Source organism: Stutzerimonas stutzeri SDM-LAC, from assembly GCF_000235745.1.
In the GTDB taxonomy this organism is placed as follows: Bacteria; Pseudomonadota; Gammaproteobacteria; order Pseudomonadales; family Pseudomonadaceae; genus Stutzerimonas; species Stutzerimonas stutzeri_H.
Genome location: NZ_AGSX01000180.1, coordinates 1 through 53,122, shown reverse-complemented (window position 1 = coordinate 53,122; position 53,122 = coordinate 1). Strand labels below are relative to the sequence as shown.

49 protein-coding genes are annotated in these 53,122 nt (G+C 59.3%); 15 read left to right on the top strand and 34 right to left on the bottom strand.

The annotated features are described in order from the left end of the window. The 9 genes from bamA to rpsB all read right to left on the bottom strand — a co-directional run. Nucleotides 1-1,364: outer membrane protein assembly factor BamA (gene bamA, locus PSTU_RS0117880; RefSeq protein WP_019342387.1), on the bottom strand; the 1,364-nt coding region annotated here is incomplete at its 3' end. A 69-nt stretch (nucleotides 1,365-1,433) separates the two neighbouring features. After that, complete coding sequence (gene rseP, locus PSTU_RS0117875) at nucleotides 1,434-2,786, bottom strand: RIP metalloprotease RseP (protein WP_019342386.1); 1,353 nt, start codon at nucleotides 2,784-2,786, stop codon at nucleotides 1,434-1,436. Between the two features lie 84 nt (nucleotides 2,787-2,870). Further along, nucleotides 2,871-4,064, bottom strand: a complete 1,194-nt coding sequence (ispC, locus tag PSTU_RS0117870; protein WP_019342385.1) for a 1-deoxy-D-xylulose-5-phosphate reductoisomerase — start codon at nucleotides 4,062-4,064, stop codon at nucleotides 2,871-2,873. Further along, nucleotides 4,058-4,873 (bottom strand): phosphatidate cytidylyltransferase, encoded by an 816-nt coding sequence (locus tag PSTU_RS0117865; RefSeq protein WP_019342384.1) that lies wholly within the window; start codon nucleotides 4,871-4,873, stop codon nucleotides 4,058-4,060. Before PSTU_RS0117865 ends, ispC begins: the two co-directional genes overlap by 7 nt. After that, nucleotides 4,867-5,628: a polyprenyl diphosphate synthase gene (gene uppS, locus PSTU_RS0117860; RefSeq protein WP_019342383.1), complete on the bottom strand. Its 762-nt coding sequence runs from the start codon at nucleotides 5,626-5,628 to the stop codon at nucleotides 4,867-4,869. The genes PSTU_RS0117865 and uppS overlap by 7 nt, the downstream gene beginning before the upstream one ends. Before the next feature lie 158 nt (nucleotides 5,629-5,786). Then, on the bottom strand, nucleotides 5,787-6,344 hold the full coding sequence (gene frr / locus PSTU_RS0117855) for a ribosome recycling factor (RefSeq protein ID WP_019342382.1): 558 nt from the start codon (nucleotides 6,342-6,344) through the stop codon (nucleotides 5,787-5,789). Further along, nucleotides 6,341-7,084 (bottom strand): UMP kinase, encoded by a 744-nt coding sequence (gene pyrH / locus PSTU_RS0117850; protein WP_019342381.1) that lies wholly within the window; start codon nucleotides 7,082-7,084, stop codon nucleotides 6,341-6,343. Before pyrH ends, frr begins: the two co-directional genes overlap by 4 nt. A 195-nt stretch (nucleotides 7,085-7,279) precedes the next feature. Further along, complete coding sequence (gene tsf / locus PSTU_RS0117845) at nucleotides 7,280-8,149, bottom strand: translation elongation factor Ts (RefSeq protein WP_019342380.1); 870 nt, start codon at nucleotides 8,147-8,149, stop codon at nucleotides 7,280-7,282. Between the two features lie 125 nt (nucleotides 8,150-8,274). Continuing rightward, a complete protein-coding gene (gene rpsB / locus PSTU_RS0117840; RefSeq protein WP_019342379.1) occupies nucleotides 8,275-9,015 on the bottom strand; it encodes a 30S ribosomal protein S2 in 741 nt (246 codons plus the stop codon). Nucleotides 9,016-9,319: 304 nt separating this feature from the next. On the opposite strand from rpsB, the gene map reads away from it, so the two are divergent. Both map and PSTU_RS0117830 read left to right on the top strand, forming a co-directional pair. After that, a complete protein-coding gene (gene map, locus PSTU_RS0117835) occupies nucleotides 9,320-10,102 on the top strand; it encodes a type I methionyl aminopeptidase (protein ID WP_019342378.1) in 783 nt (260 codons plus the stop codon). Between the two features lie 31 nt (nucleotides 10,103-10,133). Next, nucleotides 10,134-12,836, top strand: coding sequence for a [protein-PII] uridylyltransferase (locus PSTU_RS0117830; RefSeq protein WP_019342377.1), 2,703 nt, complete (start codon nucleotides 10,134-10,136; stop codon nucleotides 12,834-12,836). 54 nt (nucleotides 12,837-12,890) lie between these two features. Here the strand turns inward: PSTU_RS0117830 and PSTU_RS0117825 are convergent, their stop codons facing one another. The 7 genes from PSTU_RS0117825 to PSTU_RS0117795 all read right to left on the bottom strand — a co-directional run bounded on the left by PSTU_RS0117825 (nucleotide 12,891) and on the right by PSTU_RS0117795 (nucleotide 19,361). Further along, nucleotides 12,891-13,220, bottom strand: a complete 330-nt coding sequence (locus PSTU_RS0117825; protein WP_019342376.1) for a Na+/H+ antiporter subunit G — start codon at nucleotides 13,218-13,220, stop codon at nucleotides 12,891-12,893. A 9-nt stretch (nucleotides 13,221-13,229) separates the two neighbouring features. Then, nucleotides 13,230-13,499, bottom strand: a complete 270-nt coding sequence (locus PSTU_RS0117820; protein ID WP_019342375.1) for a K+/H+ antiporter subunit F — start codon at nucleotides 13,497-13,499, stop codon at nucleotides 13,230-13,232. Next, nucleotides 13,484-13,984 carry a Na+/H+ antiporter subunit E gene (locus PSTU_RS0117815; protein ID WP_019342374.1) on the bottom strand — a complete coding sequence of 167 codons (501 nt, stop codon included), beginning with the start codon at nucleotides 13,982-13,984 and terminating at the stop codon, nucleotides 13,484-13,486. The genes PSTU_RS0117820 and PSTU_RS0117815 overlap by 16 nt, the downstream gene beginning before the upstream one ends. Then, nucleotides 13,981-15,483 carry a monovalent cation/H+ antiporter subunit D gene (locus PSTU_RS0117810; protein ID WP_019342373.1) on the bottom strand — a complete coding sequence of 501 codons (1,503 nt, stop codon included), beginning with the start codon at nucleotides 15,481-15,483 and terminating at the stop codon, nucleotides 13,981-13,983. Before PSTU_RS0117810 ends, PSTU_RS0117815 begins: the two co-directional genes overlap by 4 nt. Continuing rightward, a complete protein-coding gene (locus PSTU_RS0117805; RefSeq protein ID WP_019342372.1) occupies nucleotides 15,480-15,809 on the bottom strand; it encodes a Na+/H+ antiporter subunit C in 330 nt (109 codons plus the stop codon). Before PSTU_RS0117805 ends, PSTU_RS0117810 begins: the two co-directional genes overlap by 4 nt. Then, complete coding sequence (locus tag PSTU_RS0117800; RefSeq protein WP_019342371.1) at nucleotides 15,809-18,601, bottom strand: monovalent cation/H+ antiporter subunit A; 2,793 nt, start codon at nucleotides 18,599-18,601, stop codon at nucleotides 15,809-15,811. The genes PSTU_RS0117805 and PSTU_RS0117800 overlap by 1 nt, the downstream gene beginning before the upstream one ends. A 298-nt stretch (nucleotides 18,602-18,899) precedes the next feature. Beyond that, entirely contained in the window at nucleotides 18,900-19,361 is a 462-nt protein-coding gene (locus tag PSTU_RS0117795) for a glycine zipper 2TM domain-containing protein (RefSeq protein WP_019342370.1), read from the bottom strand. Nucleotides 19,362-19,540: 179 nt separating this feature from the next. On the opposite strand from PSTU_RS0117795, the gene PSTU_RS0117790 reads away from it, so the two are divergent. Next, the gene (locus PSTU_RS0117790) at nucleotides 19,541-19,777 is read left to right on the top strand and encodes a hypothetical protein (protein ID WP_019342369.1); all 237 of its coding nucleotides are present in this window, start codon (nucleotides 19,541-19,543) and stop codon (nucleotides 19,775-19,777) included. Nucleotides 19,778-19,822: 45 nt separating this feature from the next. On the opposite strand, the gene pdxH is transcribed toward PSTU_RS0117790, so the two are convergent. From pdxH to dinG, 4 genes are all read right to left on the bottom strand, one after another. Then, the gene (gene pdxH, locus PSTU_RS0117785) at nucleotides 19,823-20,470 is read right to left on the bottom strand and encodes a pyridoxamine 5'-phosphate oxidase (RefSeq protein WP_019342368.1); all 648 of its coding nucleotides are present in this window, start codon (nucleotides 20,468-20,470) and stop codon (nucleotides 19,823-19,825) included. A 117-nt stretch (nucleotides 20,471-20,587) separates the two neighbouring features. Beyond that, nucleotides 20,588-21,217: an OmpA family protein gene (locus PSTU_RS0117780; RefSeq protein ID WP_019342367.1), complete on the bottom strand. Its 630-nt coding sequence runs from the start codon at nucleotides 21,215-21,217 to the stop codon at nucleotides 20,588-20,590. Between the two features lie 136 nt (nucleotides 21,218-21,353). Further along, nucleotides 21,354-22,502 carry an EstA family serine hydrolase gene (locus tag PSTU_RS0117775; protein WP_019342366.1) on the bottom strand — a complete coding sequence of 383 codons (1,149 nt, stop codon included), beginning with the start codon at nucleotides 22,500-22,502 and terminating at the stop codon, nucleotides 21,354-21,356. Nucleotides 22,503-22,643: 141 nt separating this feature from the next. Beyond that, nucleotides 22,644-24,788, bottom strand: coding sequence for an ATP-dependent DNA helicase DinG (dinG, locus tag PSTU_RS0117770; RefSeq protein WP_019342365.1), 2,145 nt, complete (start codon nucleotides 24,786-24,788; stop codon nucleotides 22,644-22,646). Between the two features lie 86 nt (nucleotides 24,789-24,874). On the opposite strand from dinG, the gene PSTU_RS0117765 reads away from it, so the two are divergent. Next, nucleotides 24,875-25,339, top strand: coding sequence for a CopD family protein (locus PSTU_RS0117765; protein ID WP_019342364.1), 465 nt, complete (start codon nucleotides 24,875-24,877; stop codon nucleotides 25,337-25,339). Nucleotides 25,340-25,486: 147 nt separating this feature from the next. Here the strand turns inward: PSTU_RS0117765 and PSTU_RS22195 are convergent, their stop codons facing one another. Continuing rightward, nucleotides 25,487-26,089, bottom strand: coding sequence for an OmpA family protein (locus tag PSTU_RS22195; RefSeq protein WP_019342363.1), 603 nt, complete (start codon nucleotides 26,087-26,089; stop codon nucleotides 25,487-25,489). Nucleotides 26,090-26,299: 210 nt separating this feature from the next. Here PSTU_RS22195 and PSTU_RS0117755 point away from each other — a divergent pair, with 210 nt between their 5' ends. Then, nucleotides 26,300-26,797: a DUF6231 family protein gene (locus PSTU_RS0117755; RefSeq protein WP_019342362.1), complete on the top strand. Its 498-nt coding sequence runs from the start codon at nucleotides 26,300-26,302 to the stop codon at nucleotides 26,795-26,797. Between the two features lie 6 nt (nucleotides 26,798-26,803). Then, on the top strand, nucleotides 26,804-27,289 hold the full coding sequence (locus PSTU_RS0117750; protein ID WP_019342361.1) for a YchJ family protein: 486 nt from the start codon (nucleotides 26,804-26,806) through the stop codon (nucleotides 27,287-27,289). 64 nt (nucleotides 27,290-27,353) lie between these two features. Here PSTU_RS0117750 and fpr read toward each other — a convergent pair whose 3' ends face one another. Beyond that, nucleotides 27,354-28,130 (bottom strand): ferredoxin-NADP reductase, encoded by a 777-nt coding sequence (gene fpr, locus PSTU_RS0117745; RefSeq protein WP_019342360.1) that lies wholly within the window; start codon nucleotides 28,128-28,130, stop codon nucleotides 27,354-27,356. Between the two features lie 109 nt (nucleotides 28,131-28,239). On the opposite strand from fpr, the gene PSTU_RS0117740 reads away from it, so the two are divergent. Beyond that, complete coding sequence (locus PSTU_RS0117740) at nucleotides 28,240-29,166, top strand: LysR family transcriptional regulator (RefSeq protein WP_019342359.1); 927 nt, start codon at nucleotides 28,240-28,242, stop codon at nucleotides 29,164-29,166. 49 nt (nucleotides 29,167-29,215) lie between these two features. Here the strand turns inward: PSTU_RS0117740 and erdR are convergent, their stop codons facing one another. Continuing rightward, the gene (gene erdR, locus PSTU_RS0117735) at nucleotides 29,216-29,866 is read right to left on the bottom strand and encodes a response regulator transcription factor ErdR (RefSeq protein WP_019342358.1); all 651 of its coding nucleotides are present in this window, start codon (nucleotides 29,864-29,866) and stop codon (nucleotides 29,216-29,218) included. 234 nt (nucleotides 29,867-30,100) lie between these two features. On the opposite strand from erdR, the gene PSTU_RS20980 reads away from it, so the two are divergent. Further along, the gene (locus PSTU_RS20980; protein WP_051127907.1) at nucleotides 30,101-31,039 is read left to right on the top strand and encodes a DMT family transporter; all 939 of its coding nucleotides are present in this window, start codon (nucleotides 30,101-30,103) and stop codon (nucleotides 31,037-31,039) included. Nucleotides 31,040-31,503: 464 nt separating this feature from the next. On the opposite strand, the gene PSTU_RS0117725 is transcribed toward PSTU_RS20980, so the two are convergent. Continuing rightward, nucleotides 31,504-32,220: a tRNA-uridine aminocarboxypropyltransferase gene (locus PSTU_RS0117725; protein ID WP_019342356.1), complete on the bottom strand. Its 717-nt coding sequence runs from the start codon at nucleotides 32,218-32,220 to the stop codon at nucleotides 31,504-31,506. A gap of 115 nt (nucleotides 32,221-32,335) precedes the next feature. Here PSTU_RS0117725 and PSTU_RS0117720 point away from each other — a divergent pair, with 115 nt between their 5' ends. Beyond that, on the top strand, nucleotides 32,336-32,728 hold the full coding sequence (locus PSTU_RS0117720; RefSeq protein WP_029404852.1) for a PA3611 family quorum-sensing-regulated virulence factor: 393 nt from the start codon (nucleotides 32,336-32,338) through the stop codon (nucleotides 32,726-32,728). A gap of 51 nt (nucleotides 32,729-32,779) precedes the next feature. On the opposite strand, the gene PSTU_RS0117715 is transcribed toward PSTU_RS0117720, so the two are convergent. Continuing rightward, nucleotides 32,780-35,185, bottom strand: a complete 2,406-nt coding sequence (locus tag PSTU_RS0117715) for a D-xylulose 5-phosphate/D-fructose 6-phosphate phosphoketolase (RefSeq protein WP_019342354.1) — start codon at nucleotides 35,183-35,185, stop codon at nucleotides 32,780-32,782. 128 nt (nucleotides 35,186-35,313) lie between these two features. On the opposite strand from PSTU_RS0117715, the gene PSTU_RS0117710 reads away from it, so the two are divergent. Together PSTU_RS0117710 and PSTU_RS0117705 are read left to right on the top strand one after the other, a co-directional pair. Continuing rightward, nucleotides 35,314-36,714: an MBL fold metallo-hydrolase RNA specificity domain-containing protein gene (locus tag PSTU_RS0117710; protein WP_019342353.1), complete on the top strand. Its 1,401-nt coding sequence runs from the start codon at nucleotides 35,314-35,316 to the stop codon at nucleotides 36,712-36,714. A gap of 257 nt (nucleotides 36,715-36,971) precedes the next feature. After that, nucleotides 36,972-38,063: an LOG family protein gene (locus tag PSTU_RS0117705; RefSeq protein ID WP_019342352.1), complete on the top strand. Its 1,092-nt coding sequence runs from the start codon at nucleotides 36,972-36,974 to the stop codon at nucleotides 38,061-38,063. 66 nt (nucleotides 38,064-38,129) lie between these two features. Here the strand turns inward: PSTU_RS0117705 and recX are convergent, their stop codons facing one another. The 3 genes from recX to PSTU_RS0117690 all read right to left on the bottom strand — a co-directional run bounded on the left by recX (nucleotide 38,130) and on the right by PSTU_RS0117690 (nucleotide 40,225). After that, on the bottom strand, nucleotides 38,130-38,591 hold the full coding sequence (gene recX / locus PSTU_RS0117700; protein ID WP_019342351.1) for a recombination regulator RecX: 462 nt from the start codon (nucleotides 38,589-38,591) through the stop codon (nucleotides 38,130-38,132). A 5-nt stretch (nucleotides 38,592-38,596) separates the two neighbouring features. Beyond that, entirely contained in the window at nucleotides 38,597-39,640 is a 1,044-nt protein-coding gene (recA, locus tag PSTU_RS0117695) for a recombinase RecA (RefSeq protein ID WP_019342350.1), read from the bottom strand. Between the two features lie 84 nt (nucleotides 39,641-39,724). Beyond that, entirely contained in the window at nucleotides 39,725-40,225 is a 501-nt protein-coding gene (locus tag PSTU_RS0117690; RefSeq protein WP_019342349.1) for a CinA family protein, read from the bottom strand. A gap of 208 nt (nucleotides 40,226-40,433) precedes the next feature. Here PSTU_RS0117690 and mutS point away from each other — a divergent pair, with 208 nt between their 5' ends. Both mutS and fdxA read left to right on the top strand, forming a co-directional pair. Beyond that, nucleotides 40,434-43,004, top strand: a complete 2,571-nt coding sequence (gene mutS / locus PSTU_RS0117685; RefSeq protein WP_029404851.1) for a DNA mismatch repair protein MutS — start codon at nucleotides 40,434-40,436, stop codon at nucleotides 43,002-43,004. A 130-nt stretch (nucleotides 43,005-43,134) separates the two neighbouring features. Then, on the top strand, nucleotides 43,135-43,458 hold the full coding sequence (gene fdxA, locus PSTU_RS0117680; RefSeq protein WP_019342347.1) for a ferredoxin FdxA: 324 nt from the start codon (nucleotides 43,135-43,137) through the stop codon (nucleotides 43,456-43,458). Between the two features lie 58 nt (nucleotides 43,459-43,516). On the opposite strand, the gene PSTU_RS0117675 is transcribed toward fdxA, so the two are convergent. From PSTU_RS0117675 to PSTU_RS0117655, 5 genes are all read right to left on the bottom strand, one after another. Continuing rightward, nucleotides 43,517-43,708, bottom strand: coding sequence for a CsbD family protein (locus PSTU_RS0117675; protein ID WP_019342346.1), 192 nt, complete (start codon nucleotides 43,706-43,708; stop codon nucleotides 43,517-43,519). Nucleotides 43,709-43,797: 89 nt separating this feature from the next. Next, on the bottom strand, nucleotides 43,798-44,790 hold the full coding sequence (locus PSTU_RS0117670) for a lysylphosphatidylglycerol synthase transmembrane domain-containing protein (RefSeq protein WP_019342345.1): 993 nt from the start codon (nucleotides 44,788-44,790) through the stop codon (nucleotides 43,798-43,800). Continuing rightward, the gene (locus PSTU_RS0117665) at nucleotides 44,787-45,551 is read right to left on the bottom strand and encodes a DUF2334 domain-containing protein (RefSeq protein ID WP_019342344.1); all 765 of its coding nucleotides are present in this window, start codon (nucleotides 45,549-45,551) and stop codon (nucleotides 44,787-44,789) included. The genes PSTU_RS0117670 and PSTU_RS0117665 overlap by 4 nt, the downstream gene beginning before the upstream one ends. Continuing rightward, nucleotides 45,544-46,659 (bottom strand): glycosyltransferase family 4 protein, encoded by a 1,116-nt coding sequence (locus PSTU_RS0117660; protein WP_019342343.1) that lies wholly within the window; start codon nucleotides 46,657-46,659, stop codon nucleotides 45,544-45,546. Before PSTU_RS0117660 ends, PSTU_RS0117665 begins: the two co-directional genes overlap by 8 nt. Before the next feature lie 176 nt (nucleotides 46,660-46,835). Further along, nucleotides 46,836-47,711 carry a YihY/virulence factor BrkB family protein gene (locus PSTU_RS0117655; RefSeq protein WP_019342342.1) on the bottom strand — a complete coding sequence of 292 codons (876 nt, stop codon included), beginning with the start codon at nucleotides 47,709-47,711 and terminating at the stop codon, nucleotides 46,836-46,838. 332 nt (nucleotides 47,712-48,043) lie between these two features. Between PSTU_RS0117655 and PSTU_RS0117650 the strand changes: the two genes are divergently transcribed. Together PSTU_RS0117650 and PSTU_RS0117645 are read left to right on the top strand one after the other, a co-directional pair. After that, complete coding sequence (locus tag PSTU_RS0117650) at nucleotides 48,044-49,315, top strand: polysaccharide biosynthesis C-terminal domain-containing protein (RefSeq protein WP_019342341.1); 1,272 nt, start codon at nucleotides 48,044-48,046, stop codon at nucleotides 49,313-49,315. Next, nucleotides 49,312-50,553, top strand: coding sequence for a polysaccharide pyruvyl transferase family protein (locus PSTU_RS0117645; RefSeq protein ID WP_019342340.1), 1,242 nt, complete (start codon nucleotides 49,312-49,314; stop codon nucleotides 50,551-50,553). Before PSTU_RS0117650 ends, PSTU_RS0117645 begins: the two co-directional genes overlap by 4 nt. A gap of 138 nt (nucleotides 50,554-50,691) precedes the next feature. Here PSTU_RS0117645 and PSTU_RS0117640 read toward each other — a convergent pair whose 3' ends face one another. Further along, nucleotides 50,692-52,896, bottom strand: coding sequence for an OsmC domain/YcaO domain-containing protein (locus PSTU_RS0117640; protein ID WP_019342339.1), 2,205 nt, complete (start codon nucleotides 52,894-52,896; stop codon nucleotides 50,692-50,694). Between the last annotated feature and the right edge of the window lie 226 nt (nucleotides 52,897-53,122).

Below are 53,122 nucleotides of genomic sequence, written 5' to 3'. Positions count from 1 at the left end.
CCCCGATTACCGGTGCCGAGAAAGTTGTTCTGACTGATCGAGCCGCCAAGAATCAGACCAGCGTTCTGCGCGAAGCCGATGCTCGCCATGATCGAACCGGAAGGCTGTTCTTCGACGCTATAGTTGACGTCAATCTGGTCATCGGTACCGGGCACCTGTGGGGTTTCGACGTTTACTTCCTTGAAGAATCCCAAGCGCTCCAAACGGGTCTTGGACTGATCGATCAGGTAGGTCGAGGCCCAGCCGCCTTCCATCTGGCGCATTTCGCGGCGCAACACTTCGTCTTCAGTCTTGGTATTGCCGCGAAAGTTAATGCGATTGACGTAGGCCCGCTTGCCCGGGTCGACGACGAAAGTGATCGAGACAGTGTTGTTCTCGTCGTTGGTTTCCGGCACGCCATTGACGTTGGCGAAGGTGTAACCCTCATTACCCAAGCGACGCGTGATCAGCTCTGACGTGGTAGTCATCACCTTTCGCGAGAAAACCTGCCCTTCCTTCGCCAACAGCAAGGACTGGAGCTCTTCCTGCGGCACTTTCAAATCACCGCTCAGCTTGACGTCGCTGACGGTATAAAGATCGCCTTCAGCGATGTTTACCGTGATGTAGACGTCTTTCTTATCGGGCGTGATGGACACCTGGGTGGAGGTGATGTCCATGTTGATGTAGCCGCGATCAAGGTAGTAAGAACGCAAACGTTCAAGGTCACCGGACAGTTTCTCCCGCGCGTACTTGTCGTCGTTGCGGAAGAACGACAACCAGTTGCTGGTCTTCAGCTCGAACAGATCGGTGAGATCTTCATCCGGAAAGACAGAATTGCCGACGACATTGATGTGTTTGATCGCCGCGACGGAGCCTTCGTTGATGTTGATTTTCAGCGCGACGCGGTTGCGCGGCTGGGGGACGACCTCGGTCTCGATCGTGGCAGAGTAGCGACCCTGAGCAACATATTGGCGCTGCAGTTCGTTGCGCACACCTTCAAGCGTGGCGCGCTGAAAGATCTCACCTTCCGCCAGACCTGACTGTTGCAGGCCGGAAAGCAGGTCTTCGGTCTTGATCGCCTTGTTGCCATCGATCTCGATGCCGGAAATCGACGGGCGCTCGACCACATTGATTACCAGTACATCGCCTTCACGGCCAAGTTGAATATCCTCGAAAAAGCCGGTGCGAAACAGCGCGCGGGTTGCATCGACCAGACGACTGTCGTCGGTTGCCTGGCCAACGTTCAGCGGCAATGCACCAAATACGCTGCCAGCTGAGACGCGCTGCAGACCATTGACGCGTATATCGGAAATAGTGAAGGACTCGGCGTGAACTTCGGCAATCATCAGTGCGGAAATCACCGCAGGTAGCAGCAGACGTTTCATGAAGTCCTTTCTTTTCAAACCTGATAATTGAACCTGCGCTTGGCGCGGCGACATCAAGGTATATGGCGGTTAAAGGCGGCCAAGGTCGTTGACCAACGCAAGCAGCATCACCCCAACAACCAGGCTGATACCGATCTGTACTCCCCAGCCCTGGACCCTGTCCGACAAGGGACGTCCACGGACCCACTCGACCAGGTAGAAGAGCAAATGCCCTCCATCCAGGACGGGGATAGGCAATAGATTGAGTACCCCAAGACTTATGCTCAGGTAGGCGAGGAAGTTCAGAAAGTCGCCCACGCCGGACTGTGCAGAAGCGCCCGCCACTTTAGCAATGGTTATCGGACCGCTCAAGTTTTTTACCGAGAGCTCCCCGAAGAGCATTTTCTTAAGCGAATCCAGCGTCAGAACGCTCATTGTCCATGTGCGACGGAGCCCTTCCCCGACCGCTTCGACAGGGCCGTGACTGACCTGCCGCAGCATCTCAGGCGGCCATTCCCCGCCCGCAACGCCCGCACCGAGATAACCCCGCCGCGTGCCCCCTTCGCCACGCTCGGCCAGCGTCAGCGGCAGCTCAATCTGATCACCGTTACGCTCGACCTGCAGCAAAACAGCCTGTCCACCCAGCGGTTTGACTCGATCTATTACGTCTTGCCATTCGGTAAGCGCCTTGCCATCAAGGCCGACCAGGCGATCCCCAATCAGCACACCGGCCGCGTGTGCGGGCCCTTCGGGATCCAGCTGAGCGACCACCGGGGCAACTTCCGGACGCCAGGGACGAATACCCAGTGAGCCGATCGGATCCGGGTCCTCGGCGCCTTTCAGCCAATCCTTCAGTTCCAACTGCAACCGCTGCGGCTGATCGCCATCAACGCCGCGCACCAACAGCTCTAACGAGCCGCTTTCACCAAGCCGCCTGATCAGTTGCAGATTCACCTCTGCCCAACCAGCCGTTGGCTTGCCGTTGATTTCGACAATTTCCTGCCCAGCCATCAGCCCGGCTCGCTCAGCAAGGCTGCCAGCCTCTACAGCCCCAACTACCGGCCGCACCTGTTCGGTCCCCAGCATTGCCAGCGCCCAGAAGAACACCAGGGCAAGCAGGAAGTTGGCTAAAGGCCCAGCCGATACAATGGCGAAGCGCTGCTTAACACTCTTGCGATTGAAGGCTTGCCCCAACAGGGCAGTCGGCACGTCACCCTCGCGCTCATCGAGCATCTTGACGTAGCCGCCAAGTGGGATAGCCGCGAGAACGAATTCGGTGCCTTGACGGTCATGCCAGCGCAACAGAGGCCGACCGAAACCTACCGAGAAACGCAGAACCTTGACGCCGCAACGCCGCGCCACCCAGAAATGCCCGAACTCGTGGAAGGTTACCAGTACACCCAGCGCCACCAGGGTGCCGATAATCATGTACAGCGCGCCCATATTTCCTCTGCCTCGAAAGGTCTTTTAAAAGCCTGCGACTCAGATCAATGCCGGAGCGCTACAGCCAAGTTGGGACTTTTAGCACTACCGCTCGCGACGTTGCAGCCAGCGCGAAGCGAGCCCGCGAGCCTGTGCATCGGCAGCAAGCACATCTGCCAGGCAGCGAGCTGGAACCGACGCTTCCTGACTGAGCACGTCCTCGATGATACTCGCGATTTCCGTGAAGCGAATGCGGCCATTGAGGAAAGCATCCACCGCCACCTCATTTGCGGCATTGAGCATCGCGGGCGCCGTCCCACCCTCTTGGGCGGCCTGTCGAGCAATCCGAAGACACGGAAATCTGTGCTGGTCGGGAGCCTCGAAATCCAGACGGGCTACCTGCAACAGATCGAGGGCCGATACGCCGGAGTCGATTCGTTCCGGCCAGGCCAGTGCATGGGCGATCGGTGTGCGCATGTCCGGGTTACCCAGTTGCGCCAGGACCGAGCCATCGACGTAGTCGACCATCGAGTGAATGACGCTTTGCGGGTGAATCACAACCTCGATCTGCTCCGGGCGCGCATCGAACAGCCAACACGCTTCGATGAGCTCAAGCCCCTTGTTCATCATGCTCGCCGAATCGACCGAAATCTTGCGGCCCATGGACCAGTTCGGGTGAGCACAGGCCTGCTCTGCTGTCACGGCAGCGAGCTGATCGAGAGGAAGCTGGCGGAACGGCCCACCGGACGCGGTGAGCAAAATCCGCCTTACGCCTACGCGGCGCAGGCCCTCGGCATAATTGCCCGGCAGACATTGGAATATGGCGTTGTGTTCGCTGTCGATGGGCAGCAGCACCGCCTCGCTGTCATGTAGCGCCTGCATGAACAGCGCGCCGGACATGACCAGTGCTTCCTTGTTCGCCAAAAGCACCCGCTTGCCGGCCTGGACCGCCGAGAGCGTCGGGCGCAAACCGGCCGCACCCACAATTGCCGCCATGACGACGTCGACCTCGGGATGCGCTGCAACTTCGCTTAGGCCACCCTCACCTACCAGCACGCGCGTCTTGACACCGTCGCTGTCGAGTTGATCTTGCAGAACGCGGGCCCTGGCACTGTCGGCCACAACCGCATAGCGGGGCTGGTGCAGTCGGCACAGCTCGCGCAATTCGACAATGCGACTGAATGCCGTGAGCGCAAAGGCTTGGTAACGCTCGGGGTGACGTGCGATGACATCCAGCGTGCTCAGACCGATGGAGCCGGTGGCGCCCAGAACCGTTACCTGCAAGGGGCCACTCACCATGCACCCCAGCCGGCAAGCCACAACAGGACCGTGAACACGGGTACCGCTGCGGTCAAGCTGTCGATACGATCCATCACGCCACCGTGTCCGGGAAGCAGCTGACTGCTGTCCTTGATACCCGAACTGCGCTTGAACATGCTTTCGGTCAGATCGCCCACCACAGAAATGACCACCACCAGAGCCGCCCCCAACAGAGCGAGCACCAGCTCACGTGCAGACCAGGACTGGTAAAGCCCAACAAACAATGCGATTAGCAGGCTGGTAATCAAGCCGCCAATCATTCCCTCCCAGCTTTTGCCTGGGCTGACCTGCGGAGCGAGCTTGCGACGACCAAAGGTCTTGCCCGCCGCATAGGCACCGATATCAGCCCCCCAGACCAGGACCATCACCGCAACGATCAACCAATTACCCTGCGGCCACTGTTTGAGCAAAACCAGGCCCTGCCAGGCGGGCAACAGAATCAATAAACCAATAAGCAGGCTGCCGGCACGCCCGCCCCAATGTCGCTGACTTCGGGGATAACTGAGCACCAGAGCCGTCGCAGCCAACCACCAGACGACGCTGAGCGCAAGCAACCAGGGCGCCAGGGACGGCGACATGTAGAGCCCGGCAAGCAGCAGGCCGACAGCCATCGCGTAAAACACCCGGACTGGTTGAGCCTCAAAGCCGGCCAGGCGCGCCCACTCCCAACCACCCAGTACGACGACGACGCCTATGAATAAGGCGAAAGCGAGACCGTCGAGAAGAAAAAAACCAATCAGTGCGATCGGAAGAAGAATGGCTGCGGTGATGATGCGAAGCTTCAACATTCAGCTCGAACCTCCATTGCCACCTGATCACCGGTCTTGCCGAAACGTCGTTGGCGTTTGGCGAAATCGGCCAACGCTGTACGCATTGCGTCGTGCTTGAAATCGGGCCAGAACAGGTCTGAGAAATACAGCTCGGCATAGGCCAGCTGCCACAGCAGGAAATTGCTGATGCGTCGCTCACCTCCGGTGCGAATACAGAGGTCCGGCAGAGGCATGTCGCCGGTTGTCAGATAGCGCTGAAAGACTGCGGGAGTCACCTCGTCTGGATTGAGACGGCCCTGCTGCGCTTCGCGGGCCAACCGCTGTGCCGCCTGGGCAATATCCCACTGGCCACCATAGTTGGCCGCAACCTGAAGCACGAAACGGCCGGACCCCGCAGTCATCTCCTCGGCATTGAGCATCGCAGCCTGCAACTCCGGATGAAAGCGCGAACGATCACCGATGATTCGCAAGCTGATGCCGTTCTCGTTGAGCTTACGCGCCTCCCGACGCAGCGCGGTCAGGAACAACTCCATCAACGCACCGACCTCCTCGGCCGGCCTCTGCCAGTTCTCACTGGAGAACGCGAACAGCGTCAACACCTCTACGCCCGCCTCGGCACAGACCTCGATGACAGCTCGCACCGCATCGACACCCGCCTTGTGTCCAGCCACGCCAGGCAAGAGACGCCGCTTTGCCCAGCGATTGTTACCATCCATGATGATTGCGACATGACGGGGTACATTCCGTCCGGCAATCTGCCTGACCTTATCCATGAAACGACTCTACCTGCGCTCAATCACGCTGCGAACAATGGGAGAAACCGCCGATGGCAATTTCCGGGGATACGACTGATTAGCCCCTCGCGCCACGAACCTGTCGGGCTCGGCGCACTCCGACGTGTGCAGTACGGACGAAGTCCGGTACAGCGACATCAAACCGCCATCAGGTCGTTTTCCTTACCTTCAAGCGCCTTGTCAATTTCCGCAACGTACTTGTCGGTCAGCTTTTGAACGTCGTCTTGACCGCGTCGTTCCTCGTCTTCGCTGATTTCCTTCTCCTTGACCAGATCCTTGAGCTGCGCAATCGCATCACGACGGATGTTACGCACCGCAACACGCGCGTTTTCAGCCTCGGCACGGGCCTGCTTGGTGTAGCCCTTGCGTGTTTCCTCGGTCAGCGCTGGCATTGGTACGCGGATGGTGGTTCCAGCGGTGGCCGGGTTCAAGCCCAGATCGGACGTCATAATGGCTTTTTCCACGGCCTGAATCATGCCCTTGTCGAACACTGTCAAGGCCAGGGTGCGCGAGTCCTCGGCGACCACGTTGGCAATCTGGCGCAGCGGAGTGTCGCTGCCGTAATACGACACCATCACACTGTCGAGAATACTCGGATGAGCACGACCGGTACGAATTTTGGCGAACGCGTGCGCCAGGGATTCCAGGGTCTTCTTCATGCGCTCTTGAGCGTCTTGCTTGATCTCGTTGATCATTGGTTCTGTTCCTCGATCAGAGTTCCTTCAGCGCCGCCAAGCACGATATTGAGCAGGGCGCCGGGCTTGTTCATGTTGAACACCCGAAGCGGCATGTTGTGGTCGCGACACAGGCAGATGGCGGTCAAATCCATGACGCCCAGCTTGCGATCAAGCACATCATCATAAGTCAGCTGCTCGAACTTTTCGGCATTCGGATCCTTGAACGGATCGGCCGTATAAACACCATCAACCTTGGTGGCCTTGAGCACGACGTCAGCATGAATCTCGATGGCGCGCAGGCACGCAGCCGAATCGGTAGTGAAGAACGGGTTGCCGGTGCCGGCCGAGAAGATCACCACTTCGCCGCTCTTCAGGTGACGCATCGCCTTGCGACGGTCGTAATGATCAGTGACCCCGACCATCGAAATCGCCGACATGACCAATGCTGGGATATTCGAGCGCTCCAAGGCGTCCCGCATGGCCAAGGAGTTCATGACGGTAGCGAGCATGCCCATATGGTCGCCCGTTACCCGATCCATGCCGGCGGCAGACAGAGCCGCACCACGGAAGAGATTGCCACCGCCGATGACGAGACCAACCTCTACGCCTATGCCCACCAGTTGCCCAACTTCCAAGGCCATACGATCGAGCACCTTGGGATCGATGCCAAAGTCCTCCGAACCCATCAGGGCTTCGCCGCTTAATTTGAGCAGAATGCGTTTATAGCGAGGATTGCGTGCACTCATCTGCTGAGCCATTGGCGTTGTCTCTCCTGCGGCATTGTATGACTAGGCTGGCCTGCAGCCGAAAAAATGTCTGCGCTATGACAGCGCAGTATCACATTGGTGCCAAGCGATGACTGTCGCATTGGCGAAAAACATTCCGCCCCTCCAATCCGACAAAGAGGCCGCGCGCGTGAGCGGGCAGCCTCTTCGAGGGACGGCAGAAGCGTTTTATTGCTTGGTTGCAGCTACCTGAGCGGCGACTTCAGCGGCAAAATCGACCTCGGCGCGCTCGATGCCTTCACCTACTTCGTAACGAACGAAGGAAACGATTTCGGCACCGGCCTTCTTCGCCAGTTCACCAACCTTGACGTCAGGATCTTTGACGAAGGCCTGCTCGACCAGGCTGGCTTCAGCAAGAAACTTGCTGATGCGGCCTGCAACCATCTTCTCGACGATTTCGGCCGGCTTGCCTTTGATCTTGTCTTCGTTCAGCGCCAGGAAGATTTCCTTTTCCTTTGCAACAGCTTCCTCGGAAACCTGCGATGGATCCAGGAACTGAGGATTGCTAGCGGCGACGTGCATGGCGATTTCCTTCGCCAGTTCAACGCTACCACCCTTCAGCGCAACCAGGACACCGATCCGGTGGCCATGCAGATAGGAACCGACCAGATCAGCTTCGACAGTGGTCAGACGGCGGATATTGACGTTCTCGCCGCACTTGGCAACCAGCGCTTCACGATTGGATTCCTGAGCGGCGATCAACGGGGCGGCATCGGTCATCTTCTCGGCGAAGGCTTTCTCGACACTGCTATTGACGAAATTCTTGAAGTCGTCCTGCAGGGCCAGGAAGTCGGTTTGCGAGTTGACTTCGATAATCACGGCACGCTTGTTGTCATCGGCAACCTTGACCGCAATAGCACCTTCAGCAGCAATATTGCCGGCTTTCTTGGCTGCCTTGATGGCACCCGCGGCACGCATATCATCAATTGCTTTCTCGATGTCGCCACCAGCGGCGGTGAGCGCCTTTTTGCAATCCATCATGCCTTGGCCAGTGCGCTCGCGCAGTTCTTTAACCAGGGCTGCAGTGATCTCTGCCATGTTCGCAAATCCTCTCGATTCGATTGTCGATCATGCCCTCAACTCGGGCGATCAATTTGGAATTGGCAAAAAGGGGGCATAGCCCCCTTTCTGTTCAACGGGTATCAGCTAGGCGACAGATGCGCTCAGCCTTGAGCAGCCTCGGTGGCTGGCTCTTCAACGAACTCGTCAGCACCGCCAGCGTTGTTCTGACGACCACGCAGTACAGCATCTGCCATGGAGCCCAGGTAGAGTTGCACGGCACGGATGGCATCATCGTTACCAGGGATGATGTAGTCGACGCCTTCCGGACTGCTGTTGGTATCAACGATGCCGATAACCGGGATACCCAGCTTGTTGGCTTCGGAGATAGCAATGCGCTCGTGGTCGACGTCAACAACGAACATGGCGTCCGGCAGACCGCCCATGTCCTTGATGCCGCCCAGGCTACGATCCAGCTTCTCCAGATCGCGCGTACGCATCAGCGCTTCTTTCTTGGTCAGCTTCTCGAAGGTACCGTCCTGAGCCTGGGTTTCCAGCTCACGCAGACGCTTGATCGAAGCACGAATGGTCTTGTAGTTGGTCAGCATGCCGCCCAACCAGCGATGATCGACGTACGGCGAGCCACAACGAGCCGCCTCTTCGCGAACGATCTTGCCAGCAGAACGCTTGGTACCAACGAACAGAATCTTGTTTTTGCCTGCAGCCAGCTTCTCAACGAAACGCAGCGCGTCGTTGAACATCGGCAGGGTTTTCTCAAGGTTGATGATATGAATCTTGTTACGCGCGCCAAAGATGTACTTATTCATCTTCGGGTTCCAGTAACGGGTCTGGTGGCCGAAGTGCACACCGGCCTTCAGCATATCGCGCATAGTGACTTGAGACATGAGAGTTCCTCAGATAAGTCGGGTTAGGCCTCCACGCGTCCCGATATCCAACTCTTGCGAGCACCCAGGATACCGTGTCGACACGTGTGTGGGGTCAGGCTCGGCAGGTAGTCCCGCAGAGCGGCGCGTTTTATAGCACAAGCACGCATCGGAGGCTAGCGCGGATCTGGTATTGATTGTAGTGCCGGGACTTACCACTGACTGTCCTGGCCGCCGGGGCCGTCTGCAGGCCGAGCCCTCTTTGGTTTATCATTTGCAGTTTGTACCCAATATCGCCCGCGCCTCTTGGCGCCAAGAGGATTGCATGACTGTTTCCATCAAGACGCCTGAAGACATCGAAAAAATGCGCATTGCCGGCCGCCTCGCTGCTGAGGTGCTCGAAATGATCGCGGAGCACATCAAGCCGGGCGTCACCACCGAAGAACTGGACCGCATCTGCCACGAGCACATCGTGAATGTGCAACAGGCTGTACCCGCCCCGCTCAACTACAAGGGCTTCCCAAAATCGATCTGCACATCGATCAATCACGTCGTTTGCCATGGCATCCCCAACGACAAACCCCTCAAAGACGGCGACATCCTCAATATCGACATCACGGTCATCAAGGATGGCTACCACGGCGATACCAGCCGTATGTTCACCGTCGGCAAAGCGCCAGAGTGGGCCGAGCGGCTCTGCAAGGTGACGCAAGAGTGCCTTTATAAAGGGATCGAGGTGGTCCGCCCGGGAGCGCGCCTCGGCGACATTGGTGAAGTGATTCAGAAGCATGCCGAGAAGAACGGCTTCTCCGTTGTCCGCGAGTATTGCGGGCATGGCATCGGCAAGGTTTTCCACGAGGAGCCCCAAGTGCTGCACTACGGCCGAGCCGGGACCGGGCTAGAGCTAAAGGAAGGCATGACCTTCACCATTGAGCCCATGATCAACCAGGGCCGGTCGGAAACCCGCCTGCTTGGTGACGGCTGGACGGCGATCACCAAGGACCGCAAGCTTTCCGCTCAGTGGGAACACACCCTTGTGGTCACTGCAGATGGCTACGAAATCTTCACCCTGCGCAGCGATGACACGATAGCCCGCACATCGCCCTGAGTTTCTTGACGTTTTGATGGAGGGCGACGGTATGCCTCTGGTTGATTCCGAATTGTTCGACCGCAGCCAGTTCCAGGCTGAGCTGGCACTCAAGGCCAGCCCCATCGCCGCCTTCAAGAAAGTCATTCGCAAGGCGCGGGAGGTGCTCGATGCGCGCTTCCTCGCCGGCCAGGATATCCGTAGCCTGGTCGAAGGCCGCGCCTGGTTCGTTGATCAGATCCTGCGCGCCGCCTGGGCCCGCTTCGACTGGGACAACGAGGCAGAGATTGCGCTGGTCGCCGTGGGCGGCTATGGCCGCGGCGAACTGCATCCTTATTCCGACATCGACCTGCTAATCCTGCTCGATAACAACGATCAAGAAATTTTCCGCGACGCCATCGAGCAATTCCTGACTCTGCTGTGGGACATCGGCCTCGAAGTTGGTCAGAGCGTGCGCTCGGTGCAGGAGTGCGCAGAAGAGGCACGGGCGGACCTGACCGTGATTACCAACCTCATGGAAAGCCGCACGATCGCCGGTCCCGAACGCCTGCGTCAGAACATGCTCAAGGTCACCAGCTCTTCGGAAATGTGGCCGAGCAAGGAGTTCTTTCTCGCCAAGCGTAACGAGCAGGCCGCGCGCCATTCCAAATACAACAACACCGAGTACAACCTGGAGCCAAACGTCAAAGGTTCGCCTGGCGGGCTGCGTGACATACAGACCATCCTGTGGATAGCGCGGCGCCAGTTCGGCAGCTTGAACCTTAGCGCCATCCTCGATCAGGGGTTCCTGACCGAAGGCGAACACTCGTTGCTGGTGGCCGGGCAAGAGTTCATCTGGCGTGTCCGTTACGGACTGCACATGCTGGCCGGCCGTGCGGAAGATCGCTTGCTGTTCGACCACCAGCGCAGCCTTGCCGCCCTCCTCGGCTACGAAGACAGCGACGCCAAACTGGCGATCGAGCGCTTCATGCAAAAGTACTACCGCGTCGTGATGAGCATTTCAGAGCTAAGCGATCTGGTCGGACAACACTTCGCCGAAGTCATCCTCTGGGAGGGCGACGGCGGTGATGCGGTGCCGCTCAATAGCCGCTTTCTGGTTCGCGATGGCTATTTGGAAGTGGCCGATGATTCGGTATTCAAGCGCAGGCCGTTCGCGATCCTGGAAATCTTCGTACTGCTGGCCCAACACCCGGACATTCAGGGTGTAAGGGCGGAGACCATTCGGCTCCTAAGGGACCACCGGCATCTGATCGACGATGAGTTTCGCAGCGACATACGCAACACCAGCCTGTTCATCGAATTGTTCAAGTGCAAGGAGGGCATCCACCGCAACCTGCGGCGGATGAATCGTTACGGCATTCTCGGACGGTATTTGCCCGAGTTCGGCCATATCGTCGGGCAGATGCAGCATGACCTCTTTCATATCTACACGGTCGACGCCCATACGCTCAATGTCATCAAATACCTGCGCAAACTGAGCAAACCCGGCGTTGCCGAGAAATATCCACTGGCCAGCAAACTGGTGGAAGAGCTACCCAAGCCGGAGCTGATCTACATTGCAGGGCTCTACCACGATATTGCCAAGGGTCGCGGCGGCGATCATTCGGAGCTTGGCGCGGTGGATGCTCAGGCCTTCTGCGCCCGCCACAAGCTACCCGCGTGGGATACCCGCCTGGTGGTCTGGCTGGTGGAGAATCACCTGGTGATGTCCACCACCGCGCAGCGCAAAGACCTGTCCGACCCACAGGTGATCAACGACTTCGCCCATTTGGTCGGTGACGAAACTCATCTCGATTATCTCTATGTGCTAACAGTGGCGGATATCAACGCCACCAACCCGACTCTCTGGAATTCCTGGCGGGCCAGCCTGCTGCGTCAGTTGCACACCGAAACCACACGAGCACTCAAACGTGGCTTGGAAAACCCGCTAGGACGCGAAGAGCAGATTCGCCAGACTCAGCGCGCCGCGCTTGACAATCTGGTGCGCAACGGCACCGATCCGGACGACGCCGAGCAGCTATGGTCGCAGCTCGGTGATGACTACTTCATGCGCCACAGCTCGGTCGATGTGGCCTGGCATACCGAAGCCATCATCGAGCACCCGAGTGACGGCGGCCCGCTGGTCCTGATCAAGGAAACCACCCAGCGTGACTTTGAAGGCGGCACTCAGATTTTCATCTACGCGCCGGATCAGCACGACTTCTTCGCCGTAACCGTGGCGGCCATGGACCAGTTGAACCTGAACATTCACGACGCCCGCATCATTACCTCAAGCAGCCAGTTCACCCTGGACACCTACATCGTGCTGGATGCCGACGGCACCCCCATCGGCAACGACCCCGAGCGTACGGAAGAAATCCGCCAAGGTCTGATCGATGCACTGCGTAACCCGGACGACTACCTGACGATCATTCAGAAGCGCGTACCCCGGCAGCTCAAGCACTTTGCGTTTCCGCCGCAGGTGACCATTCACAACGACATGCAGCGCCCGCAGACGATCATCGAAGTCGTCGCCCCCGACCGCCCCGGACTACTGGCGCGCATCGGCCAGCTATTCCTGGATTTCGATCTGTCAGTGCAAAACGCCAAAATCGCCACGCTCGGTGAGCGCGTCGAAGACGTATTCTTCGTCACCAACGCCGACAACCAGCCATTGTCCGATCCACAGCTGTGCATGCAGCTGCAACAGGCGATGATCAAGCAGCTGACTCAGGACAACGAGCACCAGCCCTCCCCTAGCAGCTTCATCATCTAAGGTAATTGCGTGGTCGCTTCGACAACGAGGCGGCAACGTCGCCGCAGGTCCGCTTCAATCCCAGGGTTTGCCGCGGGTTTTGGCGGTATAGGGCAGCCTCTGCTGCATGGCTGCCTTCGCCAGAACATGGGCGCTGACCGGCGCGGTCAAAAATAGAAACAGGGTGATCAGCACTTCATGGATGCTGAGGCCGTTGCCCTGATTACTGAAGAAGATCATTGAGGCGACGATGATCCCGCCGACCCCAAGCGTGGTTGCCTTGGTCGGCCCATGCAATCGCGTGAAGAAATCAGGAAGGCGATACAAACCAATCGCCCCAACCAGCGCGAACACGCTACCGACGATCAGAAACGCGCTCACCAGCAGCTCTATCCAGAATGGCATGCAGCCTCCTTAGTCAATGATTTCGCCGTGCAACAGGTGCTTGCCCACCGCCACGGTGCTGACGAAGCCCATCACGGCGATAAGCAGAGCAGCCTCGAAGAACAGGTCGGACGCAAGCCAGATACCGAACAAGACGATCAAGGCCAGCGCATTGATGTACAGCGTGTCGAGCGCCAACACCCGGTCAGGCATATCGGGCCCCAGAACCAGCCGCACGACATTTAGGATCGCTGCGATCCCTATGATCGTCATGCACAGCGGGATTACGTAAGCGAGCATTCGAAAATCTCCAGCAGCGGCGTTTCGTATCGGCTCTTCACCTCGGCCACCAGCGCGTCCGCATCAGGCGCGTCCAATGCGTGAATCAGCAGTGTCTTGTGTCCAGGCCGCAGAGCCGCCGATACGGTTCCCGGGGTTAGCGAGATAATGCTGGTCAGCACGGCGAGGACAAACGGATGTTCGATTGCCATCGGCACTTCGACGAACGCAGGCCGCAATTGGTCCCTGGAGCCAAGCACCAGCTTGGCCACATGGACGTTGGCCACGACGATGTCGTAGAAGACCTTGAGCATGAACAGACAGAGTTTCAACGGGTGGCGAACCTTCGGCAGATCGAGCAGGAACCCCTGCACCAGCAAAGGAATTGCCCAACCAAGAAACAGCCCAAGCACCAAGTGCCCCACGCTTAGCGCATTACTGAGCAGCAACCAGAGCAGCGCAAGCAGTACGGTGAGCGCGGGGTTGGGAAGCAGGCGTGACTTCATGCCTCACCTCCCCGAATGATGTGCAGATACGGTTGCAGATCGAACAACTGTGCCGCCGTCGCCTGCATGTAGGCCTGAATCGGCTGCGCCACCACCACCAGCAGCACGCTGCCAAGCAGCAAACCGAAGCTTGCCGTCACGCGCACAGGGTCCGCCGGTCTTCCCACACTGGCCGCCTCACTTGGTCGCCAAAACACCATGCTACCGGCTCGGCTGAGCGCGATTACCATCGCCAACCCACCCACCAGAACCACTGGCCACAGCAGCACGGCGTCGACTCCGGGAGGAACAGCCTGCAGTAGCATCACCTTGCCGACGAACCCTGAGAAAGGTGGAAGCCCAGCGACTGAAATCGCACCGGCAAAAAACAACGCGCCCAGCAATAAAGGCTGCTTGAGCGCCGGCGCCGATAGCAGCTCGGAGGCCATATCGCCACGCTGGCGAGCAATAATGTCAGCCAGCAGGAACAACCCTCCGGACACCAGCGTGCTGTGCACCAGGTAATACAGCGCCGCGCTGAGGCCCACCTCTGAGCCCAGCGCAATACCCGCCAGCAAAGTACCCACCGAAACCACCACCAGATAGGACAGCAATACCTGCAGATTGCGTGCAGCCAGCGCGCCCAAGACACCACCAATGAGGGTGAGCATGGAGAGCGGCCACAACCAATCGAGCACCATGTTGCTCAATACGCCCGCTTCGCTGCCGAAAATCAACGTGAACACCCGTACGATGGCGTAGAGCCCAAGCTTGGTCATGATTGCGAACAGCGCCGCCACAGGCGCAGTCGCTGCGGCGTAGGCGCGAGGCAGCCAGAAGTACAGCGGCAGGATTGCGCCCTTGAGCGCAAAAACCACCAGCAACAAGTAGCCCGCCGCAGCGAGAAGCGGCGCGTCGGCCGGATCAGCCGCGCTGACCCGCCCCGCCAGATCGGCCATGTTCAAGGTTCCGGTCAGACCATAAAGCATGCTGACGCCGATCAGGAACAACGACGAACCCAGCAGGTTCAGCACGACATAATGAATGCCTGACTGCACCCGCTTTGCGCCGTGGCCATGAAGCAAGAGCGCATAGGACGAGATCAAGAGGATCTCGAAGAACACGAACAGGTTGAACAGATCACCGGTCAGAAAGGCACCGTTGATGCCCGCCAGCTGGAACTGGAACAGCGCATGGAAATTAGGCCCGCGCTCATCATCTCCACGAGCAGCGTAAAGCACGCAGAAGCCCGCAAGCACCGCAGTCACCAGCAGCATCAAGGCACTTAACCGATCAAGCAGCAGCATGATGCCGAACGGCGGTTGCCAGTCGCCAAGACGATACACGGTCAGCTCGCCAGCATCCGCCTGCCACACCAGCCAGAAGGCCAGCGGCACCAGCAACCAGGTGGCGGTCACTGATAGCAAGCGCTTAAGCGCTGCATCCTGGCGATGAATCAACAGCAAACTGCATCCGACCAGCAAGGGCAGCAGGATCGGCATGATCAACCCATGATTCATTTGCCCGGCTCCCGACCGTCCACATGATCGGTGCGCAACTCACCCAGCCCGCGAAGCGCCAGCACCACGACGAAGGCCGTCATGGCGAAGCCTATGACAATCGCAGTCAGTACCAAGGCCTGTGGCAGCGGGTCGCCGTACTCGGCGCTCGCTCCGACGATTGCCGGTACTCCGGTGGCAAGGCGCCCCATGGCAAAAATGAACAGATTCACTGCATATGAAATCAGCGTCAGCCCCATGACCACCGGAAATATCCGTGCACGTAGCAGCAGATACACGCCACTCGTCATCATTACGCCCAGCGTGACCGCGAACACGACTTCCATCAAAGCACCTCCTTGCACGACTCGTCCTGACTGACATGGCCGAGGTTGGAAAGAATCAGCAGGGTCGCCCCTACCACGGCCAGATAAACACCGAGATCGAACAGCATCGCGGTCGCGAGTTCGAAGTCGCCAATCAACGGAAGATGAAAATGACCAAAAGCCGAGGTCAGGAAAGGCCGACCGAACAGCCAGCTGCCGAGGCCGGTCAGACCCGCAATCAGCACACCGAGCCCGGCCACGCCGTGATAGCTGAACGGCTGGCGCTGCTGCGCCCAGACCACACCATGGGAGATGTACTGCAAAATCAGAGCGACCGCGGTAATCAATCCAGCGATGAAGCCACCACCAGGCAGGTTATGCCCCCGCAGGAAGATAAACACCGAGACCAACAATGCCATCGGCAACAGCACGCGCGACAGCGTATCGAGGACCATCGGGTGCCGGTCGGTCGACCAAAGCCGGCCGCCGTAATCCCGGACCGGGTGTGGCAGATGCAATCCATGGAGCAGGCCGTAGATCCCGACTGCTGCGATTGCCAGCACAGCGATCTCACCCAGCGTGTCGAAGCCGCGGAAATCGACCAGAATCACGTTGACCACGTTGGTGCCGCCGCCACCGGACACGCTGTTGTCGAGAAAGAACGAGGCAATGCTGTCGTATGGCCGAGTCAGTACGGCATAGGCGAGCAAGGCCACCATGGTGCCAAATGCGGAAGCAATGATCAGATCGCGGAAACTGCGCAGGCTGCTCGACTCGACCGGCGTCCGGTCAGGCATGAAAAACAATGCCAGGATTAGCAGAATGATCGTCACCACCTCGACCGATATCTGAGTCAAGGCCAGATCCGGCGCTGAATAGCGGGCGAACACCAGCGCTACCAGCAACCCGACTACGCTGAGCACCATTAGCGCCATGAGACGCCTGCGATGGAAGATCACCGTCATTACCGACGCCAGACCAAGGAGCAGCATCCCCCCGACGGTGATGCCATCCAGCGGCGTCAGCGGGACAGCGCCGCGCAGCGCCTGTAGTGGGGTCAATGCGTAGACAACTACCAGCAGCGAGCTGACCAGCATCAGCGCCAGATAGCGCTGTAGCGATCCGTTCTCCATGCGCTCGGTTACCCAGCGTGCCGTTGCAGCAATGCCACTGACCACCTGGGCGAATACCTGCAGCGAGTCAACACGCGGCAGCCCTTCATACCAGCGAAACGCCCATTTGCGCATCGAATAGATCAGGACGCCCCCGCCCAGCGCAACGAAGCTCATCGCCAAGGGCAGATTGAAGCCGTGCCATATCGCCAGGCTGTATTGAGGAACGTCACCACCCAGGCTGCCAGCGACGGCCGCAGCCAACAACGGCGCGACAGTGTAGGCAGGCACCGTACCCACCAGCAGACAGAGCAACACCAGGATTTCGACGGGGATCTTCATGTACCGTGCCGGCTCATGCGGCGGGTATTTGGGCAGGTCGATCGGCTCGCCGTTGAAAAACACGTCATGCACGAAGCGCAGCGAGTAGGCGACCGAAAAGGCACTCGCCAGGGTCGCCAGGGCCGGAATCGTCCAGTAGAAACTCCCCAGCAAATGCTGGTCGAGGGTCTCGGCAAAAAACATCTCCTTGCTGAGAAAGCCATTGAGCAGCGGCACTCCCGCCATTGCCAGCGACGCCACCATCGCCAGAGCCGCCGTGTGCGGCATGTATTTCAGCATGCCGTTGATGCGCCGCATGTCGCGCGTTCCGGTCTCGTGATCAATGATCCCTGCGGCCATGAACAACGAAGCCTTGAACGTTGCGTGATTGATGATATGGAAGATTGCCGCGACCGGTCCAAGACGCGAATCAAGGCCAAACAGCAGCGTGATCAGGCCCAGATGGCTGATGGTCGAATAGGCCAACAAGCCTTTGAGGTCATGTTGGAACAGCGCCATTACTGCGCCGATCAGCAGGGTCGCCAGCCCCGTCAGGCTGACCATGTAGAACCACCATTCGGAATCCGAAAGGGCTGGATACATCCGCGCCAGCAGAAAAACACCGGCCTTGACCATGGTCGCGGAGTGCAAAAAAGCCGACACCGGGGTGGGCGCCGCCATCGCCTGTGGCAACCAGAAGTGAAACGGAAACTGCGCCGACTTGGTAAACACACCCAGCAGAACCAGAATCAAGGTCAGCGGGTACAAGGCACTGGCACGAATCAGATCACCCGATGCCAGAACAATGCTTAGCTCGTAACTACCAACGATATGCCCAATTAGCAAGATACCTGCCAGCAGCGCCAACCCGCCGCCTCCGGTGACGGCAAGCGCCATGCGCGCGCCCTGCCGAGCATCGGTGCGGTGATTCCAAAAGCCGATCAGCAGAAACGATGAAAGGCTGGTCAGCTCCCAGAACATCAGCATCAACAGGAGGTTTTCGGCCAGCACCACACCGAGCATGGCGCCCATGAACAGCAGGAAAAAGCTGAAAAAACGCCCCATCGGCTCAGTTTTCGACAGGTAATAACGCGCATACAGGATAACGAGCAGGCCGATTCCGAGAATCAGCAATGCAAAGAGAAATCCCAGACCATCCAGCCTCAGGCTAAGGTTCAACCCCAGCTCCGGAAGCCAGGACAAGGCCTGGACTTCCGTCTCGCCGCCAAACACGGCGGCACGCTTGGACAATAGCAACGCCAACGCCAGCAACGGGGCCAGTCCGGCACCGAATGCACAGGCAGACCGGCCGAACCGTTCAAACAGCAACGGTAGGCAGATCCCCAGGAATGGCAACGCGATGATCAGCGCAAGCGCCATGTGTAAAACCCCTTGAGCCGTGCATAGGTACGGCAGTTATATCCCTTGATCGCCCATTTCTCAGCCCGAAGGGGCATGGCGGTGTGCGCCGATTATCCATACGGGCCGCAGCAACGTCATGGATTCAAGTATTTCGAAAAACAAAAGGCGCAGCCGGAACACCGTACCAGCCGGCATTCAGGCTGCGCCCTGTCTTTGAAGCCGCTCGGAAAAACCGTCTGTAGCGCTGATTGCGCTTCACTGGCGGCGCGACAGCCTCTGCTTAGAGCGCACTGTCATCCTTCCAAACCCAGCGGTATCAGGGTGCGATACGGCTGGTGCCATTAACCGTCATGATCCGTACACGCTGGCCGACGCGAAAAACCTGATTCGGCTCCACTTCCTGGACATAGGCGCGCATGTTGCCGTCGTCCTCACGTACCGTGATCTCAACGCCTTGGGCACGCGTGATGCCCTCTTCTGCCGCCGAACCGAGCATCCCGCCGGCCAGCGCGCCGATCACCGCCGCAACGGCACTGCCACGGCCTCCACCTATCCCGCTGCCGGCGATACCGCCCACGACTGCGCCTGCCCCGGTACCGATAGGGGTCTTGGTGCCTTCGAGCTTGACCGGGCGCAATGACTCGATCGTGCCATAACGAACCGTTTGGACGGTTCGCGCCTCGTCGCGGGAATAGCTATCCCCGGTAAGGTTGGAGGTGCAACCACCGACGGCAAGTGCCACGACCGTGAACGAAGCAACGAAAATTGAGTTGCGCATGGGAAATCTCCTGGGAAACGAGTTTGATCGCGACCGCGTGGCCAGTCGCATGCGGCGATGAAACGCTTGGCAACCGCCTCGACCTGACTCAGCATTCATTCAACTAGGACCCTACTTTACCCGAGGCGATCCCGCCCCGTATGCAGGGCGCTCGCTCAAGACATTGCAAGAGACCGTTCATGGACTATTTCATTATCACCATCGTCACGCTAGCCGGGCTGGTTTTCCATGCCTGGCTGTTCATCCGCTTCAGACGCTGGGCCGACAGGGATCTGGCGCTTTCGTTGGCAGGAGATGATCCGCAGAAGCGAGAGTGGGTATTGCGCCGCCTTTCGGCGGCGAAAGATGCGCGAGTCAAACGCAAGGACCTGCAAGCCTGGCTGGAAAGCGAGCTGGCGCGCTATAACGAGACATAAAAAAAAGAGGCCGCAGGCGGCCTCTCATCATATTGAGCCCGTGAGTCAGGGCGCCAGACGTTCGCGCTGCCAGTCACTGGCGACGCGCCGATAGTTCAGACGGTCATGCAGGCGGCTGGGACGACCCTGCCAGAACTCCATTCGTTCCGGCAGCAAACGGTAGCCGCCCCAATGAGGAGGGCAATGCGGCGCCTGGTCCAGAAAGCGCTGTTCTGTTTCGGCCAGAAGCCGTTCCAGCTCGGCACGATCGCGAATCACATGGCTTTGTGGTGAAGCCCAGGCGCCAAGGCGGCTGCCCAGCGGACGCACCTGATAATAGGCATCCGACTCCGCGACACTGACCTTCTCGACCCGCCCCTCAATCCGTACCTGGCGCTCCAGGCTTGGCCAGAAGAACGTCATCGCAGCGAACGGACATGCCTCCAGTTGCTCGGCCTTCGCGCTGTCATAGTTGCTGAAAAAGGTGAAGCCACGTTCATCCAGTGCCTTGAGCAACAGCACGCGGCAATGCGGGCGACCCTCGGCGTCTACTGTGGCCAGGGTCATGGCATTCGGCTCGACCGGTGGCTGCTCCGTCTGCACCGCATCCTGAAACCACTGACGAAAGAGCTCGAAGGGCTCTGCCGGCGCGTTCGCTTCACTGAGTCCGTCACGCGTGTAATCGCGACGCATATCGGCCAAGGATTGGGTCATCGCTGTGTTCCTGGAAAACAGTTGAAGCCAAAGCTTAACGGCTCTGCGCCTTGCCCCGCTTGATTCAAGGCAAAAGTAGACCGAACACCTCATCAGCCAATGGCGCGAGCACCCGTCTTATTTGGCTTTGCTTACTTCTGCCGCAGCCACCTGCGTCGGCTTGGCGGGGGTCTCACTGTATTGGGTAATCAGCGCCAGCAGGGTCGGTTGTGGAGCCAGGACCATCTCGACGCGCCGGTTCAGCGCACGGCCTTCTTCATTCTCGTTCGAGGCGCGCGGCATATCCGAACCCAGCCCGCGAATACGCAGCCGGTCGTGCTTTAGGCCACTCAGCCGGAAAATCGCCGCAATGGCACCGGCGCGCTGGCGGCTGATGTCGCGATTGAGATCGGTCGGCCCCGTGCTGTCAGCATGGCCTACCACGACAACGGCGGTCTTCTCGTCGCCTTCCACCAATTTCGCCACCCGGCTGAGCGGGCCAAGCGTCACAGGCAGCAGCATGCCAGGGCGGTCGGGGTTGAAGGAGCCATCGACTGGTGCAGTGACCACCAACACGCCATCGCGGCGCTCAAGCTCGAAATGGCTGTTCTTCAACGCATCGCGAAGGCGCGGTTCGTACCCATCCAGCCAGGCAGCATCAATCACGGGGCTCGGTTCAGCAACCACTTCTACCGGCTTGTCGTCATTGGAGCTGCAGCCGGCGATGACCAGACACAATACAAGGGAAGCGCTTTTCAGCAGGTTCATGAGCCAATTTCCATGGATGAGGGTTGCGAAAACAAACCGCGTGGATGAAGCACGCAGCTTAAGCAAGGATTTGTCTCAAATTGTGGACGCAGGTCCTTGTTCTGCAAAGTCTCCTCCGGCCAAACAGACGAGTGGTTCAACCCACACATGCCTTGACGGCACGTGTCAGCGCTTGCGCGCGCGGGTCCATCAGAACATAGGGGCCTAATGTATTGGTGACATAGCCGAAGGCAACATCGCGCTGGGGATCGGCAAAACCGATGCAGCCACCGGCCCCCGGGTGGCCGAAGGTGCCCGGCCCCATTCCGAAAGTGGCGTTCTCCACGTCCGGCTGGTCTAGCCAGCAGCCCAGCCCGAAACGAGTGCGAGTAAGCAGCGTGCGATCTTCACCGAGGCAGTGCTCGCGCGTCATCTCGTCCAGCAGCGCGTGATCGAGTAGCTCCCCTCGCAACAAGCCATCATAGAATCCTGCCAGAGACCGTGCATTGCCATGCCCGTTGGCGGCGGGCTGGGTCATTCGACGCCACTCCGGCTTATTGGCACTGTTCATGATCGACGGCGGATTGGTGAAGGCACGAGCGGTGAGTGACTGCGGCTCGCTCATCAAGGCTTTTAGGACCCGCTGGGCGGCTGCGTCGCCTAAGTTGTTTTTCTGCCGAGTTAAATAGCCGACCCGGTCGAACTCGCTGTCGGCCAGGCCGATATGAAAATCCAGATTCAAAGGTCGAGCGGTGCGTGCGACTATTGCTTCGCCCGGTTCACGCCCGTCGGCGCGACGGATCAACTCACCAAGCAGCCAGCCATAGGTAATCGCCGCATAACCATGACCATCACCGGGCGTCCACCAAGGTGTTTCGGCTGCGAGCGCTGCAGTCATCGTGTCCCAATCGTACAAAGCCTCCGGCGGCAGTGGCTGACGAACAGCCGGCAGCCCAGCTTGATGGCTGAGCAGCTGGCGTAGCGTAATGCCCTGTTTGCCGTTTGCGCCGAATTCCGGCCAAACGAGGGCGACCGGCTCATCCAACTGCAGTTTGCCCTCTGCGACGAGCTGCAGGGCAGCTACCGCTGTGAACGTTTTAGTACAGGAAAATAGATTGACCAGCGTGTCGCTCTGCCAGGCCTGCTCACCGGCGTTATCCGCCACACCGGCCCAGAGATCGACGACGGTTTCGCCACCAACCTTCACACAGACCGCTGCGCCACGCTGTTGGGTCTGCGCGAACAGATCGCTGAATGTCTCCCGAACAGCCTCGAAACGAAGATCGAAATACCCCTGAATCTGCACGTTTGCGCTCCTTATCAGGCTTATGGGTTCGGCGCATTGTTCCAGTCACATCGAATCAAGCAAACAGATCCGAGTTCACCAGAGAGACAATCAGTTATTTGAATAACGGTACATGCTGCCCGCGAGACGGCCGACATGTCGCTAACCGATCTCTCGACGGAAGGGCGGCAACGCATTGAGAATGGCCTTCCCGTAGCGCTGCGTGACGACTCGGCGATCAAGCAGCGTGATAGTGCCTCGGTCCTCCTCGGTACGCAGCAGCCTGCCGCAGGCCTGGACAAGGCGCAACGAGGCATCAGGGACGGCGATTTCCATGAACGGATTTCCGCCACGCGCCTCAATCCACTCGGCCAATGCCGCCTCGACCGGGTCATCGGGTACTGCGAACGGAATCTTGGCAATCACCACGTGTTCACAGTAGGCGCCAGGAAGATCGACACCTTCCGCAAAACTGGCAAGCCCGAAGAGCACGCTTTTTTCACCATCATCCACGCGTGCCTTGTGCTTGTTCAGCGTTTCCTGCTTGGACAGATTGCCCTGTATGAGCACCCGCCGGCGCCAGTCACGCTCCAGCCCGTCGAACACGTCCTGCATCTGCTTGCGTGACGAAAAAAGCACCAGCGTGCCGCGCGAAGCCTTCACCAACTCTGGCAGATCTCGCACTATCGCCGCTGTATGCCCAGCCGCATCACGCGGATCGGCCTTGAGATCGGGTACCCTTAGCACGCCAGCATCGGCGTGATGGAACGGGCTCGGCACCACCGCGGTAACCGCACAACGCGGCAACCCGGCGCGCATGCGATAACGATCGAAACTGTTCAGTGCGGTGAGCGTGGCCGAAGTCACCAGTGCGCCGTAGCAGACGTTCCACAGGTTACGGCGCAACGTCTCGGCAGCCAGGATCGGGCTGGCGTTGACCTCGATATCGAACAGCGCGCCGCCTTCAGCCAATGTCAGCCAGCGCGCCATCGGCGGGCTGTCCTCTGGATCATCGGCGGTGAAAGCCGTCCACAGTTCCCAATTGCCCTGCGCACGCGTCAGCAGACTACCGAACAGTGGATACCACTCTTCGGCCTGGTGGCTGGCGATGCCGACACCCGCTTCGCCATCCATCGCCTCCTTGAGTAACTCGGTCAGCCGCGTGAACAGATCGTTCAGCTTGGCGAAGCCCTTTTTTAGCTCAATACCCAGCTCGATCAGATGCTCCGGGACCACGCCACCGACGAAACGATGGCGAGGCCGCTCGCGGCCCTCCATGTCTTCGCCGGCTCGGAAGTCAGCGAGCTGTTCGCAGGCACTGAACATGAATTGCTGCTGGCTACGCAGGTCTCGGGCGATTTCAGGAACCGCCTCGATCAGCCGGCCGAGGTCGCCCGGCAAAGGATGCTGTGCGAGCAGCTTGGTCAGATTCTTGTCGACTTGGGCAAGCCAGTCGGCAGTGGAACGCAGACGGGTGAAATGGGCGAAATGCCCAATCGCCTTGTCAGGCAGATGATGGCCTTCGTCAAACACATAAAGTGTGTCGCGCGGATCGGGCAGTACCGCCCCACCGCCCAACGCGAGGTCTGCAAGCACCATGTCATGATTGGTGACGATGACGTCGACCTTCGTCATGCCTTCGCGCGCTTTGTAAAAGGCACACTGCTGGAAGTTGGGGCAATGACGGCCGGTGCACTGGCTGTGATCAGTGGTTAGACGCGCCCAGTCAGGGTCGGCCAACTCTTCAGCCCAGGTGTCACGATCACCATCCCAACGGTTGCCTGCCAGCTTCTCGATCATGCTGCCGAACAGCTTCTCGCTGCGCTCGTCCACATCGATGCGAAAACCCTCTTCTTCAAATAGCTGGGCGGTTGCGCTCTGCGCTTGGCCTTCCTGCAGCAGCGCATCGAGTTTGGACAGGCATAAATAACGACCGCGCCCCTTGGCCAGGGCAAAGGAAAAGCTCAGCCCGCTGTTGCGCATCAGATCCGGCAGATCCTTGTGCACGATCTGTTCTTGCAACGCGACCGTAGCCGTTGCGATCACCAAGCGCTTGCCCGCCGCTTTGGCCGTCGGAATGGCAGCCAGGCTATAGGCGACCGTCTTGCCGGTGCCGGTGCCGGCTTCGACCGCAACCACTGCAGGCTGTCCATCGCGCCGTCCCTCGTCGTCGGCCTTTATCGCGCCTAGGACCTTCGCCACCTCGGCGATCATTAGACGCTGGCCGTAACGGGGCTTTAAGCCTTTGGCTTCTAGAAACTGGGAATAGGCGCCCTGGATCTGGGACTTGAGTTCAGTGCTGAGCATGGGCGCGGATGCTGTATATATTTTCAGTATTTCTGGAGGGTCGCTATGATAACGCGCGTTTCCTCAACCGCCACCGGAGATTTCCCATGACCGCATTCGCAGGGCTCTATTCACTTCATGTACTGGCTGCAGTGATCTGGGTGGGAGGCATGTTCTTCGCCTGGATGGTGCTGCGCCCTGCCGCTGTTTCCCAGCTGCAGGCACCAGAGCGGTTGAAACTCTGGGCAGAGGTTTTTCGCCGGTTCTTCAACTGGGTCTGGGTCACGATAGTGGTGTTGCCGATCAGCGGTATTGGCATGTGGCACATGCGCTTCGATGGGCTGGAGGCTGCGCCCCGCTACGTGCACATCATGAGTGGTGTGTTTCTGGTCATGCTCGCCCTGTTCCTACGCATCCAGCTGCTGCAGCTACCCGAGCTCAAGCGCGCAATCGCCGATGAGAAATGGCAAGAAGGTGGCGCGGTGCTGGGAAGAATCCGCCGGCTGGTCGGCATCAACCTACTGTTGGGCCTGGCTGTGGTGGCGCTGGCGAGTGCGCGCCCACTGTTCTGATTTCAATTTTAGTTGGAGTACAAAAAACCGGGTATCCAACGGCGAATGAACATAACGACCGCAGGCCAGGCTGCATCGATGCAGCCCGACCTTTCCATCGCAATATGTTCGTCAGCCTAGGTGCACCCGGCTTTTGCATAGTTCTCGTTACGGACGCGCTTCGACCGAAGCCTCAACACGGCGGTTGATGGCTCGACCCAGATCAGTCGAGTTATCAGCGACCGGACGTGACTCACCGTAACCCACCGCCTCAAGACGGTTGGCTTCGACACCGTAGCGGTTGACCAATGCATCGCGAACGGCCTGGGCACGTTGCGTAGACAGACGCTGGTTGTAGGCATCGGTACCAATAGAGTCGGTGTGGCCCTCTACAGTCGTCGAAGTCTGGTCGTACTGCTTCATGAAGTCAGCAAGCACTTCGATATCGTCGTAGGCGTCCTCTCGGACGGTAGCCTTGTCAAAATCGAATTTTACGTCCAGCTCAACCCGTACTGCTTCCAGCACTGGCTCGGGCTCCGGTTCTGCCATCGGAGCAGGTTCAACAGTTTCAACAACGGCAACCGTCTCCTGCTCGGTGCCATTGGCCCAGCAGTAGGCTGCGGCCATGCCGCCGCCGATCAATGCGCCGTAGCCTGCGTAGGTACTGCTTTCTATCGCGCCCAGCGCGGCACCGGTTACACCGCCGACAGCAGCACAACTGGGCCAATCCTGCTTCTGCACCCCTGCGCAGCCGGCCAGAAAGGTGGTCATCACAATCACGGGTACTGCTGTCCGTAAGCTACTCATCGTTAAAGCCTCCTAATGTGGGATCGGCCAGAGCGTTATGCGCTATAGCATAAGCGGCTCCAGTTACATCGAGACTAGGACGGCAGACGCCAGCGCGCTAGTCTTTCTACTTTTACAGGCGCCGCGGATTGCAATGTCCGCATTCCGCTACGCCTGATATCGAGGAATCCCGGCTTGACCGCATCCCGTTCATCGCAGACGCCGCAACAAGCTCTGGCCGCGTTGCTGGAACAACACCGTCCAGCCCGACTGCTGCATGTCGGCCGTAGCGAACTGCCGGCAATCGAGGCATTTAGCCGCAGCCACCAGCACTGCCAAATTGATCGCGCACCAGCCGACACACTGTCTGCAGCGCTCGCCGCTCAGCGCTACGATATGGCCCTAATCGCAGACTGTCTGGAGCATCTTTCGAAGCGTGACGGCCTGCAGTTACTCGGCGGCATTCGCAATCTCAATACCAGCCGCATGGCGGTTCTGGTCGATCTGAATGCGTCCGACTGGCAGGCAACAGACTTCTACTCCCTGGCATTACAGGTCGGCGCGCGTTTCGAACGAGGCAACCAAACGGTGACCCTCTTCACCTACGACCTGTTTGATTACAAGCAGGTTCCAGACTGGCTCAATGCCAAGTACTGGGCCAATCCACAAATGTTCGGCAAGTACTGGTGGTAACCGCGGATGACTGACGATCAGAGAACGGACGCCAACTGCCCCTGTGGCAGCGGCGATCCCTATGCCGAATGTTGCGGCCGGTATCACCGAGGGTTATCCGCACCCAGCGCGGAACGCCTGATGCGTTCGCGCTACAGCGCCTACGTCGTAGGGGCCATCGATTACCTACAAGCGACCACTTTACCGGCACAGCAGCAAGCGCTGGACCTAGAGTCCATGAGGGAGTGGAGCGCGAAAAGCACATGGTTGGGTCTGGAGGTCGAGGAAAGCCAGGTACTTGGCGGCCAGCCGGAACATGCGCTGGTCAGCTTCACCGCCCGCTGGCATGACGGGGCTGGAGAGCACGCTCAACATGAGCGTTCAGCGTTCGTTCAGCACGACGGACGCTGGTACTTCATCGATCCCACCGCGCCGCTAAAGGCCGGTCGCAACGACCCCTGCCCGTGCGGCAGCGGTCAAAAGTACAAGAAGTGCTGCGCCATCTACATCTAAGCAGTGAGCAAAAAAAAACCGGCTGACGCAATGCGCAGCCGGTCCAAGGGGTGTCAACAACCGGTTATTTCTCGACGAATGCTCGCTCGATCAGGTAGTGGCCGGGGTCGCCCATCCGCGGCGATGCCTTGAGACCAAAGCTGTCGAGTACTTCGCTGGTTTCAGCCAGCATACTCGGGCTGCCGCAGATCATTGCGCGATCATCTTCCGGATTGATCGGCGGCAGGCCGATATCCGCAAACAACTTGCCGCTGCGCATCAGATCAGTCAAGCGACCCTGATTTTCGAATGGTTCGCGCGTAACGGTGGGGTAGTAGATCAGCTTCTCTTTCAAGGCTTCGCCGAAGAACTCGTTCTGCGGCAGGTGTTCGGTGATGAATTCGCGGTAGGCAACTTCATTTACGTAACGAACCCCGTGTACCAGGATCACCTTCTCGAAGCGCTCGTAGGTCTCGGGATCCTGAATCACGCTCATGAAAGGCGCCAGACCGGTTCCTGTGCTCAATAGGTACAGATGCTTGGCAGGTAGCAGGTCGTCCAGCACCAGCGTGCCAGTCGGCTTGCGACTGACCATCAAGGAATCACCTTCCTTTAGGTGTTGCAGGCGAGACGTCAGCGGACCATCCGGAACCTTGATGCTGAAGAACTCCAGATGCTCTTCATAATTAGGGCTTGCGATGCTGTAGGCACGCATCAGGGGTCGCCCTTCCACCTCGAGCCCGATCATCACGAACTGGCCATTTTCAAAGCGCAGCCCCTGACTGCGGGTGGTTTTGAAACTGAACAGCGTGTCGTTCCAGTGATGCACACTGAGGACTCGCTCAACGTTCAGGTTGCTCATGCGGTGCTCCCTTTAGCGCGCGTGGCGCGTCAATATTGCTGGCAGTTTACCGGGCCGGTTAATATCCGCTAAGCGAATATTTACGATATATGTTATCGGTTATATAGATATGCATTTCACACTCCGTCAGCTGCAAGTGTTCGTCGCCTTCGCGCGGCACGAAAGTGTTTCGCGCGCGGCCGCAAGCCTTGCCCTGTCACAGTCGGCGACCAGCACATCACTGGCTGAACTGGAGCGTCAGTCGGGCTGCCAACTGTTCGACCGTGCGGGCAAAAGGCTGTGGCTGAACGCACTGGGCCACCAGCTGTTACCGCAGGCAGTAGGCTTGCTCGACCAGGCCAAAGCGATCGAAGACCTACTGGCTGGAAAAACCGGCTTTGGTTCGCTGAGCGTGGGCGCCACCCTGACGATCGGCAACTACCTCGCGACCCTTCTGATCGGCAGCTTTATGCAGCGGCATCCTGAATGCAGGGTGAAGCTCCACGTTCAAAACACTGCGCATATTGTCCAGCAGGTTGCGCAACATGAACTTGATCTAGGTCTGATCGAAGGCGACTGCCAACATCCGGAGATTGAAGTATTACCCTGGGTCGAAGATGAACTGGTGGTGTTTTGCGCGCCTCAGCACGCACTAGCCGAGCACTCGGAAGTGAGCCTTGATCAGCTTGCGCGTGAAGCCTGGATTCTCCGCGAACAGGGCTCCGGTACTCGCCTGACGTTCGACCACGCCATGCGCCATCATCCTGCCAAGCTGAACATTCGGCTCGAACTGGAGCATACCGAGGCGATCAAACGAGCCGTCGAATCCGGGCTGGGGATTGGCTGCATTTCAAGACTGGCGCTGCGCGACGCATTCCGCCGCGGCAGCTTGGTCGCTCTGGAAACACCCGAGCTGGACCTAGCCCGCCAGTTCTATTTCATCTGGCACTCGTTGAAATACCAGACCGCCGCGATGCGTGAGTTCATCGAGCAATGCCGAGCACTGACGGCCGACGTCCGACGGAGCGACGAGATTGTGTTGCCGGCGATTGCCTAGCACCTGAGCCGCCCGAGATTAACGAGGCACCAACAGACGGAAACGGATGTTAGCTGCTGGGAATCGAACCCATCTGCTGCAACAGCAGTGCTGCCTGGGTTCGGGTGCGAACACCCAGCTTGCGGAAGATTGCAGTCACATGCGCCTTGATGGTCGCCTCGGAAACGCTGAGCTCATAGGCGATCTGCTTGTTCAACAGGCCGTCGCATACCATGGTCAACACGCGAAACTGCTGGGGCGTAAGGCTCGCGAGCCCTTCGCTGGCGGCCTTGGCTTCAGCGCTGACATGCGCCACATCGTCGATGTTGCTAGGCCACCAGACATCGCCATCTAGCACGACCCGCACAGCCTGCTGGATCGTCTCGAGTGAGCTGGACTTGGGAATGAAACCACTGGCGCCAAACTCGCGCGAACGGGCAACAACCGCAGCGTCTTCCTGAGCGGAGATCATGACCACGGGCAGTTGGGGATACTGACCGCGGAGCAGCACGAGCCCGGAGAATCCATAGGCGCCCGGCATGTTCAGGTCCAGCAAGACCAGGTCCCAGTCGGAGGTTCGGGTCAGTTGGGCTTCAAGCTCGGCAATGCTAGCCGCCTCGGAAAGCCGAACGTCATCGCCCAGACCAAGCGTCAGCGCTTGCTGCAGGGCGCTGCGAAACAGCGGATGATCATCGGCGATAAGGATTTCGTAAGCAGCCATGGCGGACCTATAGTTTTTATTGGCGCTTCACCTGCCTGAGCCGAGTGCTAACCATCAGGATGGCGAGAACCCGCAATATGCTCGAGGGTGACCGCAGTGATGATATCGCGCCACCACGCGAAATTCGATCACCGCTCCGCATTTAATCAGCCACTTGCCAGATTGGAAGGCGACGCGGTGGCAAAGCGCATCGGTTTGATGCACAGTTCGCCGTTTCCCCGCACGAGCTCAAACATGCGCAAACAAGCCCTTCGCGCCGACATTCTAATGCTCATCACGGCCATGATCTGGGGAAGCGCATTTGTTGCGCAGCGGGTAGGCATGGATAACATCGGGCCGTTCCTGTTCACCGGTCTGCGCTTTGCGTTGGGCGCGATAGTTTTGCTGCCCTTGTTACTGCATCAAGGCCGAGGCGCTGCTCGCCACGAGCCGTTCCTGCAGCGCGGTTTGTTGCTCGGAGGCCTTTGCATGGGCCTTGCACTGACCATAGGCATCAACCTGCAACAGGTTGGTCTGCTGTTTACCAGCGTGACCAATTCCGGGTTCATTACAGGGTTGTACGTCATCGTCGTGCCTTTGCTGGGGCTGGTGATCGGCCAGAAGACCGGCATGGGCACTTGGCTGGGCGCTGTGCTCGCTGTGATTGGCATGGCGCTGCTCAGCATCGATGAGAATTTCCAGATCGCTTCCGGCGACTGGATACAGCTGGCCGGCGCTTTCGTCTGGGGCGTGCATGTATTGCTGGTGAGCTTTTTCGTGGGTCGTCACGATGCCATTCGCCTGGCGTTTCTGCAGTTCGTGACCTGCGCAGTCATCAGCCTGGTGCTGGCAGCAGTCTTCGAGCAGGCCAGCCTGCACAGTATCTGGCTCGCCGCACCCGCCTTGATTTATGGCGGAATGTTCGCAGTAGGTGTCGGCTATACCCTGCAAGTCGTGGCGCAAAAGCATGCGATTGCTTCGCATGCGGCGATCATCCTCTCGCTCGAAGCGGTATTCGCCGCGCTAGGCGGCGCCTTGCTGCTCGATGAAAGCCTCAGCCTGCGAGGTTATTTCGGATGTGCGCTGATGTTTGTCGGCATGCTCGCCGCACAACTCTGGCCCCGCAAGGACATACTCGCACCGGCCGCGACTGAAATTCCACAGGTGGCCAGGAAGCCCAGCCCGCTGCCATAGCCCACCCGTGGGAGCGGTGTTGACCGCGAAAGCCTATAAGCCAGCTCATGCCGGGAGTCCGTAGCCCTGCACGCGGCAGATGACGCTGGCTGCGCTGAAAAGATCGCGATCGAGACCGCTCCCACACAAGCCCAGCCCGCCGCCAGTGCCCGCCCGCGGGAGCGGTCTTGACCGCGAAAGCCTATAAGCCAGCTCATGCCGGGAGGCGGTAGCCCTGCACGCGGCAGATGACGCTGGGTGCGCTGAAAAGATCGCGATCGAGACCGCTCCCACACAAGCCCTGCCCGCCGCCATAACCCACCCGTGGGAGCGGTCTTGACCGCGAAAGCCTATAAGCCAGCTCACATCGGGAGGCGGTAGCCCTGCACGTGGCAGATGACGCTGGGTGCGCTGAAAAGATCGCGGTCGAGACCGCTCCCACGCAAGCCCAGCCCGCCGCCTAGAAGCACTGACCGTCTCGCAAATCAGCGCTCGCCGAGGGCAGCTAGCGCTCGATGGATCGCGTCATCCGGGTCTGGCGTGCGGTGATATTTGGCACCCAGGTAATGGTCCGTGAACGCATCGAGCCAGGTATCCAGCGCCGATGCGCCCTGCTCATCTCCGGCCAAACCCAGGCACAAGGCAGCGACTTCCGCAGTACAAAGATGTTCACTTCGCGTCGACCGGCGCAGACGGTAGCGTGACAGCACATCGGCCTGCAGGCTCAGCACCGGCAGGTGATTCAAATAGGGGCTTTTACGAAACATCTTGCGCGCTTCGGTCCAGGTCGCATCCAGCAGAATGAACAGTGGACGCTTCCCGGGTGTGACCTTGACTTCAGCAACCACCCGCTCCGGTACCGCGTACTCGCCTGGAAAGACGACCAACGGCTGGTACCGTGGATCAGCCAGTAGCTCCAGTAACGCCGGCTCTACGCCGGTCCGTTGCCAGGTAAAGGCATAGGTATCGGCCACGATATCGGCGATCAGCCAGCCGGTGTTACTCGGCTTCAACGGCTCGATATCGTGCATGATCAGGCACACCGCACTGGTGGTGGTCACTGCGGGCAACCATTCGCACAAACAGTGACTGACCGCTACTCGGCAGCGAGCACAGCGGGGCGTGCGCGAGCCACGCGCGATGAACGGCTTGGCGCTACGCGCCAGGCGCGCATCGCGAAGGCGGAGTACGGCATGAGACATCTAAATTCGATCAATCAGGACGGAGCGGCAGTCTAACAGCCGTCCCGACACCATGGCAGCGCTGAACCGTAAGGGCGGGCACCGGTCGAACGACGGCAGTCATCAGGAGAACATCATGCCCCGTCTGACCCCACTGTTAACGCTCTGCCTCGCCCTGCCCTTCGCCCATGCCGCTTCCGCACAGGATCAGGAGCTGGGCCAGCTACTCGAAAAAGTCGCCCGCGAAAGCAGCGTCGGCACGCCGCGCGCGATTAACTCCGACCTGCTCGACGAGGGGTACAGCGTCGATGGAAATGAACTGGTCAACCACCTGAGCGTTCAGCCACGCCACGCCGCACAGATGCGCGACAACCCCAAACAGGTCCGTACTCAGCTGGCCGCCAGCGTCTGCAGCAACCAGGGCCTGCGTCAGTTGATGGATCAGGGCGCGGTGTTGCGCTTCGAGTTCAACGAATACCAGAGCAAGAAGCCGATCACCACCGAGCGCTATCGCTCCAGCGATTGCTGAGACCACCATCACGCCAAGGGCAACACCGGCGCTGCCCATTCACAGTTGCGTCTAGCGCAGCACGCGCGGATCGCCCTTGCCTGCTACCGCAGCGGCCTCATCCGGTTTGAGCAATGCAGTTCGCGGTACATCGAGCAACCGAGCGCAAGCGGCCAGCACGTTAGCCCACGACGCCCGATTGGCGAATTGCATCCCGCCTTCGTCCAGCGTGCCGCCACGGTTGCGGTAGCCCAGCACTGAATTGCGCCGCACGTCCGGCAGGATCGGCCAGAGATGGCCGCGCGCCACCTCGGGGCGCATGTGCGTGAGCAGCACTCTCATCTCCATCCGCTCGGGGAACAGGCGCTCGGTTACACCCTCGGCCGCCAGCGCCTCGATCTCCCACCGATCACGCGGCGCGCGGAAGCGCCCCGGCTCTTGCAAGTAAACCAGGCGATAGCTGACACCTGCTTCTTTGAGCCGCTGGGTGGCGCGTTGCATTTCGGTCAATTGATAGCTGCCGTTGGCGATCAGAAGAATGGCGTTATCGCCCTTCTGCTCGTCGACGACGATCGCACCGTCACGAGCAAGCTGCTCGGCCTGGGCCTGATTGAATATGCCTGGCCGCTCACGCTTGGGCATGACCAGGCACGCCAGCGCACCGCGGGCCTGATAGATGGAAGGCAGCAGCGCCAGGGCGCTGTTGTGGTCGGCCGGGAACAAGACTCTCGCCATATCGCTCATTTCGCTCAGCAAGGCCTCGCAGAAGGTGGTGTCCTGGTGCGACTGTTGATTTTTGCCGTTTTCCCAGGTGTGCGACGTGGCGATGATCGGCCAGCCAAGCCAACCGGCGGGCCGCCCCACTTCCTTCTGCTGTCGGGAGAAGATCAGACTTTGGCGTACCGCGCCGAGCATCTTCACGCAGAACGCCTCATAACTCGCAACCAGGTTCAACCCACCCTGATTGGCAAGGCAGGCGGAAACCACCGCCTCTTCGTTGAGTGCCGTGATGATCTTTCCGTCCACTGCCTCCAACTCTCCTTCAGGATCGACCACGCGGTGCTTCAACGCGCTGAGCACCCCGCCAAGACGATTGCTGGCCAGTTCATCGGGATTGCCTACACGGGGGCGAAGCGATGGATTGGCACGGGTGAGTTCGACAAAAAAATCATCCACCGCTGCCATCGGTGAACAGGCGTGATCGTGATACCGGAGCGGTGGCATGACTGGAGCGGCGGGCCGTCTGGTCGCCAGCACATTGTCGCGCTCGGCGGGACGCGCCTGACGAGACTGCGCGACCAGATGGCGAGCTTGCTCAAGCTCATCCCATGGCACGAAAAGCGGGGCGACATGAGTATTGAACAGCTCGCGCGATGAGTCATCGACATGCGGATTACCCGGCAGCGGCAGGTTATGCGCCGCGTTGCTGCCGGCGCCATAGAAGCCGAACCCTTTCACCGTCTCGGCAATGCCGTAGGGGATCGGCAACGGATAGCGCAGCAGGCCGCGGGACTTTTCCTCGACACGATGGACCAGACGCTGCTCCATTTCCCACAGCGTGCAGACGAAAGCTGCCGGGTCACGACCATCGAAGGGAATCGGGTCAAAGCCACAACGACTCAAGTGTTGGCGAAACCCTTCAAGCCCCTCATGAGTGCCAAGCTGGGTCCGTTGTTCAATGCGACGGCCATTGGCAATCATGATTGGCAGCGCGACGCCGCAGTCCTCGGCACGCCACCAACGTGGCATCCAGTCGCTGCCGCGCTGTTCCTCCGCCGCGCCATCGGAGAGGAAAGCCACCAACGTCTCCCCCGGCAGCGGCATATGAGCATATTGCAGCTCGGCGAAGCCAAGGTATCCGCCTTCGGCAATACCGCCGCCGGTGTGTGCATTGACATGGCTGCCCAAGGGCGCCGATGGGCTGCCATCCGCCGCCTGGTGGTAACCGTAGAAATCCTCAAGGAGCCGATTGATACCTGCTTCGCCACCGCCGTAGGCTTGCTTCTGTTCGGGATGCAGGTTGTCGGTAAGCAGATTCAGCGCTTCGATCGCTGCGACGCAGTGGCCCTGCCCCATCAGCCATGCACGTGTACTGCCGGTCAGGGCGTTCAGCCCGAGATAACCGGCGTAGGCAGGCACCATGTTCAGCGAGCCACCAGTGTGCCCTTCTGGCGCAGTCTTGAAATCCTCGGCGCAGAGAGCTGAACCGTCGAGGCGAACGCGACGCGCATAGGTCATGTGCACAACCAGCCAGAGTCCAGCCGCGCCAATCCTATCGATGGCTTGCAACAGCCGATACACACTCGCCAGATCTGGCTGCAGCTTCACCTGTACCAGCTGATGAGCCAGGCGAAACACGGCAGCCTGGGTTTCCAGAGCATGTTTAAAAGGTCCATACCCGGTTCGCCAGCGAGCGAACTCAGGCTGGACGTCAGCATGATGGTCCAGCTCGACAAGACTGGGCAGTAGCTGATTCATGTCGGACTCCTTCGATGGGCATTGGCGACAGTCTAGTCAGCGTCTCGGGTGCTCTCTCTGATATGCATCAAGATGAGCCGCCGGCATTGCGGGCATGCTGAGCACAACAGTACAGACAGGAGGTTCTCATGGCTTTGCTCAGCTTTCTCGGCGCCATCCAACAGGTCACTGGTTCCTGTTACCTGATCGAAACCCATGAAGGTGTTCGCGTACTTCTCGACTGCGGCATGCGCCAAGGCCGGCGCGAAGAGGAAGCAGGCAACCGCGCGGGCTTTAGCTTCGACCCGCAAACACTCGATGCCGTGGTGCTGTCGCACGCGCACATCGACCATAGCGGCTTGCTACCGAAGCTTGTGGCAGCAGGGTTCAAAGGGCCTATCCATCTGACCGAGGCGACGGGAAAACTACTTGAGCTGATGCTGCTCGACTCGGCAAACATCCAGGAAAAGGACGCCGAGTGGGAAAATCGGTGGCGCGCGCGCTTGGGCAAGCCGGCCATCAAGCCGCTTTACACCCGGGTCGATACCGAACGCATGCTGGCGCAACGTCAGCCTCATGCCTATGGTGACGCCTTCGAAGCAGCACCGGGAATTTCCGTGACCTTCTTCGATGCCGGGCACATCCTTGGATCAGCCATCGTTCAGGTCGACGTCACCGACTTTGACGCCACCCGCCGCCTGGTATTTTCCGGGGACCTGGGCAACACCTGCTCGCCCCTGATGCATGCGCCGACGCCATTAAGCGAGGCCGACGTGGTGCTGATGGAGTCCACCTACGGTGATCGCGATCACCGCGATCATCAGGCAACCATCGAGGAGCTTGCCGAGATCCTTCAGCAGGCCCACCGGGATGGTGGAAATGTTCTCATGCCGTCATTTGCGGTCGGCCGCACGCAAGATCTGATCTACTACCTCGGCCTCCTCTACCAGCAAGGTCGCGTACCTCAGCAAGTGGTCTTTCTGGACAGCCCGATGGCCATCGGCGCGAACGCGATCTACTCACTGTTCCAAGAGCAACTGGATATACAGCCTGGCATAGCTGGCGACCATAACCGGCAGCGTATCGAGTCATGGCTGCCGATATTCAGACCAACACCGACAACCGAAGAATCAATGGCCATCAACCGCTTTAAAAGCGGCGCGATCATCATCGCAGGCAGCGGCATGTGCACTGGCGGGCGCATTCTTCATCACTTCAAGCACAACCTCTGGCGTGAGGAATGCCATTTGGTCATTCCAGGCTTTCAGGCAAGCGGCACACTCGGTCGAGCCATCGTTGATGGCGCCAAGACCGTCAAACTGATGCACCAACGCATAGCGGTGAACGCTCAGATCCATACCTTGGGCGGTTTCTCAGCGCATGCGGGGCAATCGCAACTGGTCGAATGGGCGAGCCAGTTCAAGACGCATCCGGAGCTTTATCTCGTGCATGGGGAGCTGGACAAGATGCGCGCCTTGCAGGAGGCACTGCGTGATCGTCTCAATTGGCAAGCCACCATTCCGGAACCGGGTGATCGCATCGCCATCTGATGACCGGGTACAGCCGCAGCTCAACCCTGCGGCTCACGCACGCATGATGATGTGCTTTCGCTCGCTCAGGGGGAGGGACCAGCATTTGCGCCTTCGCGCTGGGCTACTGTTAGGCATAGAACCATTGACCCAAGTAAGCCGCATACCAGGTGTCACCTGGCCAAATTCCGGCGGTCGTTTGCACACATGCGCATATGGGAGGCGCCGCCCTCGCGCATGGTGACTGAGCAGCGTCGAAGCTTTCTAAGGAGACTCGTATGCCTTTCGAACCGGACGATTACCTGTCGCGACATTTCAAAACCAGTGGCGCCGAACTGTCGAAAAAAATCGATGAACTGGTTGCCTTGGTAGTTCCATCCAGCAGCCAGAACCTGCCGCTGTATCGGGAGATGCTGGTTACCGTCATGCGCATGGCGCAAGCCGACCGAAGCCGCTGGGATGCCAAGATTCTGCTGCAGACCATGCGCGAAATGGAGCACGCCTTCAGCCGCCTCGATCAGTTCAAGCGCCGCCGCAAAGTGACTGTTTTCGGCTCGGCGAGAACCCCCATCGAACATCCGTTGTACGCGCTTGCCCGGGAGCTCGGCGAGACGCTTGCACGCTACGAATTGATGGTCATTACTGGCGCCGGTGGCGGCATCATGGCGGCTGCCCACGAAGGCGCGGGCATGGATAACAGCCTCGGCCTGAATATCACCTTGCCCTTCGAGCAGCATGCCAATCCGACAGTAGATGGCACCGACCATCTGTTGTCCTTTCACTTCTTCTTCGTGCGCAAGCTGTTCTTTATCAAGGAGGCCGATGCGTTGGTGCTGTGTCCCGGCGGCTTCGGCACGCTGGACGAAACCCTGGAAGTCCTCACCCTGTTGCAGACGGGCAAGAGCCCGCTGGTGCCAATCGTACTGCTAGATGAACCCGGCGGCACGTTCTGGAAAGACGCGATTGACTTCATGCGCCGGCAGCTTGAGGGCAACCGTTACATCCTGCCGACTGACATGCGCCTGATGCGTCTGGTAGACAATGCCGAGGACGCTGCCGCAGAGATCGATCACTTCTACAGCAACTTCCACTCGAGCCGATGGCTGCAGGATCGCTTCGTCATGCGCATGAACCATGTGCTGACCGACGCCGCGGTGTCCGACATGAACGAACATTTTGCCGACCTTTGCCTGAAAGGTCGCTTCGAGCAGCAAGCGTGCTGCGAAATGGAACTGGACGAGCCGGAACTGCAGCCGTTACCCAGGCTGAGCTTCGTATTCAACGGACGGGACCACGGTCGACTACGGGAACTGACCGACTTCATCAATGCGAGGGAACACTGGGCTTCGCCATTGGGTGCCGGCGATTGAGCGGGGCGAAAATAAGAATTGCAAACGGACGAGGCCGTAGCAGGGGGAAACGCTATCGAGCCCGGATCAGTCGAGCGAAGCGCCTCGCAGAAGGCGCCCGATCAAGTCCAGCGGATAGCCACGGTAGCTGAGAAACCGGCCCTGACGAGCCCTTTCCCGCTGATCGCCCGGCAATTCACCGAACTTACGCAACCAGACTTCGTGCAGTTGCGCATTCCAATCGAAGCCACTGTCGCGTAATGCCTGCTCGATATCCTCTCGAGCCAGCCCTCGCTGGGTCAGCTCTTCACGTATACGCAATGGACCGTAGCCGGCGTTAGCTCGCATGCGCACGAAACTCTCCAGATAACGAGCTTCGCTAAGCAATCCCTCATCGGCCAACCTTTCCAGCGCAGGTTCGATGAGTTCAGCTGGCGCACCGCGTGAGCGCAATTTGCGGCTCAGCTCGATACGCCCATGCTCGCGCCGGGCCAAGAGATCCATGGCGGCCCGCCGCACTGCGGCAGGGCTGTCGAGCACGACCGGCATCGGCTTTAGAGGTCAGCTTCGGCCAGGTCTTCAACGACCGGATTAGCCTTGCTGTTCGGCGAAACCACTAGCAGTTTGTCGCGAATCTGCTGTTCGATTTCGCGCCCGATCTCGGGGTTCTCTTCCAGATACTTGGCGGCGTTAGCCTTGCCCTGGCCGATCTTGTTGCCCTTGTAGGCGTACCACGCACCAGACTTCTCAACCAGACCCTGCTGAACGCCAAGGTCGATGACCTCGCCATTGCGGTAGATGCCCTTGCCGTAAAGAATCTGGAACTCGGCCTGGCGGAACGGTGGCGCCACCTTGTTCTTGACGACCTTGACGCGGGTTTCGCTGCCGACCACTTCGTCGCCTTCCTTCACCGCGCCGGTACGGCGGATGTCGAGACGAACCGATGCATAGAATTTCAGTGCGTTACCGCCAGTTGTGGTTTCGGGGCTTCCGAACATCACGCCGATCTTCATACGAATCTGGTTGATGAAGATAACCAGGCAGTTGGCGTTCTTGATGTTACCGGTGATCTTGCGCAGCGCCTGAGACATCAGACGGGCCTGCAGACCGACGTGGGTGTCGCCCATCTCGCCTTCGATTTCCGCCTTGGGGACCAGGGCAGCCACGGAGTCAACGATGATTACGTCAACGGCATTGGAACGCACCAGCATGTCGGTGATTTCCAGCGCCTGCTCGCCCGTGTCGGGCTGCGAAACCAGCAGGTCGTCGACGTTGACGCCGAGCTTGCCAGCATAATCGGGATCCAGCGCGTGCTCGGCGTCGACGAAGGCACAGGTAGCACCGGCCTTCTGGGCTTCAGCGATGACCGACAAAGTCATGGTGGTCTTGCCCGACGATTCCGGACCGTAAATTTCGACGATCCGACCTTTAGGCAGACCGCCAATGCCGAGGGCGATGTCCAGGCCGAGCGAGCCAGTAGAAATGGCCGGAATCGCCTGACGATCATGATCGCCCATACGCATGACCGCGCCTTTGCCGAACTGCTTTTCGATCTGGCCCAAGGCGGCAGCCAAGGCGCGCTTCTTGTTCTCGTCCATTACAATCCTCACTTGATCAAGAGGGCCAGAGGCCACGACAACTGTATAAGTAGACAGTATTAGAGCATAGGCAAAAACGAGCGCCTAGCCCTCAATCGGATTTTCTCCGGCCACCAGGCGGATCAATCCGACGAGCGCCGCCTTCACACTCTGCTCACGAACGGCCTGCCGGTCGCCATCGAACTGGAAGCGTCTTGCGAACCGCTGATCATCGCAAGCCCAGGCCAACCAAACCGTACCAACCGGCTTTTCAGGCGAGCCGCCGCCTGGCCCCGCTACACCACTAACGGCAACGGCGTATTGCGCTCCGCTGGCGGACTGCGCGCCCCGGGTCATCGCCTCGACGACCTCACGGCTCACTGCGCCCACTTCGGCAAACAGCTGTTCCGGCACCTGTAGCTGACGTGTCTTCTGATGGTTGCAATAGGTGACGAAGCCAGCCTCGAACCAGGCCGAGCTGCCGGCGACACGGGTAATGGCCTCGGCAATGCCTCCCCCGGTGCAGGACTCAGCTGTGGTTACTTGCGCCGACTTTTGCTGGAGCGCATGGCCCAGCTGGGCCGCGAGTTCGGTCAGGGTGGACATGAAAGCTCCCGATGTTTATATCAATCGCCACCTTAGCAGCGCTCGCTTCGAGGGTCAGCCACGCATGGCCGCATGCCGTCGCAGCCGCACGGCCATGATAACCTTGCCGGTTTATTTCATCTGCGCGCAGTGCCAGCAACGGCCGTTACCCGTACGGAACCCAGCCGCGCCTGCTCTGTTACCTGCACATCGCACCAAGTCGAGCTATATGTCACAAGACCTGTCCCATCACACGCCCATGATGCAGCAGTACTGGAAGCTCAAACGCGAGCATCCTGATCAGTTGATGTTCTACCGCATGGGTGACTTTTACGAACTGTTCTACGATGACGCCAAGAAAGCCGCCAAGCTGCTGGACATCACCCTGACCGCACGCGGCCAGTCCGGTGGTAATGCGATCCCCATGGCGGGCATCCCGTTTCACTCCGCCGAGGGCTATCTCAGCCGCCTGGTGAAGCTTGGCGAATCGGTGGTTATCTGCGAACAGATCGGTGACCCGGCGACCAGCAAGGGCCCGGTCGAGCGACAGGTGGTGCGAATCATCACCCCTGGCACGGTTAGCGATGAAGCGCTGCTCGACGAGCATCGTGACAATCTGCTGGCGGCGGTCGTAGGCGACGAGAAGCTGTTCGGCCTGTCGGTACTGGACATCACCAGCGGCCGATTCAGTGTGCAGGAGTTCGGCGGCTGGGAAACGCTTTTGGCAGAGGTCGAACGCCTCAACCCGGCCGAGTTGATGATCCCCGACGATTGGCCAGCCAATCTGCCGGTCGAAAAACGCCGCGGTGTTCGCCGTCGCGCGCCCTGGGATTTCGACCGCGACAGTGGTTTCAAAGGGCTCTGCCAGCAGTTCGGCACTCAGGATCTGAAAGGCTTTGGCTGCGAGCGGTTGACGTTGGCCATCGGCGCGGCGGGCTGCCTCCTGACCTATGCCAAGGAAACCCAGCGCACCGCACTGCACCATCTTCGTAGCCTTCGCCACGAACGTCTCGACGAGACGGTTATCCTCGATGGCGCGACCCGACGCAATCTGGAACTGGACATCAATCTAGGCGGCGGACGCGAAAACACCCTGCAATCGGTAGTCGACCGCTGCCAGACGGCCATGGGCAGCCGCCTGCTTAGCCGCTGGTTGAATCGCCCATTGCGTGATCGAAGCGTACTCGAAGCGCGCCAGGACTCGATCACCTGCCTGTTGGAACACTATCGCTTCGAGCAGATTCAGCCACAGCTGAAAGAAATCGGTGACCTCGAACGCATTCTCGCGCGGATCGGCTTACGCAACGCCCGTCCCCGTGATCTTGCACGCCTGCGCGACGCGCTCGCCGCCCTGCCGCAGCTTCAAGTCGGCATGCAGGAACTGGTCGCCCCGCACCTGAGCGAGTTGGCAGCGACCATACAAACCTATCCCGAGTTGGCTGCCTTGCTGGCTAAAGCCATCATCGACAATCCACCGGCCGTGATCCGCGAGGGCGGCGTCCTGAAGACCGGCTACGATGCCGAACTGGACGAACTGCAATCGCTGTCGGAAAACGCCGGCCAGTATCTGATGGATCTGGAAACCCGCGAGAAAGCCCGTACCGGGCTGGCCAATTTGAAAGTCGGCTATAACCGCGTGCACGGGTACTTTATTGAACTGCCGAGCAAGCAGGCCGAGTCGGCACCGGCCGACTACATCCGCAGGCAAACGTTGAAGGGCGCCGAGCGTTTCATTACGCCGGAACTCAAGGCGTTCGAAGATAAGGCGCTGTCTGCCAAGAGCCGCGCATTAGCGCGTGAAAAACAGCTCTACGAAGAACTGCTGGAACGGCTCATTGGTCATCTCGCGCCGCTACAGGACAGCGCTGCGGCGCTGGCCGAACTCGACGTGCTCAGCAACCTCGCCGAACGGGCTCTGACCCTTGATCTCAACCGTCCACGTTTCGTCGAGCACCCCTGCCTGCAGATCGATCAAGGCCGTCATCCTGTAGTCGAGCAGGTGTTGCAGACGCCCTTCGTCGCCAACGACCTAAACCTTGATGACGAAACCCGCATGCTGGTGATCACCGGCCCGAACATGGGCGGTAAGTCGACTTACATGCGCCAAACGGCCTTGATCGTACTGCTGGCGCAAATCGGCAGTTTCGTGCCGGCCAAAGCCTGCGAGCTGTCTCTGGTCGACCGCATCTTTACCCGCATCGGCTCGTCGGATGATCTGGCCGGCGGTCGCTCGACCTTCATGGTGGAAATGAGCGAGACGGCCAACATCCTGCACAACGCCAGCGACCGCAGCCTGGTGCTGATGGACGAAGTTGGCCGCGGCACCAGCACCTTCGATGGCTTGTCGCTGGCCTGGGCGGCTGCCGAGCACCTGGCCAAACTGCGCGCCTACACCCTGTTTGCAACCCACTATTTCGAACTCACCGTACTGCCGGAAAGCCAGACGGTGGTCGCTAACGTGCACCTGTCGGCCACCGAGCACAACGAACGCATCGTTTTCCTGCATCATGTTCTGCCGGGACCGGCGAGCCAGAGTTATGGCTTGGCGGTGGCCCAGCTGGCCGGCGTGCCTGGCGAAGTGATTCAGCGCGCACGCGACCATTTGTCGCGGCTGGAAACCACCAGCTTGCCCCACGAAACACCGAAAATGACTCCTGGCCAGCCTGCGCCACCCCAGCAGAACGACCTGTTCGCGAGCCTACCGCACCCAGTGGTCGAAGAATTGCTCCGGATCAATCCCGATGATATGAGCCCGCGCCAGGCGCTGGACCTGCTATACAACCTGAAAGCGCGTGTCTGACGGCTGCTAAAAGCTGCTAGAATCGCGCGCATTTTTTGGATATAGGCGGCATTTGCCTGGTGCCGCCATAGTCCTGCCGAAGGGGGCGTCATTGCAACGCCACCCGAACCGCCCGAGGAGATAGCTAGAAATGACCTTCGTCGTCACCGACAACTGCATCAAGTGCAAATACACCGATTGTGTAGAAGTCTGTCCGGTGGACTGCTTCTACGAAGGGCCGAACTTCCTGGTCATTCATCCGGACGAGTGCATTGACTGCGCGTTGTGCGAGCCGGAGTGTCCTGCCCAGGCGATTTTCTCCGAAGATGAAGTCCCGGATGATCAGCAGGAGTACATCCAGCTGAACGCCGATCTGGCGGAAGTCTGGCCGAACATCACCGAGAAGAAAGACTCGCTGCCGGACGCCGAAGAGTGGGACGGCGTGAAGGACAAGCTGCAACATCTGGAGCGCTGAGAGGCCCCGGACAAAAAAATGCCCGCGCAATGCGGGCATTTTTTATGGAAGCGGCGAGTCAGGCGCGATCAACGCCCTTCTTCACTGCGTCCTTGACTTCGCCCTTGACTTGCTGAGCATCGCCTTTGACTTCCTGACGTTGACCTTCGCCTTTCATGCGCTCGTTATTGGTTGCCTCACCCAAGCCTTGCTTGGCTTTGCCGGCGGCTTCGTTGAGGTTGCCTTTCATTTTATCTTCAGTACTGCTCATGGCTCATTCCTCTCTGCTTGGGTACGTTCAGTGGACCGAGCGCCTTCGACAATAGTTTCGTTCTCCCGAGGAACGGCAAGGCAGAGCCGTCAGACGTTACGGGCTTTGGCCAGGCGATCGAATAACGGCCGGCCGGCGAGGTGCAGAAAAAGCGGCGCGCCGGCGATGAGATAGAAGTAATAGGTTACGAAGCGCCAGATCAGAATACCCGCCGCCGCCGTCGATTTCCCCACCAGCGGTGCCAGCAACGCCGCGGATGCCAGTTCGGCACTGCCCGCACCGCCGGGTAGCAGGCTCAGCTGTCCGGCCGTCAGTGCCAGCAGCTGCACGATAAAGGTCCAGGCCCAGGCCAGCGAGCTGCCCAGCCCTAGCAAGGTCAGGTACAGCACGCTGTAGCGCAGCAGCCAATGCAGCGTGGTCAGGATGAACACCCCGAGCAGGATCGACCGCGGCAACCGGAAACACTCCAGCAAGGCATTGCGAAAACCCAGCACCTTTCTGGCCCAGCTACGCTGGCGCGTGCCCTTCACACCCAGTCGACCGATCAACCAGCCGTTGAGCAGAAACACCTGCCGATGGAAGCGCCCGAGCAATGCCAGCAGCACCATCAGCCCGATCAGTAACGCTGCACTAAAGCCCAGCAGGCTGGCGATATAGCTATTCAGCGAATGAGTGACCGCATAGATCAGTACGCCTACCAGCGCGCAGGCGAAAAACAGCAGATCGGTCAGCTGCTCGACCGCATAGGTCGCGGTGCCCTTGGCCGGCGGCACGCCATGGCGCAGCAGCAGCGCCATCATCGTCAACGGACCACCGGCGCCGCCGGGCGTGGCACAGATGGCGAACTCCGTTGCGATCACGATGCCCAGCGCACGATGCTGACCCAAGCGGCGACGGCCAATGAGCAAGCGCAGCCGGAGCGCATTCAAATACCAGCCGACGACGATCATGCCAAGCATCGTCAGTAGCAAGCCTGGGGGAAAACCGCGTAACCGCTCGAACAAGCCGCTGCCGCCGAGCAAAATCGGCACCAGGGCGACCATCAGCAAAGCGCCAGCGAGCAACCACCAGCGACGACTCATGCCGCGGCGCTCGAAGTCAGTACGTGGCGACCAAGCCAGTCTCTCTTCGTCACCGGTTCGCGCCCGTCCGCGAGCAGCCGGGTCAACAGATCCAGCCAGTACTGCCGCGAGAACGGATGGCGCATATCCACCGGATGCAAGCCGAGTCGCAACACCGGCGCCTGCTGGTGCCGGTTGAGCATCCGCTCGCTGACCAGCCGCGACATGCCTCGGCGCCAGGCGCTTCGGGCACTCCAGACCAGGCCCGGCGCGGCTATGGCTCGGTAGCCGGGTAACAAATACAAGTGGCCCGGGTCGCTGGTATAGGTCAGGCCCGTCGCCGCCAACGCTTGGCGAGCCCCCGGCCCCAGCAGCCAGGCAGGCGCCACGAAGCCGTACAGGGGCCACTGGTTGCGTTCGAACAGTTCGATGCCATGGCGCAAACGCCTGGCAGACTCTTCCCGACTCAGCGGGTAGAACTCGCCTTCATGGGTGAAGACGCGGCGCATGAACCAGTCACGTGGCGTGCGCGGCGCAGGCGCCTCATCGACGTGGTAGCAACCATGCAGGATCAACTCATCGCCACGCACGAGCCGCGCATCCAGCAACCGTCGAAATTCCGCATGATCATCGAGCCGGTTGCGGCGGTGGAAATCCGGCACCACGAGCCAGCAAATCGGGATCCGGCCCAGCGCGTCGACCGCTTCGACAAAGGGCCGGTAGTCCGGCCAGGTTTCGGGCGCCACGTCATGCAGCACCAGCATCAAGCTGCGCTCAGCCATGCACGGCGACCGGCAATTCAGCAGTGCCCAACACGGCGTGATAATGCGCCAGCAAGCCGGCAACTACCGCGTTCCATGCATGATGCGCCTCGACATGCTGACGGGCTTGCATCCCGAGCAGGCGCGGATCGTCCTCGAACAACTCTCGTACGGTCTGCGCCATCGCCGAGGCATCCAGTGGGCGGCAGAGCCGACCGGTATGAAACGGCACCAGTTCCGGTAACGCACCGGCGCGAGCCGCAATTACAGGTATCCCGCTGGCCATGGCTTCGAGCGCCACCAGACCAAAGGTTTCCTGGTTTCCGGCGTGCAGCAACACGTCGCTGCTGGCCATGTAGCGCGCCACGTCCGCGGCAGGACAAAAGCGGTCGATCACCGATACGTTGGATGGCACGCGATGCGGCATGCCAGAACCGACCAGCAGGAGATGATAGGGCTCACCCAGGCGCCGTGCAGTGTCCAACAGTACATCAAGGTTCTTTTCTCGCGATCCGCGTCCGGCGAAGATCATCAACCGCGCATCGTCGGCAAGACCCAGTTCGCGGCGGAGCTCCGGGTCACGCAGGCTCGGCCGAAAGGTATCCAGATCGACGCCCAACGGTTGTACATAAACATTATCGACGCCCAGCGATGTCAGCTTTTCTGCCATCACGCGACTCGGCGCCAGTACCCGGTCGAAGCTGCTGTACAGCTTGGAAACGTAGCCGTTCATGTTGGTGCCCAGCCACCGGCCAATACGGTTGCTCACCAGCAATGGCAAATCCGAGTGGTAAAAGCCGATTACCGGCACGTCCAGGCGCCGACCGGCATCGAGAGCAGCCCAGGCCGTCATGTAGGGGTCCCCGACCTCGATCACATCAGGGCGCAGAGAGCGCAGCTGATTACGCCAAGGTGTGCGCCGTACGGGAAACCGATAGCCCTTGCCGAATGGTAGGGCAGGTGCCGGAATCTGATAGATTCCCGCGTTGTGGCTATAGCTCTCACCGGGAACCAGGATGCTATGGCGAACTCCGGCATATAGCTGCAAGCGCCGGTGTTTGGCCTCGAGATAGGTACGCACGCCGCCGCTGGCAGGTGCGTAGAACATGGTCATGTCGGCGATGTGCAAAGTGGAGCGTCTCCGTTAGGTCTCGATGCAAAACCTTCGGAGCCGGTTCCAACTAGCCGTGAGCGGCGCCCCTTGGCAGGGCCGCAGCCAGACCACCACCCGAAAGATTCTGCAATGAAATCAATGGACCACCGGCCCGGACAGTTGTTCGCCGTTGCATCTGCGCTATCTGCCCGCTAGCCGTCGACACGCTTGTCACCCTCATCCTTACCCTCTGTGGAGGCATGTTCGATCACCGCATTCAGCTCAGCGCCGAAGAGCATAACTGCCGCTGAGATGTAGAAATAGAGCAACAGCACGATAACCGCGCCGATGCTGCCATAGGTCGCGTCGTAGTTACCGAAGTTCTGCACATACAAGCCGAAGCCGGTAGACGCGGCAATCCAAACGATCACAGCCAGTACCGAGCCTGGGGTGATGAAGCGGAACTCCTGCTCGACATCGGGCGTGACGTAATAGAGCACCGCCACCACCAGCATCATCAACACCACCACAACTGGCCAGCGCAGCCAGGTCCACAGCGTGACGACGATCGCCTTCAAGCCAACCTGATCAGCCAGCCACTCGATAACTTGCGGGCCGACGATCATCAGTGCCGCAGTTGCCAGCAGAATCAGTGCCAGGCCAACCGTGTATACAACCGAAAGCACAACCAATTTCCAGGCCGGTCGTCCTTCCTCGACGTCGTAGGCCTTGTTCATGGCGTTCATCAACGAGCGGACTCCGACCGAGGCCGACCACAACGCCACGAGAATACCGAAGGAAAGAAAACCGCCTTTTTTCTCCTGCATTCCGTCAATAACAGGGTTGACCAAGTCCAACGCATCGGGCGGCAACACCAGCGCAACCTGTTCGCGCAGCCAGGTAAAGAATTCCTGCAGATCCAGTAGGCCCAGCAGCGCGATCAGAAATAGCAAAAAGGGGAACAATGAAAAAATCGCTCGGTACGCCAGAGCCGACGCGTAGGTGGTCATGTCGTCGTTGCTGAAATCCTTGAAGGTGCGTTTCAACAGCTCGAAGCTGCCGATGCCACGCGTATTCAGCATTGCCATTCCCCTTTTCGCTCTGATTAAAGCCGAAGCCGTTAATCGTGGGACGACCCTCGCTTGCAAGAGTTCGCCTTCTGGGATGAGCGAGGCGATGTAGAGCCTCCGTAGCACGCGATGCGTCGACCGGCTTAAGCATGACGGGCGCATGGCGGAGGAACTTTCTACGCCGTTGACGCTCTTGATGGAGTCGCCAATTCAGTCCCGCGCTGACTGAAAGCGCCCGCATACAGCCGCCAGGTCCGAGCCGCTTGATCAGCGCATCGGGTTTGACCAGTAGAAGCAACCCGGACGCCAGCCATGGCTTTTGTCGCGATTAGCGACCGCAGGAGCATTGAATGAAATCGGCCTACGCCACGGACGCACCCCAGCCTGGAATGAAAGCCGACCTCGTCAAATACGCCCGACTCGTAGTGACAAAAGGCAGCGGCGCCGGCGCTACGCTCGGCCTGAATATCCTGTTGGCGCGACTGTTAGTGCCGGAGCTGGCCGGTACCGTGTTCTTTTGCGTGGCGCTGGGCATCTTCCTGTCGCTGCTCGCCCGGCTGGGTCTCGACATTGCTTGCCTGAAAAATATCTCCTCCTTGCACGAGGGCCAGCAGCGCAGGTACTTCGACCGAGCCTTGATGCTCGCGGCACTGATGAACATACCTGCATTCCTGATCGGCCTGGCGGTGGTGTATTTCTCCGAGACCACACAGGCCTATTTCGTCCATGCCGCCGTCCTGTTTGGGGTTACTGCGCTTGGCCTGTCGCTGCTGAGCATCGCCAGCGAGACCTTGAAGGCCAAGCACAAGACCAGCGAAGGCCTGTTCTGGCAAACAGCCTTCCAGCCTGCACTAACTCTTCTGCTGGTGGCGATCACCGGCAGCGACCTGACCACCGTCGTGGCCTGCTTTGCGTTCAGCTTCGCGCTGGCCATTCTCGGATCGATCTGGCGTGCCCGCGCCAGCCTGCCCCGCTCAGGAACCGGAGCTGCGCTGGGCTGGCGAGAAATGCTCATCCTCTGCATACCGCTGATGCTGATCGCTGTCATGAACAGCATCATCGAGCTGTCCGACACGCTGTTACTCGGCGTGCTGCGCTCAGCCAGTGAAGTCAGCATCTATTACATCGCAGCCAAGATCGCCGCTCTCTCGACCACGCTGCTGTTTATCATCAACGGCACCATCGCCCCGGACATCTCCAAGCGCTGGGCGCGCAATGATCGCGCGGGGGCATTCTCCATCGTCCGCAAGTACTCGCGTTTCATGCTGGCGCTGGCACTGATGATCCTGCTCGCCATCGGGCTGCTCCGCGAATACATCCTTGCAGTGTTCGGCCCCGAATACCGCGAGCAAGGCATCTATCCATTGCTGGTACTCGCCATCGGCTATTTCTTCGTCCTGGCCGCCGGTCCGCTGGGCATTTTCATGACCATGACGGGCAATCACCGGCGTTATCTGCACAACAACATCGCGGCCTGCGTGATCAACGTAGCGCTGAACCTGATCCTCATTCCGCGCTACGGCGTCAACGGCGCCTGCTTTGCGACCGCCGTGGCGCTGGCGATCAAAAACACCCTGCTCTACGTGCAGTTCAAGAACATCGAAAGGAGTCCGACGCCATGACTGACCGGGTAAACGTAATCGCCTACGGAGCCTATGACCGGCATAACTATGGCGATCTGCTCTTTGCAATCGTCCTCAAGCGTTACCTGGAGGCGGACGGCCGCTTTTCGGTACTGATCGCGGCGACCAAAAAATCCAATCTCTCCAGCTATGGTGCGCTGCCGACCATTCCGCTGAAAAAAGCGCTGGACGCCACCCGACAGCAGGCCAAAACGATGCTCATCGTGGCCGGTGGCGAATGCCTGACGGCGCAATGGGAAAGCATCATCGGCTACCTCGCTCCGCAGGCGATCTACTACCCGATCAAGGCCAGCCCCTATCTGATCGGGCACAAAGCATTCATCCGCCTGAGCCGTCTGTTCACCTCGATTCCTTCGGACATCCCGCTGGTCCTTGGCGAACGTGAGCTGCCGGGCTACAAGGTGATGTACAACAGCGTGGGCGGTAACGAGATCAGCCGGAAGAAGCCGCTTATACATGACGCAATCAAACGCAACCTCGAAGACTGCACCTATGTGTCGGTGCGTGACCGGGAAACATCGGCCGAATTGGACAAGCTCGGTGTCGAACACAACCTCGTGCCAGACAGCGCCATTCTGATCTCCGATATTTTTCCGCAGCCGACCGAGCCTGCCGAGCCCGGCCATATCGTTTTCCACATCTCTGACCACCACGCCAAGCGACGCATCGAGGCGATTGCTCAGCAATTGACCGAACTCAACGTCAACACCGGCCTCAAGATTGCGCTGCTGACCATCGGTAAGGCGCCCGGCCACTCTGACGACGAACCGCTCGACAAGCTGCACAGCCTGCTCGGCGACGAGCGCGCCTACCGTGTCGACAGCGGCAACATCGACGACATCATCCGCTGCATCGCCACCAGCAAGCTCTATTGCGGCACCAGCCTGCACGGCGCGATCACCGCGCTGGCCTACGCCGTTCCCCAAATCGCATTGCTGCCACAGCGAGTGATCAAACTGTCGAGCTTTCTTGAGACCTGGGTACCCAAGCAGTCGTGCGGCTTTGCAGAAGTCCCGCAGATCAGCCAGATCGGTACCAACCTGATCAATGTATTTGGCGACACTCAACGGGCCGAACTACGCGCTGTAGTCGAAGCCATGAAGGGCCGTGTGCGGGCCAATCTCGATCACATGATCGAGCTCTACGACGCAGCACCCGGTCGCGGAGAGGCGACGCGCAACGAACAGCGCAAGCCGGAAGCTGTAGCGGCGAACTGACTCAGTCTGCCGCGCTAGAAGAAAGACAAAGCCCGCAATCATCAGGCTGTGTGAAAGCTACTGCGCTCGATCACGCTGCGTTTTCACAGGCCTGAATCACGCGGGCTCTTTGGGCCATCAGCTTGATCAGGCTTTCGACTAACGGGACGCAGCCATCGCATTGGCTCGCGCCGTGTGGAGCTTCTTGTAGCTGTCGACCAGCCGCTGATGCCGATCGAGCCCTTCGAGCTTCATGCTGGTAGGCGTCAAGCCAAAGAAGCGCACGCCGCCATCCAACGAGCCGATCACCGCATCCATCCGGGCATCGCCAAACATCCTGCGGAAGTTCATTTCGAAGTCTTCCAGCTGCAGATCCTCGTCCAGTTCCACTTCCAATACGGCGTTCAGGGCCTGGTAAAACAAACCACGCTCGACGGTGTTGTCATTGAACTGAAGGAAGGCTTCAACCAGCTCTTTGGCGTCTTCGAATCGCTGCAGGGCAAGATAGATCAACAACTTCAACTCGAGGATCGTGAGCTGCCCCCAGGCTGTGTTGTCGTCGAATTCAATCCCGATCAGCGTCGTGATGTCGGTGTAGTCATCCAGCTCGCTTTCTTCCAGACGCTCAACGAGTGCAGCCAAACCTTCATCGTCGAGGCTGTGCAGATTCAGGATATCCGCACGGAACAGCAGCGCTTTGTTGGTGTTATCCCAGATCAGATCCTCCACCGGATAGATCTCGGAATAGCCGGGCACGAGGATGCGGCAAGCCGTTGCGCCCAGGTCTTCGTAGATCGCCATGTAGGCTTCCTTCCCCATCTCCTCAAGGATGCCGAACAAGGTTGCGGCCTCCTGAGTGTTGGCGTCGTCGCCTTCGGCAGTGAAATCCCATTCAACGAAATCAAAGTCTGCTCTGGCGCTGAAAAAGCGCCACGACACCACACCGCTTGAGTCGATGAAGTGCTCAACGAAGTTGTTCGGTTCGGTGACCGCGTTGCTTTCGAAGGTCGGCTGGGGCAGATCGTTGAGCCCTTCGAAACTGCGACCTTGCAGCAACTCCGTGAGGCTGCGCTCCAGCGCGACTTCAAAGCTGGGGTGAGCACCGAATGAGGCGAATACGCCACCGGTACGCGGATTCATCAAGGTCACGCACATGACCGGAAATTGTCCGCCCAGCGATGCATCCTTGACCAACACCGGGAAGCCCTGCTCTTCCAACCCCTGGATACCTGCAACGATGCTGGGAAATTTCGCCAGCACCTCTTGGGGAACATCCGGCAGCGCCATTTCCCCTTCAAGGATCTCCCGCTTTACTGCCCGCTCGAAGATTTCCGACAGGCACTGCACCTGGGCTTCCGCCAGAGTGTTGCCAGCACTCATACCATTGCTGAGATACAGATTCTCGATAAGGTTGGAGGGGAAATAAACTGCTTCGCCGTCCGACTGGCGTACGAAAGGCAAGGTGCAAATGCCTCGTTCCGTGTTGCCAGAGTTAGTGTCGTATAAGTGCGATCCGCGTAAATCACCATCAGGGTTATAAATATCCAGGCAGTACTCATCGAGTATCTCAGCCGGCAACGCATCCTTGTGGCCAGGCTTGAACCAACGCTCGTTCGGATAATGGACAAACTCGGCATTGGCAATATCTTCACCCCAAAACTGGTCGTTGTAGAAGAAATTGCAATTGAGTCGCTCGATGAATTCACCTAGTGCCGACGCTAACGCGCTTTCCTTCGTAGCGCCTTTGCCGTTGGTAAAACACATCGGTGAATGGGCATCGCGAACATGCAGTGACCAGACGTTGGGCACGATATTGCGCCACGAGGCGATTTCGATTTTCATGCCAAGATCCGCCAGGATGCCGGACATGTTGGCGATAGTCTGCTCAAGTGGCAGATCCTTACCGACAATATAAGTGCTCGATTCTGTCCCCGTTCCGGGCAGCAGCAACGCCTGGGCATCAGCGTCCAGGCTCGCGACTTCCTCGATGACGAATTCAGGCCCGGTTTGCACTACTTTCTTTACGGTACAGCGTTCGATTGAACGCAAGATCCCCTGGCGATCCTTGTCGGAAATATCCGCAGGCAACTCGACCTGAATTTTGAAAATCTGGTTATAACGATTTTCCGGATCGACAATATTATTCTGCGACAACCGAATGTTCTCGGTCGGAATACTGCGGGTCTGGCAATACAACTTCACGAAATACGCTGCGCATAGCGCCGATGAAGCCAGAAAATAATCAAACGGCCCCGGTGCCGAACCATCGCCCTTGTAACGAATCGGTTGATCGGCGACCACCGTGAAATCATCAAACTTGGCTTCGAGCCTGAGGTTGTCGAGAAAATTAACCTTGATTTCCATGCGGGATTACCAGAGCGATACATTTGATCGCTATTATCCGGCTTCCAGACGAGAAGTCTTATTCTTTTCCCAATAGGCGCTCGGCAATCAGCCGCTTTTCCGCTTCTGAAACAGCAACCCAGCGCGGAGCGCCGCGCAATTACCCTTAGGAAATGAAAAAGGCCCACATCGCTGTGAGCCTTGATTTCATTGGTGCCGGTGAGAGGAGTCGAACCCCCGACCTTCG

Bases quoted from the DNA above. Each gene is read 5' to 3' on its own strand.
- rseP (WP_019342386.1), bottom strand. From the start codon at position 2,786: ATGGGCGCGCTGTACATGATTATCGGCACCCTGGTGGCGCTGGGTGTA.
- ispC (WP_019342385.1), bottom strand. From the start codon at position 4,064: ATGGTGAGTGGCCCCTTGCAGGTAACGGTTCTGGGCGCCACCGGCTCC.
- PSTU_RS0117865 (WP_019342384.1), bottom strand. From the start codon at position 4,873: ATGTTGAAGCTTCGCATCATCACCGCAGCCATTCTTCTTCCGATCGCA.
- uppS (WP_019342383.1), bottom strand. From the start codon at position 5,628: ATGGATAAGGTCAGGCAGATTGCCGGACGGAATGTACCCCGTCATGTC.
- frr (WP_019342382.1), bottom strand. From the start codon at position 6,344: ATGATCAACGAGATCAAGCAAGACGCTCAAGAGCGCATGAAGAAGACC.
- pyrH (WP_019342381.1), bottom strand. From the start codon at position 7,084: ATGGCTCAGCAGATGAGTGCACGCAATCCTCGCTATAAACGCATTCTG.
- tsf (WP_019342380.1), bottom strand. From the start codon at position 8,149: ATGGCAGAGATCACTGCAGCCCTGGTTAAAGAACTGCGCGAGCGCACT.
- rpsB (WP_019342379.1), bottom strand. From the start codon at position 9,015: ATGTCTCAAGTCACTATGCGCGATATGCTGAAGGCCGGTGTGCACTTC.
- map (WP_019342378.1), top strand. From the start codon at position 9,320: ATGACTGTTTCCATCAAGACGCCTGAAGACATCGAAAAAATGCGCATT.
- PSTU_RS0117830 (WP_019342377.1), top strand. From the start codon at position 10,134: ATGCCTCTGGTTGATTCCGAATTGTTCGACCGCAGCCAGTTCCAGGCT.
- PSTU_RS0117825 (WP_019342376.1), bottom strand. From the start codon at position 13,220: ATGCCATTCTGGATAGAGCTGCTGGTGAGCGCGTTTCTGATCGTCGGT.
- PSTU_RS0117820 (WP_019342375.1), bottom strand. From the start codon at position 13,499: ATGCTCGCTTACGTAATCCCGCTGTGCATGACGATCATAGGGATCGCA.
- PSTU_RS0117815 (WP_019342374.1), bottom strand. From the start codon at position 13,984: ATGAAGTCACGCCTGCTTCCCAACCCCGCGCTCACCGTACTGCTTGCG.
- PSTU_RS0117810 (WP_019342373.1), bottom strand. From the start codon at position 15,483: ATGAATCATGGGTTGATCATGCCGATCCTGCTGCCCTTGCTGGTCGGA.
- PSTU_RS0117805 (WP_019342372.1), bottom strand. From the start codon at position 15,809: ATGGAAGTCGTGTTCGCGGTCACGCTGGGCGTAATGATGACGAGTGGC.
- PSTU_RS0117800 (WP_019342371.1), bottom strand. From the start codon at position 18,601: ATGGCGCTTGCGCTGATCATCGCGTTGCCATTCCTGGGGATCTGCCTA.
- PSTU_RS0117795 (WP_019342370.1), bottom strand. From the start codon at position 19,361: ATGCGCAACTCAATTTTCGTTGCTTCGTTCACGGTCGTGGCACTTGCC.
- PSTU_RS0117790 (WP_019342369.1), top strand. From the start codon at position 19,541: ATGGACTATTTCATTATCACCATCGTCACGCTAGCCGGGCTGGTTTTC.
- pdxH (WP_019342368.1), bottom strand. From the start codon at position 20,470: ATGACCCAATCCTTGGCCGATATGCGTCGCGATTACACGCGTGACGGA.
- PSTU_RS0117780 (WP_019342367.1), bottom strand. From the start codon at position 21,217: ATGAACCTGCTGAAAAGCGCTTCCCTTGTATTGTGTCTGGTCATCGCC.
- dinG (WP_019342365.1), bottom strand. From the start codon at position 24,788: ATGCTCAGCACTGAACTCAAGTCCCAGATCCAGGGCGCCTATTCCCAG.
- PSTU_RS0117765 (WP_019342364.1), top strand. From the start codon at position 24,875: ATGACCGCATTCGCAGGGCTCTATTCACTTCATGTACTGGCTGCAGTG.
- PSTU_RS22195 (WP_019342363.1), bottom strand. From the start codon at position 26,089: ATGACCACCTTTCTGGCCGGCTGCGCAGGGGTGCAGAAGCAGGATTGG.
- PSTU_RS0117750 (WP_019342361.1), top strand. From the start codon at position 26,804: ATGACTGACGATCAGAGAACGGACGCCAACTGCCCCTGTGGCAGCGGC.
- fpr (WP_019342360.1), bottom strand. From the start codon at position 28,130: ATGAGCAACCTGAACGTTGAGCGAGTCCTCAGTGTGCATCACTGGAAC.
- PSTU_RS0117740 (WP_019342359.1), top strand. From the start codon at position 28,240: ATGCATTTCACACTCCGTCAGCTGCAAGTGTTCGTCGCCTTCGCGCGG.
- erdR (WP_019342358.1), bottom strand. From the start codon at position 29,866: ATGGCTGCTTACGAAATCCTTATCGCCGATGATCATCCGCTGTTTCGC.
- PSTU_RS20980 (WP_051127907.1), top strand. From the start codon at position 30,101: ATGCGCAAACAAGCCCTTCGCGCCGACATTCTAATGCTCATCACGGCC.
- PSTU_RS0117725 (WP_019342356.1), bottom strand. From the start codon at position 32,220: ATGTCTCATGCCGTACTCCGCCTTCGCGATGCGCGCCTGGCGCGTAGC.
- PSTU_RS0117720 (WP_029404852.1), top strand. From the start codon at position 32,336: ATGCCCCGTCTGACCCCACTGTTAACGCTCTGCCTCGCCCTGCCCTTC.
- PSTU_RS0117715 (WP_019342354.1), bottom strand. From the start codon at position 35,185: ATGAATCAGCTACTGCCCAGTCTTGTCGAGCTGGACCATCATGCTGAC.
- PSTU_RS0117710 (WP_019342353.1), top strand. From the start codon at position 35,314: ATGGCTTTGCTCAGCTTTCTCGGCGCCATCCAACAGGTCACTGGTTCC.
- PSTU_RS0117705 (WP_019342352.1), top strand. From the start codon at position 36,972: ATGCCTTTCGAACCGGACGATTACCTGTCGCGACATTTCAAAACCAGT.
- recX (WP_019342351.1), bottom strand. From the start codon at position 38,591: ATGCCGGTCGTGCTCGACAGCCCTGCCGCAGTGCGGCGGGCCGCCATG.
- recA (WP_019342350.1), bottom strand. From the start codon at position 39,640: ATGGACGAGAACAAGAAGCGCGCCTTGGCTGCCGCCTTGGGCCAGATC.
- PSTU_RS0117690 (WP_019342349.1), bottom strand. From the start codon at position 40,225: ATGTCCACCCTGACCGAACTCGCGGCCCAGCTGGGCCATGCGCTCCAG.
- mutS (WP_029404851.1), top strand. From the start codon at position 40,434: ATGTCACAAGACCTGTCCCATCACACGCCCATGATGCAGCAGTACTGG.
- fdxA (WP_019342347.1), top strand. From the start codon at position 43,135: ATGACCTTCGTCGTCACCGACAACTGCATCAAGTGCAAATACACCGAT.
- PSTU_RS0117675 (WP_019342346.1), bottom strand. From the start codon at position 43,708: ATGAGCAGTACTGAAGATAAAATGAAAGGCAACCTCAACGAAGCCGCC.
- PSTU_RS0117670 (WP_019342345.1), bottom strand. From the start codon at position 44,790: ATGAGTCGTCGCTGGTGGTTGCTCGCTGGCGCTTTGCTGATGGTCGCC.
- PSTU_RS0117665 (WP_019342344.1), bottom strand. From the start codon at position 45,551: ATGGCTGAGCGCAGCTTGATGCTGGTGCTGCATGACGTGGCGCCCGAA.
- PSTU_RS0117655 (WP_019342342.1), bottom strand. From the start codon at position 47,711: ATGGCAATGCTGAATACGCGTGGCATCGGCAGCTTCGAGCTGTTGAAA.
- PSTU_RS0117650 (WP_019342341.1), top strand. From the start codon at position 48,044: ATGAAATCGGCCTACGCCACGGACGCACCCCAGCCTGGAATGAAAGCC.
- PSTU_RS0117645 (WP_019342340.1), top strand. From the start codon at position 49,312: ATGACTGACCGGGTAAACGTAATCGCCTACGGAGCCTATGACCGGCAT.
- PSTU_RS0117640 (WP_019342339.1), bottom strand. From the start codon at position 52,896: ATGGAAATCAAGGTTAATTTTCTCGACAACCTCAGGCTCGAAGCCAAG.